General features: G+C 45.0%; 61 protein-coding genes, 4 tRNA genes and 1 rRNA gene (1 of these 66 only partly in view). 34 read left to right on the top strand and 32 right to left on the bottom strand.

The window, feature by feature from the left end; translation table 11 throughout:
• From QXV08_RS07705 to QXV08_RS07695, 3 genes are all read right to left on the bottom strand, one after another.
• Window positions 1–85 (bottom strand) — tRNA-Ala (locus tag QXV08_RS07705); it reaches 19 nt to the left of the window's first position.
• 93 nt (window positions 86–178) lie between these two features.
• Window positions 179–1,264, bottom strand: coding sequence for a tyrosine--tRNA ligase (locus tag QXV08_RS07700; protein WP_342786283.1), 1,086 nt, complete (start codon window positions 1,262–1,264; stop codon window positions 179–181).
• A 640-nt stretch (window positions 1,265–1,904) separates the two neighbouring features.
• A complete protein-coding gene (locus tag QXV08_RS07695; RefSeq protein ID WP_342786284.1) occupies window positions 1,905–2,591 on the bottom strand; it encodes a metal-dependent hydrolase in 687 nt (228 codons plus the stop codon).
• An 89-nt stretch (window positions 2,592–2,680) separates the two neighbouring features.
• Here QXV08_RS07695 and map point away from each other — a divergent pair, with 89 nt between their 5' ends.
• The 6 genes from map (at window position 2,681) to pyk (ending at window position 7,001) form a co-directional block, all read left to right on the top strand.
• Complete coding sequence (map, locus tag QXV08_RS07690) at window positions 2,681–3,571, top strand: type II methionyl aminopeptidase (RefSeq protein ID WP_342786285.1); 891 nt, start codon at window positions 2,681–2,683, stop codon at window positions 3,569–3,571.
• 57 nt (window positions 3,572–3,628) lie between these two features.
• The gene (locus QXV08_RS07685) at window positions 3,629–4,723 is read left to right on the top strand and encodes a DUF1512 domain-containing protein (RefSeq protein WP_342786286.1); all 1,095 of its coding nucleotides are present in this window, start codon (window positions 3,629–3,631) and stop codon (window positions 4,721–4,723) included.
• Window positions 4,724–4,728: 5 nt separating this feature from the next.
• The gene (locus QXV08_RS07680) at window positions 4,729–5,013 is read left to right on the top strand and encodes a hypothetical protein (protein WP_342786287.1); all 285 of its coding nucleotides are present in this window, start codon (window positions 4,729–4,731) and stop codon (window positions 5,011–5,013) included.
• 24 nt (window positions 5,014–5,037) lie between these two features.
• A 5S ribosomal RNA gene (rrf, locus tag QXV08_RS07675) occupies window positions 5,038–5,156 on the top strand.
• 107 nt (window positions 5,157–5,263) lie between these two features.
• Entirely contained in the window at window positions 5,264–5,569 is a 306-nt protein-coding gene (locus tag QXV08_RS07670; RefSeq protein WP_342786288.1) for a DUF1805 domain-containing protein, read from the top strand.
• Window positions 5,570–5,576: 7 nt separating this feature from the next.
• Window positions 5,577–7,001, top strand: coding sequence for a pyruvate kinase (gene pyk / locus QXV08_RS07665; RefSeq protein ID WP_342786289.1), 1,425 nt, complete (start codon window positions 5,577–5,579; stop codon window positions 6,999–7,001).
• 12 nt (window positions 7,002–7,013) lie between these two features.
• Here the strand turns inward: pyk and QXV08_RS07660 are convergent.
• From QXV08_RS07660 to QXV08_RS07640, 5 genes are all read right to left on the bottom strand, one after another.
• Window positions 7,014–7,115: transfer RNA gene (locus QXV08_RS07660), tRNA-Thr, on the bottom strand.
• Window positions 7,116–7,524: 409 nt separating this feature from the next.
• A complete protein-coding gene (gene tpiA, locus QXV08_RS07655) occupies window positions 7,525–8,220 on the bottom strand; it encodes a triose-phosphate isomerase (RefSeq protein WP_342786290.1) in 696 nt (231 codons plus the stop codon).
• A gap of 29 nt (window positions 8,221–8,249) precedes the next feature.
• Entirely contained in the window at window positions 8,250–9,398 is a 1,149-nt protein-coding gene (fbp, locus tag QXV08_RS07650) for a fructose-1,6-bisphosphate aldolase/phosphatase (protein ID WP_342786291.1), read from the bottom strand.
• Between the two features lie 89 nt (window positions 9,399–9,487).
• Entirely contained in the window at window positions 9,488–11,296 is a 1,809-nt protein-coding gene (locus QXV08_RS07645) for a ribosome biogenesis/translation initiation ATPase RLI (protein WP_342786292.1), read from the bottom strand.
• Between the two features lie 168 nt (window positions 11,297–11,464).
• Entirely contained in the window at window positions 11,465–11,755 is a 291-nt protein-coding gene (locus tag QXV08_RS07640) for a DNA-directed RNA polymerase subunit M (RefSeq protein WP_342786293.1), read from the bottom strand.
• A gap of 184 nt (window positions 11,756–11,939) precedes the next feature.
• On the opposite strand from QXV08_RS07640, the gene QXV08_RS07635 reads away from it, so the two are divergent.
• Window positions 11,940–12,152, top strand: coding sequence for a 30S ribosomal protein S17e (locus QXV08_RS07635; RefSeq protein WP_014768109.1), 213 nt, complete (start codon window positions 11,940–11,942; stop codon window positions 12,150–12,152).
• Window positions 12,149–12,661, top strand: a complete 513-nt coding sequence (locus QXV08_RS07630) for a hypothetical protein (protein WP_342786294.1) — start codon at window positions 12,149–12,151, stop codon at window positions 12,659–12,661. Before QXV08_RS07635 ends, QXV08_RS07630 begins: the two co-directional genes overlap by 4 nt.
• Window positions 12,662–13,164: 503 nt before the next feature.
• Here QXV08_RS07630 and QXV08_RS07625 read toward each other — a convergent pair.
• Together QXV08_RS07625 and QXV08_RS07620 are read right to left on the bottom strand one after the other, a co-directional pair.
• Window positions 13,165–13,845, bottom strand: coding sequence for a dolichol kinase (locus QXV08_RS07625; RefSeq protein WP_342786295.1), 681 nt, complete (start codon window positions 13,843–13,845; stop codon window positions 13,165–13,167).
• 71 nt (window positions 13,846–13,916) lie between these two features.
• Window positions 13,917–14,456, bottom strand: a complete 540-nt coding sequence (locus QXV08_RS07620) for a hypothetical protein (protein ID WP_342786296.1) — start codon at window positions 14,454–14,456, stop codon at window positions 13,917–13,919.
• Window positions 14,457–14,619: 163 nt separating this feature from the next.
• Between QXV08_RS07620 and ahcY the strand changes: the two genes are divergently transcribed.
• From ahcY to QXV08_RS07605, 3 genes are read left to right on the top strand one after another with little or no spacing between them, the layout of a single operon-like run.
• A complete protein-coding gene (gene ahcY / locus QXV08_RS07615; RefSeq protein ID WP_342786297.1) occupies window positions 14,620–15,876 on the top strand; it encodes an adenosylhomocysteinase in 1,257 nt (418 codons plus the stop codon).
• A complete protein-coding gene (locus QXV08_RS07610; protein WP_342788418.1) occupies window positions 15,866–16,375 on the top strand; it encodes a PUA domain-containing protein in 510 nt (169 codons plus the stop codon). The genes ahcY and QXV08_RS07610 overlap by 11 nt, the downstream gene beginning before the upstream one ends.
• The gene (locus QXV08_RS07605) at window positions 16,372–17,115 is read left to right on the top strand and encodes a PAC2 family protein (RefSeq protein WP_342786299.1); all 744 of its coding nucleotides are present in this window, start codon (window positions 16,372–16,374) and stop codon (window positions 17,113–17,115) included. The genes QXV08_RS07610 and QXV08_RS07605 overlap by 4 nt, the downstream gene beginning before the upstream one ends.
• On the opposite strand, the gene tgtA is transcribed toward QXV08_RS07605, so the two are convergent.
• Together tgtA and QXV08_RS07595 are read right to left on the bottom strand one after the other, a co-directional pair.
• Window positions 17,072–18,634 (bottom strand): tRNA guanosine(15) transglycosylase TgtA, encoded by a 1,563-nt coding sequence (gene tgtA / locus QXV08_RS07600; protein ID WP_342786300.1) that lies wholly within the window; start codon window positions 18,632–18,634, stop codon window positions 17,072–17,074. The genes QXV08_RS07605 and tgtA overlap by 44 nt on opposite strands.
• A gap of 4 nt (window positions 18,635–18,638) precedes the next feature.
• Complete coding sequence (locus QXV08_RS07595; RefSeq protein WP_342786301.1) at window positions 18,639–19,088, bottom strand: Lsm family RNA-binding protein; 450 nt, start codon at window positions 19,086–19,088, stop codon at window positions 18,639–18,641.
• Between the two features lie 80 nt (window positions 19,089–19,168).
• Here QXV08_RS07595 and QXV08_RS07590 point away from each other — a divergent pair, with 80 nt between their 5' ends.
• Entirely contained in the window at window positions 19,169–19,519 is a 351-nt protein-coding gene (locus tag QXV08_RS07590; RefSeq protein WP_342786302.1) for a DNA-directed RNA polymerase subunit G, read from the top strand.
• 22 nt (window positions 19,520–19,541) lie between these two features.
• Here the strand turns inward: QXV08_RS07590 and thsB are convergent, their stop codons facing one another.
• From thsB to QXV08_RS07575, 3 genes are all read right to left on the bottom strand, one after another.
• Window positions 19,542–21,191, bottom strand: coding sequence for a thermosome subunit beta (thsB, locus tag QXV08_RS07585; protein ID WP_342786303.1), 1,650 nt, complete (start codon window positions 21,189–21,191; stop codon window positions 19,542–19,544).
• A 169-nt stretch (window positions 21,192–21,360) separates the two neighbouring features.
• A tRNA-Ile gene (locus QXV08_RS07580) sits at window positions 21,361–21,434 on the bottom strand.
• A gap of 43 nt (window positions 21,435–21,477) precedes the next feature.
• Entirely contained in the window at window positions 21,478–22,485 is a 1,008-nt protein-coding gene (locus tag QXV08_RS07575; RefSeq protein ID WP_342786304.1) for an FAD-dependent oxidoreductase, read from the bottom strand.
• 83 nt (window positions 22,486–22,568) lie between these two features.
• On the opposite strand from QXV08_RS07575, the gene QXV08_RS07570 reads away from it, so the two are divergent.
• A complete protein-coding gene (locus QXV08_RS07570) occupies window positions 22,569–23,519 on the top strand; it encodes an aldo/keto reductase (RefSeq protein ID WP_342786305.1) in 951 nt (316 codons plus the stop codon).
• A gap of 44 nt (window positions 23,520–23,563) precedes the next feature.
• Here QXV08_RS07570 and QXV08_RS07565 read toward each other — a convergent pair whose 3' ends face one another.
• The 3 genes from QXV08_RS07565 to QXV08_RS07555 are packed head-to-tail and all read right to left on the bottom strand — an operon-like array spanning window position 23,564 to window position 25,473.
• Window positions 23,564–24,016 carry a RecB-family nuclease gene (locus QXV08_RS07565; RefSeq protein WP_342786306.1) on the bottom strand — a complete coding sequence of 151 codons (453 nt, stop codon included), beginning with the start codon at window positions 24,014–24,016 and terminating at the stop codon, window positions 23,564–23,566.
• On the bottom strand, window positions 24,017–24,991 hold the full coding sequence (locus QXV08_RS07560) for a DNA cytosine methyltransferase (RefSeq protein WP_342786307.1): 975 nt from the start codon (window positions 24,989–24,991) through the stop codon (window positions 24,017–24,019).
• Window positions 24,992–24,993: 2 nt separating this feature from the next.
• On the bottom strand, window positions 24,994–25,473 hold the full coding sequence (locus QXV08_RS07555; RefSeq protein WP_342786308.1) for a transcription factor TFIIE: 480 nt from the start codon (window positions 25,471–25,473) through the stop codon (window positions 24,994–24,996).
• Between the two features lie 227 nt (window positions 25,474–25,700).
• Between QXV08_RS07555 and QXV08_RS07550 the strand changes: the two genes are divergently transcribed.
• Window positions 25,701–25,973: a hypothetical protein gene (locus tag QXV08_RS07550; RefSeq protein ID WP_342786309.1), complete on the top strand. Its 273-nt coding sequence runs from the start codon at window positions 25,701–25,703 to the stop codon at window positions 25,971–25,973.
• Between the two features lie 71 nt (window positions 25,974–26,044).
• Here QXV08_RS07550 and QXV08_RS07545 read toward each other — a convergent pair whose 3' ends face one another.
• A complete protein-coding gene (locus QXV08_RS07545) occupies window positions 26,045–27,271 on the bottom strand; it encodes a proteasome-activating nucleotidase (protein ID WP_342786310.1) in 1,227 nt (408 codons plus the stop codon).
• A gap of 116 nt (window positions 27,272–27,387) precedes the next feature.
• On the opposite strand from QXV08_RS07545, the gene QXV08_RS07540 reads away from it, so the two are divergent.
• From QXV08_RS07540 to QXV08_RS07530, 3 genes are read left to right on the top strand one after another with little or no spacing between them, the layout of a single operon-like run.
• Window positions 27,388–27,879 carry a multiprotein bridging factor aMBF1 gene (locus QXV08_RS07540; protein WP_342786311.1) on the top strand — a complete coding sequence of 164 codons (492 nt, stop codon included), beginning with the start codon at window positions 27,388–27,390 and terminating at the stop codon, window positions 27,877–27,879.
• A gap of 16 nt (window positions 27,880–27,895) precedes the next feature.
• A complete protein-coding gene (gene hflX / locus QXV08_RS07535; protein ID WP_342786312.1) occupies window positions 27,896–28,951 on the top strand; it encodes a GTPase HflX in 1,056 nt (351 codons plus the stop codon).
• Complete coding sequence (locus QXV08_RS07530) at window positions 28,948–29,487, top strand: tRNA (cytidine(56)-2'-O)-methyltransferase (RefSeq protein WP_342786313.1); 540 nt, start codon at window positions 28,948–28,950, stop codon at window positions 29,485–29,487. The genes hflX and QXV08_RS07530 overlap by 4 nt, the downstream gene beginning before the upstream one ends.
• A gap of 5 nt (window positions 29,488–29,492) precedes the next feature.
• On the opposite strand, the gene QXV08_RS07525 is transcribed toward QXV08_RS07530, so the two are convergent.
• The 3 genes from QXV08_RS07525 to QXV08_RS07515 form a co-directional block, all read right to left on the bottom strand.
• Window positions 29,493–30,437, bottom strand: a complete 945-nt coding sequence (locus QXV08_RS07525; RefSeq protein ID WP_342786314.1) for a hypothetical protein — start codon at window positions 30,435–30,437, stop codon at window positions 29,493–29,495.
• 134 nt (window positions 30,438–30,571) lie between these two features.
• Entirely contained in the window at window positions 30,572–33,268 is a 2,697-nt protein-coding gene (locus tag QXV08_RS07520; RefSeq protein ID WP_342788184.1) for a hypothetical protein, read from the bottom strand.
• A gap of 304 nt (window positions 33,269–33,572) precedes the next feature.
• Complete coding sequence (locus QXV08_RS07515) at window positions 33,573–37,424, bottom strand: S8 family serine peptidase (RefSeq protein WP_342783276.1); 3,852 nt, start codon at window positions 37,422–37,424, stop codon at window positions 33,573–33,575.
• A 207-nt stretch (window positions 37,425–37,631) separates the two neighbouring features.
• On the opposite strand from QXV08_RS07515, the gene QXV08_RS07510 reads away from it, so the two are divergent.
• From QXV08_RS07510 to QXV08_RS07485, 6 genes are all read left to right on the top strand, one after another.
• Window positions 37,632–38,219 carry a hypothetical protein gene (locus QXV08_RS07510; RefSeq protein WP_342783275.1) on the top strand — a complete coding sequence of 196 codons (588 nt, stop codon included), beginning with the start codon at window positions 37,632–37,634 and terminating at the stop codon, window positions 38,217–38,219.
• Entirely contained in the window at window positions 38,206–38,712 is a 507-nt protein-coding gene (locus QXV08_RS07505) for a CopG family transcriptional regulator (RefSeq protein ID WP_342783274.1), read from the top strand. The genes QXV08_RS07510 and QXV08_RS07505 overlap by 14 nt, the downstream gene beginning before the upstream one ends.
• Before the next feature lie 140 nt (window positions 38,713–38,852).
• Window positions 38,853–39,461: an archaeal proteasome endopeptidase complex subunit beta gene (gene psmB / locus QXV08_RS07500; RefSeq protein WP_342783273.1), complete on the top strand. Its 609-nt coding sequence runs from the start codon at window positions 38,853–38,855 to the stop codon at window positions 39,459–39,461.
• Between the two features lie 43 nt (window positions 39,462–39,504).
• Window positions 39,505–39,579, top strand: a tRNA-Arg gene (locus QXV08_RS07495).
• 91 nt (window positions 39,580–39,670) lie between these two features.
• The gene (locus QXV08_RS07490) at window positions 39,671–40,084 is read left to right on the top strand and encodes a hypothetical protein (protein WP_342786316.1); all 414 of its coding nucleotides are present in this window, start codon (window positions 39,671–39,673) and stop codon (window positions 40,082–40,084) included.
• Between the two features lie 132 nt (window positions 40,085–40,216).
• Window positions 40,217–40,855 carry a ThaI family type II restriction endonuclease gene (locus tag QXV08_RS07485; RefSeq protein WP_342783271.1) on the top strand — a complete coding sequence of 213 codons (639 nt, stop codon included), beginning with the start codon at window positions 40,217–40,219 and terminating at the stop codon, window positions 40,853–40,855.
• On the opposite strand, the gene QXV08_RS07480 is transcribed toward QXV08_RS07485, so the two are convergent.
• The 3 genes from QXV08_RS07480 to QXV08_RS07470 all read right to left on the bottom strand — a co-directional run bounded on the left by QXV08_RS07480 (window position 40,845) and on the right by QXV08_RS07470 (window position 42,309).
• Window positions 40,845–41,786 (bottom strand): site-specific DNA-methyltransferase, encoded by a 942-nt coding sequence (locus QXV08_RS07480; protein WP_342783270.1) that lies wholly within the window; start codon window positions 41,784–41,786, stop codon window positions 40,845–40,847. The genes QXV08_RS07485 and QXV08_RS07480 overlap by 11 nt on opposite strands.
• Before the next feature lie 142 nt (window positions 41,787–41,928).
• Window positions 41,929–42,111, bottom strand: coding sequence for a hypothetical protein (locus QXV08_RS07475; RefSeq protein ID WP_342783269.1), 183 nt, complete (start codon window positions 42,109–42,111; stop codon window positions 41,929–41,931).
• A 45-nt stretch (window positions 42,112–42,156) separates the two neighbouring features.
• On the bottom strand, window positions 42,157–42,309 hold the full coding sequence (locus QXV08_RS07470) for a hypothetical protein (RefSeq protein ID WP_342786317.1): 153 nt from the start codon (window positions 42,307–42,309) through the stop codon (window positions 42,157–42,159).
• A 103-nt stretch (window positions 42,310–42,412) separates the two neighbouring features.
• On the opposite strand from QXV08_RS07470, the gene QXV08_RS07465 reads away from it, so the two are divergent.
• The gene (locus QXV08_RS07465; RefSeq protein WP_342783268.1) at window positions 42,413–42,598 is read left to right on the top strand and encodes a hypothetical protein; all 186 of its coding nucleotides are present in this window, start codon (window positions 42,413–42,415) and stop codon (window positions 42,596–42,598) included.
• A 198-nt stretch (window positions 42,599–42,796) separates the two neighbouring features.
• On the top strand, window positions 42,797–43,744 hold the full coding sequence (locus QXV08_RS07460; protein WP_342783267.1) for an integrase: 948 nt from the start codon (window positions 42,797–42,799) through the stop codon (window positions 43,742–43,744).
• A 975-nt stretch (window positions 43,745–44,719) separates the two neighbouring features.
• Here QXV08_RS07460 and QXV08_RS07455 read toward each other — a convergent pair.
• The 4 genes from QXV08_RS07455 to QXV08_RS07440 form a co-directional block, all read right to left on the bottom strand.
• Complete coding sequence (locus tag QXV08_RS07455; RefSeq protein WP_342783265.1) at window positions 44,720–44,878, bottom strand: hypothetical protein; 159 nt, start codon at window positions 44,876–44,878, stop codon at window positions 44,720–44,722.
• 85 nt (window positions 44,879–44,963) lie between these two features.
• Window positions 44,964–45,200 carry a PIN domain-containing protein gene (locus QXV08_RS07450; protein WP_342783264.1) on the bottom strand — a complete coding sequence of 79 codons (237 nt, stop codon included), beginning with the start codon at window positions 45,198–45,200 and terminating at the stop codon, window positions 44,964–44,966.
• Complete coding sequence (locus QXV08_RS07445) at window positions 45,197–45,397, bottom strand: antitoxin family protein (protein ID WP_342783263.1); 201 nt, start codon at window positions 45,395–45,397, stop codon at window positions 45,197–45,199. Before QXV08_RS07445 ends, QXV08_RS07450 begins: the two co-directional genes overlap by 4 nt.
• A 325-nt stretch (window positions 45,398–45,722) precedes the next feature.
• The gene (locus tag QXV08_RS07440; protein WP_342783262.1) at window positions 45,723–46,217 is read right to left on the bottom strand and encodes a hypothetical protein; all 495 of its coding nucleotides are present in this window, start codon (window positions 46,215–46,217) and stop codon (window positions 45,723–45,725) included.
• Between the two features lie 409 nt (window positions 46,218–46,626).
• On the opposite strand from QXV08_RS07440, the gene QXV08_RS07435 reads away from it, so the two are divergent.
• Window positions 46,627–46,803, top strand: coding sequence for a YHS domain-containing protein (locus tag QXV08_RS07435; RefSeq protein WP_342783261.1), 177 nt, complete (start codon window positions 46,627–46,629; stop codon window positions 46,801–46,803).
• 25 nt (window positions 46,804–46,828) lie between these two features.
• Window positions 46,829–49,243, top strand: coding sequence for a heavy metal translocating P-type ATPase (locus tag QXV08_RS07430; RefSeq protein ID WP_342783260.1), 2,415 nt, complete (start codon window positions 46,829–46,831; stop codon window positions 49,241–49,243).
• Between the two features lie 343 nt (window positions 49,244–49,586).
• Here QXV08_RS07430 and QXV08_RS07425 read toward each other — a convergent pair whose 3' ends face one another.
• The 3 genes from QXV08_RS07425 to QXV08_RS07415 form a co-directional block, all read right to left on the bottom strand.
• Window positions 49,587–49,895 carry a hypothetical protein gene (locus tag QXV08_RS07425; RefSeq protein WP_342783259.1) on the bottom strand — a complete coding sequence of 103 codons (309 nt, stop codon included), beginning with the start codon at window positions 49,893–49,895 and terminating at the stop codon, window positions 49,587–49,589.
• Window positions 49,896–50,401: 506 nt separating this feature from the next.
• Complete coding sequence (locus QXV08_RS07420; protein ID WP_342783258.1) at window positions 50,402–51,181, bottom strand: hypothetical protein; 780 nt, start codon at window positions 51,179–51,181, stop codon at window positions 50,402–50,404.
• A gap of 187 nt (window positions 51,182–51,368) precedes the next feature.
• Entirely contained in the window at window positions 51,369–51,587 is a 219-nt protein-coding gene (locus tag QXV08_RS07415) for a hypothetical protein (RefSeq protein WP_342783257.1), read from the bottom strand.
• Window positions 51,588–52,272: 685 nt separating this feature from the next.
• Here QXV08_RS07415 and QXV08_RS07410 point away from each other — a divergent pair.
• From QXV08_RS07410 to QXV08_RS07380, 7 genes are all read left to right on the top strand, one after another.
• Window positions 52,273–52,902, top strand: a complete 630-nt coding sequence (locus QXV08_RS07410; RefSeq protein ID WP_342786318.1) for a hypothetical protein — start codon at window positions 52,273–52,275, stop codon at window positions 52,900–52,902.
• A gap of 17 nt (window positions 52,903–52,919) precedes the next feature.
• Window positions 52,920–54,320 (top strand): hypothetical protein, encoded by a 1,401-nt coding sequence (locus QXV08_RS07405; RefSeq protein WP_342786319.1) that lies wholly within the window; start codon window positions 52,920–52,922, stop codon window positions 54,318–54,320.
• Window positions 54,317–55,156, top strand: a complete 840-nt coding sequence (locus QXV08_RS07400) for a hypothetical protein (RefSeq protein ID WP_342783254.1) — start codon at window positions 54,317–54,319, stop codon at window positions 55,154–55,156. The genes QXV08_RS07405 and QXV08_RS07400 overlap by 4 nt, the downstream gene beginning before the upstream one ends.
• Window positions 55,153–55,542 carry a hypothetical protein gene (locus QXV08_RS07395; protein WP_342791437.1) on the top strand — a complete coding sequence of 130 codons (390 nt, stop codon included), beginning with the start codon at window positions 55,153–55,155 and terminating at the stop codon, window positions 55,540–55,542. The genes QXV08_RS07400 and QXV08_RS07395 overlap by 4 nt, the downstream gene beginning before the upstream one ends.
• The gene (locus tag QXV08_RS07390) at window positions 55,515–56,369 is read left to right on the top strand and encodes an ABC transporter ATP-binding protein (RefSeq protein ID WP_342783252.1); all 855 of its coding nucleotides are present in this window, start codon (window positions 55,515–55,517) and stop codon (window positions 56,367–56,369) included. Before QXV08_RS07395 ends, QXV08_RS07390 begins: the two co-directional genes overlap by 28 nt.
• A gap of 430 nt (window positions 56,370–56,799) precedes the next feature.
• Window positions 56,800–57,084 carry an AbrB/MazE/SpoVT family DNA-binding domain-containing protein gene (locus QXV08_RS07385; RefSeq protein ID WP_342791438.1) on the top strand — a complete coding sequence of 95 codons (285 nt, stop codon included), beginning with the start codon at window positions 56,800–56,802 and terminating at the stop codon, window positions 57,082–57,084.
• Window positions 57,081–57,485, top strand: coding sequence for a type II toxin-antitoxin system VapC family toxin (locus QXV08_RS07380; protein ID WP_342791439.1), 405 nt, complete (start codon window positions 57,081–57,083; stop codon window positions 57,483–57,485). The genes QXV08_RS07385 and QXV08_RS07380 overlap by 4 nt, the downstream gene beginning before the upstream one ends.
• Window positions 57,486–57,671 lie beyond the last annotated feature (186 nt).

Here is a 57,671-nt window from a genome sequence, read left to right as displayed (position 1 = left end):
ACCCGGGACCTCCGCCTTTCCTCGACCTCGGTGTAGCCTGGAAGCCATGCAAGGGCGGCGCTCTTCCAGGCTGAGCTACCGGCCCACCCATTATCTACTGTGATTAATTAGCCGGGTTTTAAAGATTCACAAGCTAGAAGCTTATGATATTAATTTCCCTAGTAACTAATCCACGACTCTACCTTGTAACCTTTGCCTTCAGCAACTCCTCCAAGATCCCCTTTGCCATGGGATCACTTTCTATTCGTCTCCTTATAGGGTCTAGGAGCCTATTCAATGCTTTTGCTGTCGCCTTCTTCAAGTCTAATGGGTGTATCTCGCCTTTCACATACATTCTTTCCAGGTCACTATAACTCTCGATCACTATGGTTCCCCCGTATTTCTCGGGTCTTTCAACCACTAGCTTGAAGCCTTCTTGCTGGAATAACAGGTATTTATTCAACTCTATCACAGGGTTCAACTCGGTGATTCGCTGTGGACAGTATGCTTTAAGTATTTTCTCCTCGACGACTTCTGGTGGGTCATGGACAAAGATCGCTGTCTCAGGCTTACTCTTACTCATCTTGACGTCTGAGGCTATTTCATCGTACTCCCTGCCCTCCATTCTTCCACCGGGGCCCTGGAGCCCCGTGATTATCGGGGTGTGGAGTGCAACTGGTTTTCTGCGTCCTAGTTTCTCAGCTATATCTCTAGTCAGCATATGGGCTTTTCTCTGATCCATTCCGCCAAGGGCTATGTCAAGGTCTAGGTAGAATATATCTGTCACCTGCATCAATGGGTATATTAGCTTCGAGAAATCCGTCTCGCCCTCATCCATCTTACGACCCATTATAGTGAGTGCCCTCTTGACCCTCGCTAGACTACTATGCTTCGCCGCCTTCAATAATAGTCCCCAGTACTCTTTATCACTTGCCAGCTCTTCTGCATCCACATACTTAATCCTTGTCTCAGGTACACCTATAGCGTCTAGTATTATCCTCGTGTATCTGGCAGCCTTACGGATCATCTCCATGTCCCCGCCTAGCTTATCATTGATGTAAGCGTGCCATGTTGCCTCCAGGATGTAGAAGTCGACCCCGGCGTTCACGAGATCCCTGACCTTAAACATCCAGACAAGCCATCCAACATGGACTAATCCGCTGGGCTCGAAGCCGAGGTATCCTTTTGGGCGCTCTTTATCCTCGAAGATCTTCCTGAGCTCCTCAACTGTTATTACCTCGAGGACGTTGCGTGTAGCTAATTTCACCTTTTCATCTACATCCATGGGATCACCGGTTCTAAATTAATCTCGAGTTATTACTTTATATTATTGGATCACCGGTTCTAATAAATCAATCGACTTCTTCCAGCCCTAAGGGTATATATTTGTTTCTGGTTTGAAGGTTCTTCAAGGTTTTGTAGGCTGAGTGCTCTCCTTGCTTTACTTGTTATGGATTTATAAGCTGAGGACACAAGTCTAGTGGCGTCTCCTTGACTCCCGAGACCCAGGAGAAGCCGTGTAAACCAGCCCACGGAAACCCGGAAAAACCATAAGCAGGAAACGGCGAGGCCTTTTGGTTGTAATGCAGGTTTATACCCCTTTAACAACATAGTTGGAAATAACAGCCCCGCCCCCACCTAGAGGAGCTTGTGGGAGGAGAGCCGCATGGCCTCGATGACCACAAGTGTTAGGGGTGGGGGACATCGCTCGGTTTTTAAGTCATCTTAGCCGAGACTCGATTCTGACCTCCTCTCCGCCCTGAAGGTGGTCACGGGTTCCCCACATCTATTCGGGTTTACATTCCTCATTTCCAGGGTAATCGGGTGATCATAGCTCCCTAATGCTCGGCCTCAGTTGTAAAAACACGTGGTTTTAAGCATGTTGTTAACCAGGAGGATGGATCGTGTCGTTGCTGTGATTGTTTTCACGGATATGCTAGCGTCTCTCCCGGCTTTAACACCACTACCCTTGTACTTGTTCTGGATTCAACCATGTTCTTGAATTCGATGGGGTTGGCTTGTATTAGTGGGAACGTATTGTAGTGCATTGGTATAGCTATCCTTGGCTTTATTAATTCAACAGCTTTGACTGCTTCACGAACACCCATTGTAAAATGTCCTCCTATTGGTAGCATGGCTACATCGGGTTTATACAGCTCTCCTATAAGGGTCATTTCGCTGAATAACCCGGTGTCCCCTGCATGGTATAATGTTATATCCTTTCCTCGTATAACGACCCCTACCGGTGCCCCCTTGTTACTACTGTGTGTAGCCGGTGTTAGAATCACCTCGAGATCCGGGATCCTCAATGGGCCACCGATATTTCCCCCTATAGACTTTACTCCTTTCTCCTCGCTGTACAACGCTATCTCATATATACCAATTATGGTTGCACTGGTTTCCCTGGCTAACTCTACAGCGTTCCCGAGGTGGTCTCCGTGATCATGTGTGATTATAATGTAGTCGAGCCTTCTATCCTTGTAGTCGGCTAGTTTAACCGGGCTTAACGGGTTTTCGACCCATGGATCTATGGCTATGTTTTTCACAGCTCCATCAAGACCTGTAAGGGTTATCTCGAAGAAGCTGTGTCCAAGATACTTGATTACAGCCATTGGATTCACCCAGTGTTCATAATATATCATATAAGTAAAACTATATATCTCTTGATCAAGATAGCTCCATACATCCATGGTGAGCAGTAATGCTTACTGATGAAGCAGTGGAAATGTTGAGGCGGGCAGGCTGGATAGCCAGGACCGTGAGGGAGGAAGCCGTTAAACTAGTTAAACCCGGTATGAGTTTCCTAGAAATAGCTGAACATGTTGAGAACAGGATAAGGGAGCTCGGTGGAGAGCCAGCGTTTCCCGTGAACATTGGTGTGAACCAGGTTGCAGCACACTACACCCCTGTACCTGGCGACACTGGTAGAATACCGGATGGCTCAGTTGTGAAGATAGATATCGGGGTTCATGTGAAGGGGTATATAGCCGACACAGCTGCCACGGTCTCCTTCAACCCTGCTTACGAGGGCCTCGTAGAGGCTTCACGGCTTGCATTGGAGAGGGTTGTTGAAGCTGTGAGACCAGGGATCAAGGCTAATGAGATAGGGAGGATAATCATGGAGACTATTAAATCGATGGGTTTCAACCCTGTGAGAAACCTCAGTGGACACAGTATAGATCAATATATGATCCACTCCGGGCTCAGCATACCCAACTACGATGACTTCTTCTCGGGATGGAGGCTTGGACCCGGGATCTATGCTGTGGAGCCATTCGCCTCTACGGGAGTCGGCCTCGTGGAAGAGGGGAAGCAGGTTACAATATATTCTCTTAAGAAGAGGAAGAGTAGACTACCTCAAAGCGTTATGGAGGTTTATGAAAAGATAATGGATGAGAGGAAGACTCTTCCATTCGCTGAGAGATGGTTGCTTAAATATAGCGGGAATACTGGGTCAATAATATACTATATGAGTAAAGCCGGGTTGCTGCATGAATACCCTGTTCTAGTCGAGAAATCCAATGGCATTGTTTCGCAGTTTGAACACACATTTATAATACTTCATAGGGAAGTTATTGTTACGACTATTTAAATCTCTCTTCTAATAAATATCATGGCTAATGAGAAGAGAATAGTAGCGGTGAATTAGATGGATGGCGATACTGCTTCACTAATAATACAGGTTATCTGGCTTATAATGTTCTTTCTAATTATAACCGGATTGAACCAGAAGATACAGATGAAGATTTGGGTCACAGATATAAGAATGAAGCTGGATTTGATCAAGGGTATACTGGAGGAGGATAAGCAGAAGACCAAGGCTATGCTTAGAAACCTCGGCATTCAATCACCGGAGCCGCTTATCGATAGGGTCATTGAATTCTTCACTATAGAACCCGTCGAGATAGAGCCGGTTGACATTATAAAGAGGATGGATCACCTGATCCGTACAACGGATACAACTGTGAGAAGGTTAATTGAGGCCGAAATACCCCATGTGGGTAAGTATGAGAGAAGCCTTGTGGAGACAACTCTTTCAATCGTGGGAGCATTGCACGTAATATACAAGGTGGTTAGACACTACTTGTTAACAGGTGAGAAGGAGAACAACTGGATACTGATAATGCAGCTACAGCTCCAGATGCCGCAGATACTGAAATACGTGAACACGTATCATGAAGCATTCGACGCGTTTGCAACGGGTAAGCCTATAGGCGATGGAATCGGGCCTCTGGTAGCTTATAGGCTGATAGAATCCGGGAAGAAGATATCGTCAAGGATTCTGGATGATACATCGATAACCGAGGTCTGGTATAAGGATAGAAGGATCTATGTTGTGAAGGCTGAAGGGCCTGGAAGCAATGTGGGTCATCCGGGCGCGGTGATAAATAGATTGGTAGATGAGCTCAAAGGCAGTGTTGACTTAATGGTCACGGTGGATGCCGCATTAAAGCTCGAGGGAGAGAAATCGGGCTCGATAGCTGAGGGAGTTGGGGCAGCAATAGGCGATCCCGGTCCCGAGAAAATAGCTATTGAGAGGGCGGCATCTAAATACGGAATTCCATTAAGGGCGCTTGTCATCAAGATGGATCTCCGCGAGGCGATAACGGTTATGCGTAAGGAGATATTTGAAGCAGCTGACTCAACCCTAAAGTACCTTGAAAGAATTATAGAGGAACATACAAAGCCGTATTCAACGATAATAGTTGCCGGGATAGGGAATACCATGGGGATACCCGGGTGAGTGGTATGAGTATAGACCTGAACACCTTATCTAATATAATACTGGCAATACTGATGGTGATACTTATAGTCTACCTCTACTTGGAGTCCCGTCCAAAGAAACCCCCGAGGGAAGAATATGTTACAAGGGTACTTATACAATGCAGCAGCTGTGGATACAGGCTTGAAAAAGACTTTGAAGCAGGGGATTTCATAGGGCTTGATAAAGGTAAGTGCCCGAAATGCGGGGGCGTAGTTAAAATAAGGGGTATTTACGCTGTTGAAAAAAGTAAGATTTTAAAACCCCAGTAACGAATATAATGGAACTACGGTGCCCGACCCGGCCATAGTGGCCGGGCAACACCCGGTCTCATATCGAACCCGGAAGTTAAGCCGGCCACGTCAGAGCGGCAGTGAGGTCCGAGAGGCCTCGCAGCCGCTCTGAGCTGGGATCGGGCACCGCTTCCTACATTCGTAAACAGCTATATCATGTATCCTTAACGAGCCAGTATATTTAAGAAACCAAGCATATAAAGAGTCTCGTGGCATGCTGGGGGTTGTGATGAGTGTTTCAGATCTTATACGTATAAGAGAGGTTAATGTGGAGGGCAAGAAGTTAACCGGGATCGAGATCTCGCTTCCAAATAGTCCACCCGCAGTTATTCTAATAGGCGAAAAAGGCTTTGCCATGTGTGGGCTTCTCGATATACAGGCAGCTGAGAGACTCGGCGTGGTCGCTGTGAAAGTCCAGGGTGTTAAAACAATCGAGGACATGCTGGCTAAAGAAATAAGCGATTCAACAAGTAAGGCTAGAGAACACGGGCTTGTTAAGGGGGTTAAACTAATAGATGTAATTAACAAGCTGTAGGTGCCTCGTGTTGGGTAAGGTGAAAATAATAGCGACCCTTGGACCCAGTAGTTGTGATTACAATATAATTAAGAAAATGATCAAGGAGGGTGTAGCCGGGTTTAGGATTAACTGTGCTCATGGTGATGAGAATACTTGGATAGAGTACGTTAAACTAGTTAGAGACGCGTCCAGCGACCTCGGTAAAGCCATTCCGCTAATATTAGATACACCGGGTCCCCAGGTTAGAAGCGGTGATTTCCAGGAGTTCACTGTAAAGCAAGGCGACAACATTGTAATTTCATCGAACCCGGGTGATGATGGTGGAGAGAAAAAGATAATTATTGTTCCAGCCAAGGAGTTTTACACAACCGCTTCAACCGGGGACATTGTACTCTATGGGGACGGCGAGATATCATTCAGAGTAGTCAACACCGGTGAGGACTTTGTAGAGGTGGTAGTGTTAAACGATGGGGTTGTGAAACCCAGGAAGAAAATTGTTATAGAGGGGAAGGAGTACCCGGCGACGTTTCCCAGTGAGGTGGATAGAAGAGTATTTAAGTTCGCTAGCGATGTAAAGGCAACCTTCGTTGCTCTAAGCTATGTTAGGAGCCTTAAGGATGTGGAATTAGCGAGGGATGTATTATCCAGGCATGGATGGATGCCCGGCCTCATAGCAAAGATAGAGACGAGGAGTGGATTCATAAATATGGGTGAAATAATCGAGGTGGTTGATGGAGTAATAGTTGCAAGAGGAGATCTAGGGCTTCACTTCCCCCTTGAGAAACTACCATTGATACAGAAGGAGATAGTAAGGGAGGCAATTAAACACGGTAAGACCGTGATTATTGCAACAGAGATATTGGAGTCCATGGTGAATAATCCAAGGCCTAGTAGGAGTGATGTAGTAGACCTATATAATTCCGTGGAAGACCTCGTCGACGCAGTGTTATTCACTAATGAGACAGCTATTGGGAAATACCCTGTTGAAGTAGTTAAATGGACTAGGAGAATTATTGAGGCAGCTGAGTCCGAGCTCTCCAGAGCACTAATATCTGAGTATAGAGGTGCGATCAAAGCTATGAATCTCCTGGATAAATACGTGCAGGGACTCGTACTACTAGCTGAGAGCCTCGGAGGCACTATAGTAGGTTATAGTAAGACCGGTAGAATGCCTACACTAGTCTCAAAATATAGGCCACAGATCAAAGTCTATATAGGCGTAAGCAACCGGTTCCTGGCTGAAAAGCTCTCGATAAAGTATGGATTGGAAATCACTGATATGTCCCAGGTTATCCAGGATAACCTTGAAAAGGAGTATGAGGTGGGTGTTGAAAAACTAGTTGAAACACTAGTTAAACAGAATTATCTGAGACCTGGCGATATAGTTGTTGAGACATATGCGAAGCCTCAGACAAGTATACATGAGATAAGGATTAGACAAATAATTTAGAACTATGAAGAAAGCCGCCGGCGGGATTTGAACCCGCGTCCACCGGCTTTCCAACGACTCCGGTTCAATAAGCCGATACGAGGCCGGCGCTCCACCGGGCTGAGCTACGGCGGCATACCTGGTTATAAAAGATTCAACAAGAAGTGTTATAAAGTTAAGCACCGCGTTGCTCCTACCCCGCTTAGCACGGGGCTCGGGGATATGGGTGTCATCACCACTCCGGCTACTTTAACACACTCATCACCGCAATTCTACTCAAGCATCAAACATAAGCCTTCCACCATTCCCGCCTTAAAAGGGCGAGGCTTTCAGTTGTAAAACTGAGTGTAGTCAATGTGTATGGATGTATTGGGTGTCTCCGAGACCACTGGCCTCTGCAGTGGCTTCCAGAGTGAAGAAGCCGGTGGGAGGAGCGCCTTGGAAGCCGTGGTGAACCAGTTCACGGAGACCTAAAGAAACCGTAGGCGGGAAACGATTGATGCTGAGCAGAGTTAAAAACATAGACATGTAGAGGTTTACGGGTTTAGGCAAGGCTCTTGAGCATGGCTTCAGCCATTTCTTTCATTACTTGATAGGGGTCTTTTGCTTTCACTATCCCGGAGGCTACTAAGACCCCTATTGTGCCGAGTTTCACAGCTATGTAGGCGTCCTCGCCAGTCGTTATTCCAGCACCAGTTAGTATGGCTACGTCTTTATTGACCCGTCTAATCATGTCTACGCTGTTAGTCACTACCTCCGGCTTAGCCTTGCTTACGCTTACACCTGTTCCAATTAGCTCGGGTGGTTCTACGGCAACCATGTCTGGTCCCAGTACTGCTACAGCAGCACCTGTTTCAGGCGTATCCGCGCACACGAGTGTCTCGATACCGAGGCTCCTTGCCTTCTTAACCAAATAGTTTATATCAGAGATTCTTAGCCTGTGCTCACTATGGTTCAGTATTACACCATGTACCCCCAGGTTCTTCAACCCCTCTAATGGTATAAACCCTGTAACAGCCCCAGGTTCCACTGGGTCGGCATGCTGGGCGAATACCTTTACCCCGGTACCGTTCACGGCTTCGATGACGCTTTTCAACTCGGTGAAGGGTGGTGCAAGTATTACTTCTACACCGGTTTCTCTCCATACCCTGACAGCGTCTTTTGCTAATCTATAAGCGTTTTCACCAAAGCTATGGGGGTAATAGGCCTTAAAATTCACGGCTAGCACTGGCTTAACCATGTCTCATCCACCATGTCTTGGCGGTGAGCTTAGCTTCCGGATAGCATATCGCTATGCTTCTTCACTACCTTGGCTTCCTCGCTTTTTACAAATCTATCCTTTAGCTTCTCAAGCACTAGTGGTAGTGTTGTATACTCCATCTCCTCGGGTCCAAGTCTATGGGGCATAAAGGGTCCATGTCTTCTCATATACTCAGTGATGAATTGAGCTAGCCTTCTTGTCTCATCAAATGCTACGTCATCGAATAGATCAGCCGGTCCTATTAGTTTCCCATTGGAGATATTCCATCCTAAGGCTATGACTCTAGGCGGACCATCAAACCTTGTCACCCTAGCGTACCTCATTGGCACAGGCATTAATGGCCCGTGGTGGCTTCCCCTCATCCATCCAGCTACTAGGTGTGGGAAACTGAATGCTTCCAGTACTTCGCCAACAGCTGGTAACCCGTGCTGCGTCCTCACGATGGCAACCGGGTCATCTTTACCTACATACCTGCCTGCTATGAGGTTAAGTCTTTCAACGCTGACAACGGCGGCTAGTAGATTATCGCTCTTCCTATACACCCTCCTAACAATATATCTGCCAGGAGTACCTATCAACGCGAGTATATCATACATTTCCTCAGGGGACTTCAATAAGACGCTTCTCCCCTCGAATACATCGTATACTTCGAACACGAATCCATCATGCATCTTGGGATCTATTACGAGCCCAGCGGTGTTGAATGGATCAGCGAACACTCTGAATAAAGGTAGGTTGAATGCGCCTGGCTCTGTTTTATCCGCGTGGAACGTTATAACCGGCTCAGCCTCCCTCTCCTCCATTTCAAGCTCAGCCACACCTGGGCCAAGTCCTTTCACGTTACCGGAGAAGGCTTCTGATAAAAGATCCTGGCCAGCCGCATAGAGTTTTAGTTCGCGGGCTACCTTTGTAGCCGCCTTGAAGGCATCCCACGCCAGGCCATGAATATCCGGATGATCGGGTCCCTTCGTATGCGTCATTATTAACTGGATATCATCTCCGACATGGGTGACGTAGAAATCTATTATTAACCCCTTCTGCTTCGCCTCAGCAAGCATCTTTGTTACAGCAGCTAATTGATCTGGATGGGGCATGTGATGACCTGCTATACTGCCTAGGTCTGCCTTGATAACTGAGAGAGTAATCTTCATACCCATGGTTACACCATGTTTAAGTATTTGTATGAAAAACTAATAAATATTTCTATAAGAGTAATTTTATTTATTTCATTATTTGTTTAAAAGATTTAATCAGGTAGATAGTATTCTCCGCGAGTCTTCTGCTCCCTATCCATCACGGAGCCCGGCTTATTTATCCTTGGACGCCCGCTTTCACTATCCCTCCTTACCGTTATATCTAGTTCCTTGAGGAGCCTATTAAAGCCTGTCCTAATATCCACTGGGCTGGAGGCGTAACCCTCCATACCGGGCTTACCTAGGAACACTATTATTCTATCGGAGATATAGTTCTGCATAAGTAGGTCGTGTTCCACTACAAGGGCAGTCTTACCTTTCTCCTCCACTATTCTACGTATGGTTTTCGCAGTAGTGATCCTTTCCTCGACATCGAGGTACGCTGAGGGCTCATCTAGGAAGTAGAGATCGGCGTCCCTTGCAAGTGCAACGGCTACGGCTAGTTTCTGTAATTCCCCACCGCTCAGCTCGTCAACCCTTCTATCAAGCATCTTATTTAATCCAAGTTTCCTCACCAGTTCATTATATAGCCATGACGATGGATCAAGGGTTGCCGGCGAGGCTGATTTAAGGTTAGCCATCACTGTCTCCTCACTGAATACTTTAGGGGATAACTCCTGTGGTTTCACGCTTACTTTCTCAGCAGATATTAATATGGCTCTCTCAGGGGGCTCTATTTCCCCATTAAGTAGTTTCAGGAAGGTGGTTTTCCCAACGCCATTAGGACCCAGTATTCCAAGTACTTCCCCCGCATATGCCTCCCCGGGTTCTACACGTAGTTTAAATCCTGATGACTCATACCGGTATTCTATAGCATCCCATTTAAGCACAGGGTATGTAGTGGCAACATCCCTTCTCTCCTGCATATGTATTCTGAATCTGAGCTCCTCCTCCCTGATTCTCATGTTTTCAGCTGGTAGATACCCTTTAAGGTAATGGTTTATCCCTGCCCTAGTTCCATAGGGCTTCGATACTATGCCGTATACACCGGGTTCACCATAGACGACTACTATATTATCACTCATATAGTCCAGCACCATTAAGTCATGTTCCACTATTACAACGTAGTTTTTTCCGTAGTTGCTGAACTCTCTTATAACGCTAGCAATCCTTATCCTCTCTCTTATATCTAGGTAGCTGCAGGGTTCATCAAAGAAGTAAGCATTACCGTTTTTAACCAGTACAGCGGCGACCAGGAATTTCTGTAGCTCTCCACCACTTAGCTCACTTATCTTTCTATCAAGGAGATGAGAGAGGTTAAGTTCATCGATTATGTCACGCCATAAGCCTCTCTCATCAGCCTTCATAATAAGCTCTCTAACACTTCCCTTTAAGACTCTCCTAGCTGCCTCTATATACTGTGGTTTCACAACTGCCTTGATCTCGTTGTTAGCGAGCTTTGTGAAGTATGATTGTAGCTCGCTGCCTCTGAAGTACCTTATTATCGCATCCCATTCAGGTGGATTACTATAGTTGCCTAGATTCGGCTTTATCTGGCCAGCCAGTATTTTTATACTGGTGGACTTCCCGGCGCCATTTCTACCTATCACGCCTAAGATGCCGCCTGTCCTTGGTGCTGGTAGATTATATAGTTTGAACATGTTTTCCCCGTACCTGTGGACAAGTATTTTCTCAAGCTCGTCGGGTAGATTAACTATTGATATCGCGTTAAACGGGCATTTCTTGACACATATACCGCATCCTATACATGTTTCCTCGTATATTATAACATACTTGCCGTCACTGCTTAATTCGATGGCCTTCTTCCTCTTCCCCCTGTTGACCGGGCAGAATCTGATACATTCAAGACTACATTTATCTGGTTTACAATAGTTCCTATCCACTACAGCTGTTCTAACCATTTCCACCCCCTCTAGCAGTATTAATATATTACTTGGCTGGTTGCCTACTCTATGAGATATAAAACATTGTAATTACGTATTTTTATCTCGGTAGAGCGGCTTCCACAGCATGATGACTGGTGACGGCTCTGAGGAATCTATGATGAGGAAAAGGATGGCTGAGCTTAACTAATCAGACTCCTCCGAGCTACCTTCTTCCCGCTCTAACTCCTCTAAAAGGACCTCATAGTACTCGCTAAGAATCTCTCTTTCCTCAGGTGAAAGCTTTGTTTCCTTGGTCTCGGTTGCCTGTGCTGTTACAACCCTTTTGCTGGCGTCTACTTGGTATTTAACGCTGTACTTCTCCTTCCTACTATCCATTCTAATCTCGTAGCCGCATTTATTGCACTTTAGAACAGTCTCCCCATCTTTCTTAACAGGCATTAATGGGCTTCCACATCTAGGGCAGAGCTTAACCACTTTCTCCACCATTCCCTGCACGTCTTAACTAATGCTAGTTAAACCAGGTTATAAAGATTTGGTTTCTACGGAAAACAGTGTTGAGAAGAAGTGATGGCTGAGAATACGTACTTCAATCTTTAAAAATCCTCTATACAATCTGTTAAACAGGTATGGTTGTAAAAGTAGTAGCAGAGTGATGGATATGGGTAAGGTGAGGATCAGGATAGTTAAGAGAACGGCGCGTGAGCTACTGGAGAAATACCCGGATCTATTCACCCATGATTTCCAGCATAATAAGGTAGTTGTATCCAGGCTTGTGGAGACCCAGTCCAAGAAGATGCGGAATTTAATAGCTGGATATGTCACGCATCTAGTGTCTCTCCGCTTGAAACGTGAGGCAGCGGCCAAGCAATGAGCAACAACATACTCAGGGTCTCCAGGCTTTTAGGTAACACTTACAGGATACGGTTCCTAGATAGAGATATCTATGTAGAGATAAGTATATGTAGTAAGACATGTGGTTCTCTTGATGAAGAAATAGCCTCCTTAAATCCCGCTGATAACGGTGTCTTAGCTATTATTCCTCGAAGCATGGTTTCAAACGTCTCCCAGATAATTCAGGGAGCAATACATTTAATAATATACGAGGACAGGCTGACTAGGTTTAGAAACAAAGGGCTACTATTAATGATACTCACAACAGGTTATAATCAAATATCTGAGATGCTTTCAGAAGCAAGAAAGATATTCAGTAAGGATAACGAATACTATCTGGTAAAAGTATACAGGGATAGCACTAAAACCCGGTCTCCATCATCGGGGAGTAAAGCAGGGAATTGTAGACCTGTCGAAGAACCCGAATGCGGTGAAGACTGTTTAAGATTACTTGTAAAAAACTTGTCTGTCTTACTGGGATTACTGTAGTGTCTCTACCATTCTTCTTCCCACTCCTCTTCCTCCCATTCTTCCTCTTCCCATTCTTCTTCCCATTCCTCTTCCCATTCTTCCTCAAGCCATAGCTTCACTATCCCTACACCTCTCCACGTATCAAGGATTATTTTGAATCCTGAGGGTATTTAAATAAACACTTCTAACCCTCCTAATCCCTTAATCTGACCTCCTCTCCATCCTGAAGGATGAGGCTTTCAGTTGTAAAAGACTTCCCAGATGATCAGGGATAGAAATGCTAGGGTGTGTCCTTCTATGCGTCTTAGGGCTATGGGTGGGCTGAATATATTGTCTCCGGGAAGCCCATGGATCTTAAATAGGTGCTATAGATTTACCGGTGAACCCTAGATCCAGAGACCCCTGGAGAAACCACGGTGAAGAGCCAGAGCACCACCACGATGAACCCGGGGACGGTTATGAATGACCATAAAAGACGATGAAAACGCTCTCAGGCGAACGGTATTCGTGGTTGACCCCGTTTAGATCCCGAGGTGGGTGAATATTATAAGGGTGATGAAGCTTGCCAGCGGTATAGTGATGTTGTCATCTATTCTCTTACTTATCTCGAAGTGCTCTACTATACTTGCCACTATAGCTGCTGTTAAACCGGTTATCCCAGCCAGGATGCACCCTATTGGAGCTGTAACCACGAGCATAGCTAGGTTACCATACCAGGACTTGTTTCTCTTATTGTATAAGAGGTTTCTAACAATACCTGTTATTCCATCCCCAAACGACATGAATGAAACCGGTATAACCCCATATATCCAGTCCCTGAAAATAATCCATGATAAAACCATGACTACTCCCCACATAATTATAAAGTGCACCTCGTTAATGTTATCTGGGTCCTGGAACCAATAGAGTAGTCGTCCTTTTTTATGCGGTAGGTATACGGCTATAGCTAATATAATTATCATGGGTATAATGGTGTAGGGTGTTTCATAGTGTAATAAAGGTATTAGAATAGATACCACGCCTCCGGCGAGTATGTGTATGATTTTCCTATTATAGTAGACAGCCTTTATATGTGATGCACCATGCTTAATCATCAGGTTATATGTGTAACGGGTTAATGGGTAAACCACTATTATTACCCATGCCAGCAAGATGATTGTATAAAATAACTCCCTGGCTAGTTGGATAGTAATCAACTCCATCTCTGATGCACCAGTTTACACACCAGGGATATATCTTGGATTTCCATAAATATAATTAATGATTTAATTCACTAATACTTTTGAGAAGTCCCCCAGCACTCCTTAATAAGCCTCCTTAACTTCACTAGTTTAGTGGCTGTCCCAATATCTATTGCAAGTGCCTGGGATACTTCTCCACTGGTGAAAACAGCATTGGTGTTTTTCTCTAATTCCACCACCTTATCATATAATTCACTGGGTATGGCCCAGTGAATTATTCTTCCATTTCTCACTGCTACAACTATGTAGGCGTCTTTCAGTCTGAGAATATAGGTGTCCTTTAGTATGCATGTAGATAGCTTTAATTCATTAACGTAGTCCATATATTCTCTCCTAATATAAAGCCTTCCTCCCTTCTCCTCCACTATCCCGCTTTTAACTAGCCACCATAATGCTCTTTTAACCAGCTGCATTCTTAAATTAATAGTGCTCTTTAACTCTTCTATGCTCGCCCCCTGTGTAGAGTATATGGTGTAGATGAAGGGGTATAACCATGGATTCGATATTATAAACGAGTGCAGGATCTTTCCCGGCCTAGCTACTCCCTTATCAGAGCCAATGGAGTTACCCAATAAGCTACACCCATCTTTTATTCCTAGTGATAAAGCAATGGTTTTAAAAGTATGTGCTGATGAAGAGTCTACGTCTCCCCGCTTGCTTCAACCGGGTTGAGAGAAGCCTATATTTAAAGCGATACATGGATTCTAAATTATTATAGCCGTGAGGGTGGATTGAATGGAGTATAAGGTTAAAGATCTCGCTTTAGCTCCGCAGGGAAACGCGAAGATTTCCTGGGCTGAGCAAAATATGCCGGTATTAATGCTGTTGAGGAAACGGCACAGTGCTTTAAAACCCCTTAAAGGAGTCAGGATTGGCGCTGTCCTTCATGTAACCAAGGAAACAGCTGTATTAATGAAGGCGTTCGTTGATGCGGGGGCAGAGGTCGTGTTAGCGGGAAGTAATCCGCTTTCAACACAGGACGATATAGCGGCTGCCCTAGTCGAATACGGTGTACATGTGTATGCCTGGAGGGGGCAGTCCTCCAGTGAATACTACTGGTGTCTTGAGAAAATAATTGGGTGGAGACCGCAAATAGTATTGGATGACGGGGCTGATCTTCACGCCTTAATACATGAGAAACACCTAGATCTTGCTGAACAAATAATTGGTGGCACTGAGGAGACTACTACAGGGGTTATAAGGCTTAAAGCCTTGGAGAGAGAAGGGCTACTTAAATACCCTGTGATAGCCGTGAATAATGCCTATACAAAGCATATGTTCGACAATAGGTATGGAACCGGGCAGAGCACCTTCGATGGAATACTTAGAGCCACCAACATCCTTATAGCTGGAAAAATAGTTGTAGTAGCTGGTTATGGCTGGGTCGGTAAAGGCATAGCGTTGAGAGCCAGGGGTCTTGGAGCTAGAAGAGTCATAGTCACAGAGGTCAATCCAATAAGGGCTCTTGAAGCAATATATGACGGCTTCGAGGTAATGCCCATGAGTGAAGCCGCTGAGATAGGCGATGTATTCATAACCGCAACCGGTAATAAAGCTGTTATAAGGAGAGAGCACTTTGAGAAAATGAAGAATGGGGCTATCTTGGCTAATGCTGGACATTTCAATGTAGAGGTATGGATACCGGATCTGGAGGAGTTAGCAAGGTCTAAGAGACATGTGCTACCATATGTTACAGAGTATGAGTTAAGGGATGGAAGAAAGATATATCTACTAGCCGAGGGGAGACTCGTAAACCTCGTGGCAGCTGAGGGACATCCAAGTGAGGTCATGGATATGAGCTTTGCCAACCAGTTCCTGGCCTCACTATACCTTGTGGATAACAAGGGTAAGCTACCCTTAAGGGTCATGAATCCACCGCTTGAGCTAGATGAAATGGTTGCATCACTGAAACTGGAGTCGATGAGTGTGAGAATAGATTCGATGACGCGTGAGCAGGAGGAGTACGTTAAATCATGGAGGCATGGAACTTGACCACCTGGTGTACTCTATGGGCTTCATTAAGCGTAAACCCAGCGATAATGAGCTAGATGAGTTAAGATGGATCGCTAAACTACAGTTCGGCGTAGGCGGAGACTTCATACCCGACGACATAGATGTTGTTTTAAGCCGGAGCACCCTTAAAATACGTCTCCTACTATTAAATGGTGAAAAATATCTAACACTGAGGGCTGGAGACTATAGGTTCAACCTTCACATAGCCTCAGGCAGAGTCCTCAACAGGACTCTTCCCCACCCAAAATACAGGGTATACATTAAAGACGAGTATATCGAATTCGTTGCCAGGGGAGGGAATTTATTCAATAAGCATGTCTTAATGGCCGACCCCGGTATCAAGCCGAATGACGAGGTACTAGTTACATCTAGCAATGGAGAACTCATAGCTGTTGGCCGGGCCATTATACCTGGCTTTGAAATGGTTTACTATAAAAGAGGGGAAGCCGTTAGAGTTAGAGAGGGTGTTAGAAAATGAGTTCATCGATATCCTTTGTTAAGACGTCAGAACTCGATCTACGTGAACTAAGCCCATCATACTTTATAACTGGCTATCAAGGATTCGGTATGCTAGGATACCTAACCACGAGGCATATTGTGCGTGAGCTCAAACTCCAGAAGATAGGATTCATTAAGACAAGATATATGCCAGAGTTCACAATGTACAGTAGGGAGCGGGGATTAATGTATCCATTCGAAGTATATGCTGGAAAAATAGGAAGTAATAACGCTGTCATAGTGTTGCATAATGCAACTCCAAGCGAGAAGGAGAGGACTAGTTACACAGAGTACTTGGCTAAACTGGCTAGGGATATTGGTGCCAAAGAAGTGATATTGGTGGGTGGATTAGATCCCAGCCTAAGGGAAGACGTGAATGAGAAGTATAGATGGATACCTATAGGTAACACAGGCATCAAGCTTAATGCAAAGCTCTTGGAGGAGAGACATGTAATAGGACCACTTGCACTGACAATGATGTTTATGAACGCGTATGGGTTAAGCGGTGTAACTATTCTAGCATATACAGAGCTCTATAGACCGGATCCAAAGGCGAGTGCTGTAGCCGTCGAGGTTATAAGTAGTATACTGGGCGTTGAAATAGATACTTCATCACTACTTGAAGAGGCATCCCTTATAGAGGCTATAGAGGCTGAAAGAGAAAAAGTTGAAAAGGCTATAGAGGAATCTGAGAAGAAATCTCGTCTATCCTATATATAGCTATTTTATCCCTTAAGCCTGGGAAAGCCCTTAGTATTTTAGTATATAGTTTTCTAGTGAACCAGCTGGCTTCCACTATGATTATCTTCTTGGCTCCTTGTCTGCTAAGGGTTGAAAGTAACGAGCCTACTTCCATCGAGGAGATATCCTTTGCAGTGAACCGTGATTCATGCTGATAGAATGGATAGGTTGAGGATAACCCTGGTGGTATTACTCCTAGGAATGGATGTATAAAGAGTACTTGTATTGAATCACTGCCTCTAAGGTTGTTTTCTAGGTCTAGGTATTCATCTTGGCTTGTGTATGGTTTTCTATAGGCGGGGATGACAATGATGTATTTATTCCTTAAGGAGTCACCGAGGATGTTGGAGATCCTTGCCTTTGTCTCCTCTAGTCTGGGATTACGTGTTGACGATCTATCAATTAGAAACAAGGCTTTCGTATCCGGCTTTGACAAGGGGTTATACTGCTTCAGTAGGTCTCTATATTTCACTAGGACATTGAACGCTTCCCTGAGGCTTGGATGTCCCTTACTCTTATACTCCAGGAGCTCCCAGAGCCTGCCCTCCATGATGGCTTGCTTAACGCTTTTCAACTCCTTGGAGAGCATGTAGAGGTTATGTAAGGCTATTAATCTCGTTCTCTCTTGTCTGGGTAGCTCAAGTAGTTCCTTAGCATTGTAACGACTGCATACAGGGCAGTTGCATGGGAGGTAATGTAGATCCCTTATGTTTCTAGTTCCAGTCTCAGTCATGTATCTATCATCGCGGGCATATAATATATAGCTTGCTGAATCGAAGAGATCTCCTCCGGCTGCTACTAGGAAGGGGAGGATCATCGGGTGCCCTACCCCAAATACATGTATGGGTTTCCCTGGCGGCAGTAATCTTTTAGCTAGGATAAGGGATTCGATTATTTTCGAGTAACTGTATTTCTCGAGGAGTACTGTAGGAGAGCCTATAGCATATATGCTGTAAACGGGGAGTTTCCACGCTAGTATCGATGATCTTTCAACAAGCTCGTTATAGGGTATTCCCTGGATGGGGAGCACCCATAACTGATCACTATCGGATATTAGTGGTGCGGCTTCAACAGCTCTTCTATATGTTTCATAGACGCTTTCAACGGCTTCCTTATACGATGCCTTATTACCCGTGGGCTTATCCAATATCACGCCTATATCTACTCCTATGCTCCTCTGATATGATACTATAGTCTTATTATCGACCTCTACATCACCATATATTAGGACCTGGTAGCCGCCTGAATCCGTCATTATGGTTTTACTCCACTTTAACTCATCGTGAATCGACTTAACTACTCCACTATTCCTCTTGTAGAAGAGGTAGGCGTTTGTTATTAATCCGTTGAAACCAAGCTCTAAAAGCTTATCAAGTGGGACCTCTTGCTTCAATGGATTGATGACTGGAAAAAGATAGGGGGTTTCAATACTTCCATGCCCAGTAGTTAACCTGGCTATCCTACCTGCTAAATCATATTCGCGTGGCTCGAAAAACACCTTTCTATCCCTGTATCATCTTCCTTCTGTATTCCATGTATTTCTTGTAAATACTGTGAAGCGTCTCAGCTATAGGCCCGGAGCCAAGTACACCGTCCTCGCCAACCCTGTAGCGTCCCTGTACCTCTACTACTCTTGCTTCGGGTATTACTTTAACCATATGTTCTGGGATCTTCATTTCTCTAAGAACCCATTCCTTGAATTCCTCGGGGTTGAATAATGGTTCCTCCATGATAACTATCTCCGAGATTTTCTCACCTTTAATCATGACTCTGGGAACCCTGTTCCCCTTGTCGTCTACAGCGTTTCTCAACAATATGTTTAATCCAGGGTGGTCGAAACCTATTAATATTCCATCATAGTATTTTCCATCGCTTAATATAACACGTATTTTTTTATCTATCATTGAGGCTAACTCGCTGACCAGTCTTCTTGAAGCATCGACAACAGACATTCAGGCTCACCAAAGCTTATTAACATATTACATACCTTAATTACATTTGTCTTAGACAATAAAAACCTGGGTGTTATGCCATGGTGTTTAGTGAGAGTTGTACTGTGAATGAAATACAGCAGTTGAGGGTACCGAGTACATATCGTTTAAAACTAAGCTGTAACACGGTCAGTATGGAGGTCGAGCTCCACGGGGATGTTGTACCTCAACCCAGGATCAGTGCTAGCATCGATGTCGAGATTACACGGGACAAGGAGAAATGCCTCGAGAAATACTTCTGCGCCAACGGATATGTTGTCTCTACTAGTAGAATAGGAGATACTTATAGGACAGTTATATCGCTCCACGGGTTACTAGTGGTTATAAAAAGCCCTAGCCAACTGGATTTAAGGCCTATGGATAAAATCTATTTTGGATTAACGGTTAAGTAGTTTAAATCTTCAAAAATAAATTTTAGTCTTCTTTCTCTTTTTCTTCTTCGCCGGGTTTCTTACCGGTTTCCTCTTTGCCCTTCTCGAGCTTACTGGCCGCTATCACGTCATCTATTCTCAATATTATGGTGGCTGCCTCAGTACCCGCTTTTATCGCGTTAGCCAGTATGCTCACTGGCTCTATGACACCTTTCTCCTTCATGTCTACCAGGTCGCCTGTTGCGAGGTCTATGCTTAAGTATTTACCGTTATCCTTCTCATGGGCAGCTCTAAGCTTCATTATCATGTCTATTGGGTCTAATCCAGCGTTCTCGATCAGTGATACTGTCAGCCCCTCAATGGCTTTCGCAAATGCCTCTATTGCTAACTGTTCCTTACCACCGATCTTCGTTGCAAGTCTTCTTATGTATTTAGCTAGCTCGATCTCTGTTGCTCCACCACCTGGAATAATCTTACCGTCTCTTAATGCGTCCGCTACAGCTGATAACGCGTCTCTCATGCTTCTCTCAGCTTCATCAACCAGCCTCTCTAATCCTCCTCTTATCACTATGCTTACGGATCTCGGGTTCTTGCATCCCTCTATGAATACCATTTTATCCTCTCCAATCTTCCTCTCCTCTACTAGTGCAGCGTATCCGAGGTCCTCTGGTGTCAAGTCCTCTATGTTGCTTACTATTCTGCCGCCTGTAGCCCTCTCGAGTTTCTCGAGGTCGCTCCTCTTAACTCTTCTAACGGCTAGTATCCCCTTCTTAGCTAGGAAGTGCTGGGCAACCTCATCGATGCCTTTCTGACATACAACAACATTGGCGCCGACACTAGCTATCTTGTCAACCATCTTAACCAGTATATCTTCTTCCTGTTGCAAGAATTTCTCTAATTGCTCTGGATCATTTATTCTTATCTCGGCATCTATCTCGGGCTTTTCTATCTCTAATGGGGCATCTAGGAGCACTATCTTAGCGTTCTCAACTCTCCTAGGCATGCCTGGGTGAACAACCTCCTTATCCAACACGATGCCGTAGACAAGCATTGAGTCTAGTAGGGCTCCGCCATACTTCTTTATTATCTGGATGTTATCGAGGTCTACGTAGTACTTGTCCCCTCTCTTCTCAACAACCTGCTTAACTGCTTTAACAGCTATATCGGCGAAGAATTCACGGGCATCATGAACGGCTTTACTTGTGAGCGATGTTCTCGCAACCTTCCTCAGTAATTCTTCGTTGTTTATATCTATTGGTTCAGCTATCTGGTCTAGTACTTTAAGTGCCTCTTCCATAGCTATTCTATAGCCGGAGATTATTACTGTTGGATGAATATTTTTATCGAGTAGTTCTTCAGCGTATCTCAGTAGCTCTCCAGCGAAAATCACTGCACGCTTTGTGCCATCACCTACTTCACTATCCTGGCTCTTAGCTACCTGGACAAGCATCTTTGCAGCTGGATGTTGTATCTCCGCCTTATCGAGAATTGTAGCGCCATCGTTTGTTATGGTTACATCGCCAAGAGCATCGACGAGCATTTTATCCATTCCTTTAGGACCATAGGTCGTCTTAATCATTTCAGCTATAGCTCTAGCGGCTAGAAGATTGGATCTTAGGGCATCCCTGCCCGTTGTACGCTGCGTTCCCTCTTTTAATATTAGTACAGGTATGCCTGTGGGTTCAGCTGTCATAGCAATCACCAGGTGATAAAATCCAATGGTATTTCATGAAAGGACTTCTATATAAACTTTTCTATCATAACTATTTTAAAGATCTCGATGATGGTTGCTCACTGGTGAAACACTGACCCTTATTTAACAATGCTTGAATCCTGTAGGATACAGGTATTTTGTAGCAGGATGGGCCCGCGGGGATTCGAACCCCGGACCACCCGGTTATGAGCCGGGCGCTCTACCAGGCTGAGCTACGGGCCCTCTTTTCAGTATTTTTATTGAAGTTAGATGGGATTTAAATAATTTATCGCGTACTCGATGAACTCTTTAACGCACAAATATATTTGCAGGCGGCGTCAGCAGCAATCGCTCCATCAGCAGCCGCTGTTATTATCTGTTCAAACCTATACTTGTATGGTCCGCCTGCAGCATCACCTGCCACGAATACGCCTGGTAGATTAGTACTCCTATCTATGTTAACCCTTGCTCTCCCTGTCTCATCAGTTTCCAACCCTATTCTCCTGAAGAACTCGACTGGGGGCTCCAACCCTATTTCTATGAAGAGCCCATCGATTTTCAGTATCTCCTCCTTGTTCGACTCCGTGTTCAGTATTCTAACCGCCTCCAAGTGGTCCTTGCCGATGACTTCTTTCACAATGGTGTTTGTTAGGATAGTTATCTTTGGATCAGATCTAGCTGCCTTAACATATACGTTGAACGCGCGGAACTCGCTTCTCCTATGTATGAGGTATACGTGTGAAGCTATCTTGGCTAGATATAGTGCTGACGTGAAAGCAGCATTCCCACCGCCTACTACAGCTACTATTTTATCCTTGAATAAGGGGCCATCGCATGTTGCACAGTATGATACCCCCTTACCGGTTAACTCCTTCTCCCCTGGGACATTAAGCTTTCTTTTCTCGCTTCCCACAGCTATTATAATAGCGTAGCCACATATTGATCCACCGCTTCGCAGCTCTACACACCATGTTTTCTCCTCCGGTTTCTTTACTAGATTGATTACTTCATCTATGACTATGGGGACATCATATTTCTTCACATGTTTAACAAATCTATCAACTAGGTCGTTTCCGGGTGCATCAGGTATTCCAGGGTAGTCGTCTACGAGTGGGGCCTCTGATACAGCGCCACCCACCAACTTAGTGACTATTATCGTCTTAAACCCGTATCTAGCACTATATAGTGCAGCTGTTAAGCCTGCCGGCCCTCCCCCAATAACTATGACATCGTATTTTTCCCCGCTCTTATACATTGTAGTAGTTAACCCGGTTATCCTGAACCTGGAGCTCATAAACGCCACCGTGGATCATTAACGATGTAAAATATTACTTTTATATTTTAGGGAAACCTAATACATTAATGTGGTGACTTGGAATGGAGTATACTACACTGGGTTGGACAGATGAGAAGATCTCGAGGATAGGGCTTGGGACATGGCAGTACAGTGAGACATGGGGTTTGACGGATTATGAGGCGGCTAAGAAGGTGATTGGAAAAGCTATCGAGGTCGGCATAAACTTCTTTGATACGGCAATGGTTTATGGTAGGGGAATGAGTGAGGAATTCCTTGGGAAAGCGTTAAGGGAGCTAGGTGTTAAAAGAGATGAGGTATTTATAGCTACTAAGATACCCGGTGAATTCCTTAATCCAGACGACGTGTTCAAATCTGTCGACAGATCATTGAGGAGGCTCGGGGTTAACTCGATAGATTTGCTCCAACTGCACTGGCCCCCGTGCTGGCACAACTATCCCACTGCATCATATGCACGGGCCCTCGAGAGGCTTATAATACAGGGTAAAATAAGGTATATTGGTGTAAGTAATTACCCAGTTGCCTTAATAGAGGAGCTCAGGTCAGCGCTCTCAATCACGGATATCGTGAGCATGCAGTATAGATTCAACCTAGCTGAGAGATGGGCTGAAGAAGAGTTGATACCATATGCCGAAGCCAATGACCTCACCTTTATACCTTGGAGCCCCCTGGCTAAAGGCGCTCTAACCGGTAAGTACACATTGGAGAATATAGGTTTATTCAAGGATTTAAGGGCTAATGAAGCAGTGTTCCACCCATCTAACTTTGAAAAGCTGATCCCATTAATCAACGCATTGAAGGAGTTGGCTTCAAAGTACGGTAAGACGCCGTCCCAGGTAGCGTTAAACTGGTTAGTGAGGTATAGCCCTGTTATAGTTCCAATACCGGGTGCAAAGACCCCTGAACAGGTTGTGGAGAATGCTGGTGCAGTGGGCTGGGAACTCAGCTTCGAGGACTGGATGAGGCTGTATGATATAGCTAAAAACATTAAGGTAACCTATGTGACTTGGTGAAGGAATTACAACTGAAAGCCCCGCTCTTTAGGGCGAGGAGGAGCTCAGATCGGTGCACCTTGTTTTTTCCTATGTAACTCATATACTAGTATCCCGATTAATGCTGTAACAGGTAGACCTCTGGGAACTTCTCTAAGCCACACCGGGTCAGTGTTTTCCACTTCTTTCCTGCTCGGTTCTTGCTCACCGGAGCTCACTAGTATTGCAGCTCCCTCCTCTAGATCGAGTACTTCAGCTAATGACACCTCTCTTCCGGATTCATTGATGTAAAGTATCTTGTTGCATCCTAGTACATTAGAGAGATCACTTATCTCCGGTAAAACTATGAAGGGTTTGCCTTGTTTAATGGCTATTTTATGGGCCTCGGGTACACCTATCTGGGCAGCCGCTCCAATAGGCTTGATGACCACTGGTACTAGCCCCTTTATAGCGTACACTGTCTTTATGAAGTCCACGAGCTTCTGAATACTTGACGGTGAGTATAAGGCCATATACATTTACGTCACCTCTTCATCCAGCTTCCCGGCGAGATACCATGCTATAGCTTTTGCAAGGGGAGCCGGTACGGCTTCTCCAACCATATTATACTGTTCATCCCTTCCACCTATAAAAACAAATGTATCGGTGAAACCCATCAGCCTGGCTTGCTCTCTAACCGTGAGAAATCTGTCCTTGAATGGATGTATAAACCTTGATGATCCAAGGACTGTTGGAGCTATAGTATTTGGATTCAACTTAACCATGTTTGGAAGGGGTTTTTCCGCACCCTGGTAGTGGATTAATGCCTCCCCCCATCTCAACCGGTGGATTCTCTTAAGCTTCCTCCATGGAGGATCTGGGGGTCTCTCATGATTTGGGAGCGCTTCACCTGGCTCTGGTAGATCGCTCAATGCCTCCTTAACGGTTATCCTTCTCGGGGATTTCCTTGGTGTTATGGGAATATTTGATATGAATACTCTTTTCCTGTGGCTGGGTGTTTCATAGTCCTCGGCTAGTAAGGTGTTAAAGTATATCTTCTCATAGCCTACGCGCTTGAACTCTATTGATAATGCATCACGTAATCCATCCTCAGTTATTGCTGGTACATTCTCCATTACGAATATTTTCGGGCGATAGTACCCGACAATCCTTATAAAGTGTAATGTTAGCTGGCCCATTGGATCACTGTATAAGCGGTCTAATGGATCCTTTCTCCTCATAGGATTAGCACCTGTGAATGGCTCGCAGGGCGGGCTACCTATGATTACATCGATTTCATCGGGTTTCACTATACCAGTTAATAACTCCTTGTCTAACTCCTTGACATCCTCGTTAACCACTAGTGCATGAGGGAAATTGGTTTTATAGGTTAAGGCAGCTGGTTTGAAATTGTCAATGGCGAGCAGGGATTTGAATCTACCTGTGAGATGGAATCCTAGTGAGAAGCCGCCTGCACCAGAGAATATATCTATATATTTATAAATAGGCTTCACTTCTAAACCCGTTCAAGCCTCTTAATTAAGTTATCTACTTTACTGATCAACTCCTTTAAGACTTCCACCGTCTTAGACCTATCGGCTTCAACCAATACCTCACCATCCACAGGGCATACATAATCGTTAGCGTATGATTCGTCAAGCGTGTATCTTCTACCGCACCGTGGACACTCGTAGAGAATGTTTTCCTGCTCAAAATTCAATCGTAGCACTAGTTTTTCACGTGTTTTACGGAGTCTCTGGAGTAGGAGGTTTTTAAGAGCTGGTGGATTGAGTCTCCATATGTGGAGAACCCCCTCTTGTGTTCTGAGCTTGCCTGGAATAACGATGTTTTCCTCCGACATCTTTTGGAGTATTTTCCTGCCTTCATTAGACTTTATCCCCGTGTCACGGGTGAGGAGCTCCTCTGCAACATATCCATGCTCTATTATATGCATTAGTAATTTATACCCGGGATCCCCATAGATTCCCTTAATCAACTCCTTTACTACGCTGAAGACTTCTTCATCAACCTTATTAACCGCCCTCTCTTCCTCGGTTTTAACAGTCTTACTCAGTTTTCTTCACCATCCCTTGCTTTGTCATGCTCCTATATTATATTTCCATTTAAGGGGCTTATATTCTGATTTAAACCAGCGGAACCCTGTATATATCTTCTATTTTTAAAGCTGTAATAGGCTTGAAGTAATAATTAGGTGAGAGCGGCTTGTGGACACTTATATTAAGGATTGAAAGCAAGGGATGTGCTAGTTGCGTTGCAACAGCTCTTACACACCTCTTCAAGATAAAGGGTGTCTCAGGTGTCAAGGTGCGTGGAAGAGAGATACTCGTCCTTCTAAATGATAAAAACCTCGTGGATAACGTGTTGAATAACCCATCTCTGAAAGAGTACTATGTTATTAAGGAATGGAGTATCGTTGAAGGGAATATCTTAAATAATCAGTTAAGGTTCGCCCTTCAATTAAATACAGAGGTTTAAAGAAGAACTTGGATTAAAAGTTGGTTGTAAAAGTAAATGGGTTTATATGGTTGCTAATATTCATGGTTAATCTATTGGAAGATAAGTGGGGCCTCCTTATCTTCCTTATCCTTAGCGTATTCTTCTATCCCTCGTAGCTTCTTCTTGCTCCTTACTTTTTCTATGGCCTTTAGGAAGTCGTTCATTGTGACTTGTCTACGGTTATCTCTGATCGCATTGTAGCCGGCTTCTGTTACCACGGCTTTTATCTCCGCCCCGGTGAATCCATTGGTCATCCTGGCTAATTCCTGGAAGTCAATATTCTCGGCTAGCTTCATCCTTCTTGTATGTATCCTGAATATCTCTATCCTGCCGTTGAAGTCTGGTAATGGGACCTCTATTATCCTATCCAGCCTTCCGGGTCTCAGTATAGCTGGATCCAGTATATCTATCCTGTTCGTGGCTGCAATTATTTTGACTCTGTCAAGAGGTCTGAAGCCATCTATTTCAGCCAGTAACTGCATTAGTGTTCTCTGTACTTCTCTTTCACCACTTGTCCCTATATCTATTCTCTTGGCTGCTATAGCGTCCAGTTCATCGATGAATACTATTGAGGGGGCCTTCTTTCTCGCTAGTTCGAAGAGCTCCCTAACTATCCTAGCTCCCTCGCCTATGAATTTTTGGACGAGCTCGCTGCCCACTATAGCTATGAATGTAGCATTTGATTCTGCTGCAACGGCTTTAGCCAGCATTGTCTTACCGCATCCAGGTGGCCCATACAATAGGACTCCTTTAGGCGGCTCTATCCCTATCTCCCCGAATAACTCAGGGTTTTTCAATGGTAGCTCTACTACCTCTCTTAATTCCCGTATCTGCTCTGAGAGCCCGCCTATATCCTCGTATCTCACACTCGGCTTCTCGATTACCTCCATTAATTGCACATATGTATCCGTGTATGAGGGCAGTACTTCAACGATTGCTGAGCCACGTTGATTAAGGGCTACTCTTACACCAGGCTTAATCAGGTTCTTGTCGATGTTGTCGGCTATCGCCACTACTAGGTTGGGTCCAGTTGTACTTTTAACTACGGCTCTTCCATCACCTAGAACGTATTCTATCACTCCTTCTATCAGGGGAGGAGATATAAGTTTCTCGAGCTCGGATTTATAGTAGTTCACCTTCATTAAGAGCTTCTCACGCTCCATCTCGAGGAGCCTTATCTTGGACTCAAGGTATTTAATATAGTCTTCATCACTAACTATCGCGTCAAGTTTTTTAATAATGTTATCCTGGTTATCCTTACCCATATCGCTGCTCATGGCTTCGAACCCTTCATATAATGCCATCATGAAACAAATTTAAATCGTAGAGCATTAATGCGATGATTTAATGAATTATAATCCTAGTATAGTGTTAAAGAAGATGGGTGACGATGATGTCTTGCTACTGTGAGATATGTGGAAAAGAAGTAGAGAAGAACCAGTGTAGGAAAATAGTTATTGAAGGCAGTATTCTTAATGTATGTCCCCAGTGCTATAACAGGTTGATCACGCAGGGCAAGGCTAGACCCTATGTTGAGGAGAAAAAGGAGCGTCAGCCAGCCCCTAGGCAGGTGGCTAAACCCGTCAAACCAAGAGTAAGGGAGGAGTATGAAGTAGTCGAGGACTATGCTAGGAGGGTCAAGGAGGCCAGGGAGAGGCTTGGGTGGACGCAGCAGGTTCTTGCTCAAAAAGTAAAGGAGAGCGAGAACATTATTAAGAGGATTGAATCCGGTAGGCTGAAGCCTGGCATAGATCTAGCTAGGAGACTGGAGAAGGTGCTCGGTATAAAACTACTTGAGCCGGTGGTCGAGGAAGACATGTCGTCGAATCATGGGAGTAGCGAGGACTTGACAATAGGCGATCTCATCAGGTTTAAACGGGAGTAGGGGTGTCCGGGAAGTATTGAGGGTTATCGTGGTAGTACCGAGGAAATATTGGGTTTTCCTCGAGGAGGAACTGGGACTAGTTAAAACCATTTACAGTGATATAGTAGACGTGTTGAAGACGAAGGGCTCTCCATCGGGAACATACCTACCGAGGGAGAAGATCGAGTTTTTGCGCGGCAGCGACTTTGATAAGTTAATAGTAATGGATAGGCTTAAACCAGTACAGATAGTTAACCTGGTTAAAGAATTAAGGAGGGATGTGATCGACAGGGTTATGTTGATCCTCGAGATATTCGCTGAACACGCTGGCTCGAAGGAAGCCAAGATGCAGATAGAGCTCGCTAGGCTGAAGTACTATATTCCACTAGTCAAGGAAGCTATAAGATATGCTAAGATAGGCGAGCTACACGGCTTCCTCGGTGCTGGTAGATACGAGTATGAGAAATACTATCTAATGCTTAAGAAGAAGGAGGCCAGGGTGAGAAGGGAGTTAGAGGAGCTTAGGAGAATACGTGGAATAAGGAGAATGCAGAGGCTTAAAGCTGGATTTCCCCATGTCGCGATAGCAGGGTATACATGTGCAGGCAAAACAACCCTATTCAATGCGATCACAGGGTTGAGCATGCCGGTTGGACCGGAACCCTTTACAACGCTCTCCCCTAAATCTCGTAGGATAGTTTATAGGGATGCATCATTCATCCTAACCGATACCGTTGGCTTCATAAGAGATCTACCGCCTGAGGTTATTGAAGCATTTTACGCTACACTTGAGGAGATCACTACAGCTGATGTCATAGTGAATGTTGTGGATGCTTCCAAGCCGGTTGAGAGGATAAGAATAGAGCTTGAGACAACTAGGGAGATATTCAGCAGGATCGGGGTTCATAGTAAACCCATGGTAGTGGCATTGAATAAGATAGACCTGGTGGATGACTATGCTAGTATCGCAAGTGAGGTCGAGGTACTACTGGCTAGTAATGAGACCCTTGTACCCGTTTCCTCGGTTAAGAGAATTAATATCGATAGGTTGATGGATACAGTATACATGTTAGTTAAGGGTGGCTACCAGTGAAGATATATGTGTTAAGGTATGGTCATAGGCCGGGTAGGGATAAACGGGTCACTACGCATGTAGCTCTTGTATCAAGGGCTTTTGGAGCCAACGGATTCATACTTAGTGATGTCGTCGACGAGTCTATACGTAGAACCCTTGAGAAAGTAGTGGATTTGTGGGGTGGGAGAATACATTTCGAGATGGGGGTCGACTCCTATAAGTATTGCCTTGAGTGGAAGAGAAATGGCGGGCTGGTGGTTCATTTAACAATGTATGGACTACACGTTGATGATGTGATCGATGAGATAAGGAATACTGGTAGAGATATACTTATAGTAGTGGGATCGAGGAAAGTACCCGGGTTCTTCTACGAGGTTGCAGACTATAATGTAGCTATAGGACACCAACCCCACTCGGAGGTAGCTGCCTTAGCCATCTTTCTAGATAGATTATTCATGGGGAGAGAGTTATCCCTTAAATTCCCCGATGCAAAGCTCGAGATAATTCCTTCCCCACGTGGTAAAAAAGTTAGAAGGATTGCTCGGGGTGAATAATTGGTTCAGTTGTTAGGCCGTTGCCTCAACATGGTTATCCTTAATAACACTATGCATGACGCAATGGATGCTGCCAGCGTAATCAATGGCAATAGGGTTACAAGTATCGATGGTGAATCCCCTATTCTCTGGAACTCTATTTTATAATAGTTTAAAGTAGTGTTTTCCAGCTGTCCCATTGAGAGAACATATATTGTTAGATTACCGCTGGATAGATATGATGCGGCACTATATGTTATAGGGCCACCGCTTGGTATGGATGTCGATAATGGTATATCTATAGAGCCCTGGTTATTATAGGCTCTTACAATAATTAATGGTATATACTGATCCCTGACCTGAATCGATAGGTTAACAAGTGCCACCCCGTTTACAGCATCCCTTAAAACATATGAGTATCTGTATGTCTCATTCTCCAATACCACCGGCTCCAGCTGGGAGAAGGGTATGGAGAACCCCCGCTCTTTAACACTGTAGCCGGAGCCTAAACCAGTGTTCAAGTAGAATATTTGAGCAAATACACTAGAGGCTACAAGCATCGATAACACGGTCATCACGATAGCTAGTTTCAGCCCGCTCCTTCTTCTCACAGTAATCCATGCTGCTGCAACTATTATGAGTGTGCCTATAGCGTTAACTGTTTCAACATATATGCTTACACCTCTAGCAGTGATCACAGCATAGCTTGAAGAAGCTGGGAGCAGAGTTAACGTCGAAGCAGCCCCGCTTGATACGGTAATATAGTTAGAGCCTTTTCCAACATCAACTAGTGCTAACCCTATGTTCTGCTTGAAGTATAAATGGATTACCTGTACGCTGTTAAGCGGTACTATCCAAGTATATGTGAGGGATGAATCCATTTGAAACACGTATATTCCCGCAGCTATCGAAGCCATGATAAGTATTATCCCGGCTAGGCCTGGGAGGGATATCTTTACCTCTATGCTCATTCAGTACACCATTTCCCTGGGCTAAATATACTACTATTAAGCAGGGTTAAAAGAATATAGTTTAGGTTTCCCGGAAGGATTGATGAGTAAGTAAACGAGTTTGAATAGGTGGTTTAAAAAAGGTTTAGACTAGGCTATTTCGAGACAATGCTTCTTCTAACAGTCAGGTATGCTAGTAGAGCGAATACTGTTGCCAGTAAGGCGAATATCACTGCAACTATTCCTATGTAGAAGGAGTTGCTGGCTGAAGCACTTGCGGCATCAGCCTTGCTTATAGCTGTGTCAACCTTACCGCTCACAGTATTCAGGGTGCTCTGTATACTGCTTACACTGCTTGAGACATTGTCCACCTTGCTTGCTACGGCGTTGACATCGCTCTTCGTGGCTGCATTGTCCAGCTTACTGCTAATAGTGTTAATGCTGCTCTCTATGCTGTTCACAGTGTTCTTTATGGATGAGACATCACTAGACACGGTGCTCAGGCTCTGTACTGCTGATGATAGCTGTGAGGTTATAGAGTTCAACTGGTTTACAACGTTGCTTATGCTCGTTGATAATGAATCAACCTTACTCCCGATAGTGTCCACCTTGCTTGCTACGGCGTTGACATCGCTCTTCGTGGCTACGTTGTCGAGCTTGCTGAGTATCGTGTTAACAGTGTTCTGTATGCTGCCTACCGTGGATGAAACGCTGGAAACGGTGTTGGCTACATTGTTCACGGCCTTTCCTACATCGTTGATTCCATTTAAGATCTTTGATACATCGTCAGTTGTAGCTAGCCTGGATATGTTGTTGACTACGTATACGTATCCTGGTAAGCTCTTATAGAAGCTCGTACCTTTCACATAGATTAATGACACAGCATATTTGCCTGGATGCACCATCGGTATCCATAATCCAAGTATGCTGGTGAACTGGCTTGTTAAGACACCATTGCTGTCAGCGGTCCACCTCTGTACATTAGTGGTGACAGCTAGCAGTGCATCAGTGTCGTTAACTAGTATACCAGCGAATGTTACACCCGGGGTGAATCCGGTACCGAATACTCTAACTATGCCGCTTCCAACAATCACGGGCGTGTAGTTACCTGTGAGTGAGGCCAGCAGTATCTTCGGAGTTATAACTGGGTTAGCATAATCGTTCAGGTTCAGTGAGAAGTTCACTATGTGTTCACCTGTGACGCTGCCGACTAGCCTTATAACGTACTCGCCTTCAGGTAGTGTTGGTACAACGAATTTCACGGTGAGAGCTCCGTTGTTATCGGCTTGGGCATTCGCTACTACTAACACGTCGCCAAAGTACACGTTTACAGTCTCACCTGGCTGTAAACCATACGCTGTCACCTGGATTATATCACCTAGGTACTGGCATTCGCCACCATATATTGTGCACTCGCTGCAGTAACCGGTGCCGACAACGGTTTCACATGGACACACGATGAATGATGTAGTCATGCCTGGTAGTGTAGCGCTTACCTTGTTATCTGGTAGTGGCTGGTTTGTTACAGGGTTTAATGCCTGCCAGTATGTGGCAGTACCTACTACGACTGCTAAGCTGTACTCGTAGTCCCAGATATCGATGCCCCATATGTAGTGGGCACCGTATGTGGTTCCCAGTGGAATAGTTATATTGAATGTTGCATTACCATCCTTGCCTAGAGGTATATTGGTTGCAAGCCATACTATCTTGTCTAATGAGACATTGAGGAAGTTGGCATTGTAGCCCCATTCCTTTCCAGGACCGTATCCATAAGCCACTATGGTGATCGTCTGCCCTGGCATCACCATGGGGGCTGGCCCACCACACTGTGGTACGCCACCGCTCACATAGCATAGCAGTGGTCTAACCAGGTAGTAGGTGTTCCTGAACTCGTATTTCACACCACTGCTTAATGTCACTCTAGGTATGTATAAGCCTGCAGTCATATTGGTGGCTAGATAGGTCTTTAGATCGGCTATATTGAAGACGCCGTTTGCATCAGCTAGTAATCCGCCGGTTATGTTGAATACGTATACCACGTTAGTGAAGTTTGTGTTGTATAACTCTACTAGTGTAATATTGGCGCTGGCTGGGAAGCCGTAGCCTGCTAGTGAGATAGCTTCTACATCCCTGCCGTTACCCTCGTTGGGTGATAACACTACCTGTGGTAATATTGTTAAAGTAGCGTTCTTCGTCATACTTGAGAATGCTACAGCCGCATCAGAGGTGACAATGTATAGGCCACCTGGCAGCAGGAATGATGATGAGAACGGTATCGTTGTCCCTGCGTGGCCGTAGGAGTCGGCTGTAATGCTTACACTATATGATGTACCATTAAAGAATATAGTGTTTACAGGGGTCCTATCCGGTAAACCATATATGTCGACGCTCACTGATTTGAAGTTTCCACGTCCATCAACTATTGTAGTGGCTGATGGTGAAACCTCTATTAATGGGTATACGTAGATGGTTGCCTGATCGGAACCAATGAATGGAATAGACACGGTTACTAATAGTGTTGGTGGATCACTTGTACCAATGTTTTTCAGTAGCTTGGGTATTTGAACCGATACATTGTATGTACCAGGTGTCGGTGGGTAGAACTGTTGTGTAGCATATACTTCTCCAGTGTTCGCATTGGATACCTGTATAGTTACAGATGAAGCGAAGGGGACATTAATGCTCACAGTTATTATGCCACCAGGGTATACGCCGTTCCCATCGGGTCCATCGCCTCTTATAGCTTGTATTATTCCTGCCTGGGCGTTTACTGGTACTAGTACTGCTAGGTTCGCTAACATGGGTGTTAATAGGGCTAGAGCCAATATGATGGATATTATCCTATTGGACATACATACTTCACCAAGTCTTCTCTGATTACTTTCCAGAGTTATAAGATAGGTGTTTACACAAGTATATGCATAGTGTATACACATGTATACACCATCATCTACAGGGTACCCTATAAACGCAGCCGATCCCTTCACGTGTTAAGTACCTGGCCATACATACTGTGGAGGCCTACCAGAGGTGAACTATTAGTGATCGCGATTCCAGCGAACCCGGATATCATATGATTTCAAGCATATTAAGTAAAGGCGTCTGAGGTGATTCTTGGGGAAAAAACTGGTTGCAGGGTATTACTCGGCAGGGAGATTATGGGAGGAGCCAGGAGTAGTTTAGACCTGTGATTACCCAGTCCTCTATTATATATGTTGTCGTGTTAACGTAGTAGCTGGAGCCATACCTGCTGTAAACCGGGAGACTCGGCGTCGTCATGGAGACTATTAGTGATATGTCCTGTCTATCCAGTGGTGAACCCGTGTTAGCCCACGACAACGTATATGAGAATGTATAGTATGATGGATAGTAGCCGGTATAGCTTACTGGAGACACTGTGAATACCCTTATGCTCTGTGATTGGCTACTGAGAGCTGGGTACGGTGATACATCTGCCGCTGCACTTGACTCGGTCACGGGGTATGGGAACCTTACCCTTAGTATCGCGGTGCCTGACGCCGGCATTGACGCTGATGGCAGTCTCTGCGGTATAGTTACCGGTGTAACCGTTAAAGTGAATCTCTCAAGATTAGTGCCTGCATCAAATAATACTGTTCTAACGATTATAGTGTATACTCCTAAAGTAGGCTTCTTAGACGGGTATAATCCATACCTGTAGGAGGTGCTTGGGAATATTATTGTTGATGAGTTACCGCCAACCCCGCCTGTAGCATGCCACATGAATATACCGCTACCCCTGTGTAGATGCCATGACACGGATTCACCGAGGAAGAAGCCGGCGAATAATCCATTCGGTCCAAGCGTGTAGGCTACTAGTGATGTGTTAGGTAGGCTCCAGCTAGCTGTTACCTGTAAATACGCTATACTTGGACTACTTACGTTAACATAGAAGAACCTCCAGTCACCGGCCTCATACCTCCAGCCCCAATCGTTCTCGCCTCTTAAGTGTGATGAGGGCATTGGGGAGCTAATATCATTTAATGGGTTCAACGCGGTCTGGACACCGGGTGTCAGTGAAGCAACGACCGTGTAGGTGAGAGGCACGTAGTATGTCTGCTGTGTTGAACCATAGTTGATCACTACCTTGATATACGACTGGTATACTGTTGGAACAGTTGATGAAGTCGTGGATATGGTACCATATAATGTGATGTTTCTGCCTGGATTAACGGTGAAGGTGGTGGTTGGCAGGGTTATCGAGGTGTCTGGGACAACCTTATAGTATGTGATGGTTACTGGTATTGTTATGTTGACTAACTCGTAGAAGCCCTTGCTTGTATCAGTGTCATTCCATAATCTACACCTTATGACTAGCTTAGCATCACCGTAGTAGGATGCGAAGGTGTTCAACCAGTACAATGGGTTAGCTATCTGTAGCCTATTATATGATGAAGTGTGGAGCCCGTAGTTGACGTAGGCTACCTCACCAACCTGTAATGGGTTGTTGTGGCTGGTTGGATCATATGGGTAGCCGTTTCTATCTGTGTCATTCACCCATATGTATGCATATACGAGTGCATCGTAGTCGGGTATGTAGTCCCCGTCCCCATCAAAGTACTTGAAGGGCATGTTCACCTCAACACTCATTAACGCTGCATCACTTGGTATGTCTCCCCTGTTCAGTATTAAGTAGGATGAGTAATCACCCATCCCTCTCAGCAGGCTTAATGTTAAAATATATGTTTTCACGCTTGAAACCGTGAATTTAACGCTTGACAGGGACACCTGTATTGGCGTCGGTGTTGGATTAGCTATCGATATATCAAATACCCTTGATAATCCACGCGGTATATCCGGGACGTATACCCCGTAGTGACTCAGGGCACTCCATGATGATGGTGCGGATGGATCGCTTGGGAATATTGTTACCCCATACCACTGGAGCAGGCTTACTGGTATGTAGTCCCTCCAGTAGTAGAACCAGAGCTCTGAGAGCTTACTGGAGACACCGCTGTAGTAGCTCTTAGAATATATTAATGGTTCACTGTTCTCTAAAACACTTGAAACAGCCCTGTACACGTTGACTCTACCAGCTCCCTGATCTAGTGGCGGGTAGTTCAGGTAGTCGGCTGTATTCATCAGTATTTGTTTAACCGTGAATGGATTAGTGTATCTGCCTTGCTCACCATACTTCTGGATCAACGCACTTAGTATCAATGCCACTGATCCAGCGGTTAATGGTGTAGCATAGCTTGTACCACTGAACACCGTGTACTTAGCTCTGTTCCAGCCTATGACGCTAGCTGTAAACCCGTAGGCTCCAACATTGACTACGTCGGGCTTCAAGTAGCCTGCTGGGGTAGGTCCTCTAGCTGCCCAGCCTATTATCTGATCCCATGTTATATCAGCATAGCCGTATAAGAGATAGTATGGCCACCATGAGGTAGAGGCGCCAACAGTTATCACGCCGGCCGCAGAGCCAGGCGATGTCACGGTGCCGTATCCACCGCCACCGTTACCGGCTGCCTGAACTATTATTATACCCGGGTATGAGGGATCTAGGAAGCCGGGCGTAACTAGGCCGTTCTCCAGCATAGAGGTGAAGTCGTAGCCGAAGCCCGAGATATCATATATGAACGAGCTTATACCCCAGCTGTTGCTTATTATATCGGCCCTCCTGCTTCCAGTATAGTAGAGTAGGCCGGTTGATGGATCGCTATCGAATCCAGCTGCCCACATCATGCCCAGCTCGGTGTCGCCCCAGTAGAGGGCTTTGACACCTATTATCTTAGTGCCCGGGGCTATGCCCTGTAGTAATCCACCATATAATACATCCTCGCCTCCAACAGCTGAGGCGCAGGCTGTCCCATGCCCGTTGAAATCATAGAATATACTTAGGTATCTGCCCTTCAAGTCCCAGCCGGGCAGGAACCTGCCTGAGCCGAACCACCACCCGAGATCATAGAAGAATCCACCGGCTACTCCAAAGCTGTAGCTCGGGTTAGCTGGGTTCGGAGATACCAGTATCCTGTCCCCGTAGTAGGATGCCCTCATATCGACGCTATCAGTGAATACTCTGTTATTGTTGAAGTCTACATATAGCTCGGTGTAAACGCCGGGCTCTACGGGGTCTGCCAGCACTATGAACCTGACCACCGGGCTTGAAGCACCGACTAGGCTTAGATACGTTAATCCAACCATGTATACGCCGCTTGCTGAGGTTATACCTGTTACATTAAGTGTTGTGTTTGTAGAGACTGTTATCTTAAGTAGTGAAGGCGTTATAACCTGGAATACTGTGCCATTTGGTATGGTTATTAATCCATTGGTGGCTGTGAAACCATTGAATAATATTACCTGTGATTCATCCGCGTCGAGAACCAGTGGCTCTGTGATATTCACTAGCTCACCATCTAGATCATAGTATTGCCCCTTATAGTAGATCAGTTTATTACGTAGATTCGGGTGACCGTAGTCCACACCGGTATCAACTACCGCAACTATCACGCCTGTACCATTCAACCCGTATTCTTCTTCGACGGCATTAACACCTGTTATCTCTCTTACAAACATAGTGTCTACCTCAGGTATCTCCTTAACCGGTGCTGTGTCAACGCTTTTCTCATCGATCTTCATGTTCATCAGTGTTAGTGCTGGCTTCACCAGTACATTGCTTAACACTACTCCCCCAGCATTCTGGAATATATTCGTGACAAGCTCTTTAGGCCCGAATACTTTGAATACATAGTTTCCAAGCCTATCCCTGATCAGCCTTGAAGAGGCAAGGTTTAGCTCTGCACCATTATACGTGTACTTCGTGTTCTGCAACCTATTATATAGGTCTTCCACAGTGTTGAATGGGGTGGATTTATCTATCACGACCACCAGCGACACGTAGTCGCCGTCGACCCTGTTAATGATATCTGTGATCCTCTTAACATTCTCCACCTTAAGTGGTGTGGCTGTTGCTAGGGATACTCCCGAGAACAATATTGTTAGTATTAGTGTTAATGTAAATAATATATGATATATCTTATGAGACCCCATTTTACACACCTGGCAATTTGAAATAAATGCATCCAGAATATATAAGTTTTTCCAAGAGCCTGTAGATGGGAGGGTGTATTATATGGTATCTCATATTGTTCTATGACAATCCCACTACTGGGGGTTGGAGGAAGTATTTTTAATGACTAAGCATCTCACTTTTTATCTTTCTCAGTAATAATTTAACATGGTTGCTTGGTGAATTCGATGTCAAGGGAGATTAGAAGGAGATTCGTGCCGATCTCTGATGAAATCATACAGGAGGCGCTTGATGTTGCTGAGAGGTATGGTATGCCTTACAGCGTGATCATAGAGAAGTCCCTCGAGGGATTATTGAAGATAATGAAGTATAAGTCATCTATACTGGAGAGCATAGTCCTCGTCGATGCGGTGGATGATTTAAGGAGGCTTGGACTAGTATTCCTGCCCATGAGTATAGCGAGGAGGATCCTCGATGGCCTTGATGAAGCCTTATTTAATCAGTTGCTAGAGGAGTTATCGAGGTCATCTAGGTGGTTTGGTGAGCTAAGCAGGGTTAAACGGGGTAGTTCCCCGAGGGAGTTCCAGACCTCTTTATCCCTCTGGATGCCGATGACCACCATTGATGTGGTGAAGGAGAGTGATGAGGTATATAGGTTCGTGATCTCCATAGCTGATGCATCACCCAGGTTAATGCGCGTGCTTGAGAAAATATTGAGTGGTATGGCAGCCGGCTACGATCTTAAAATACTTGATCTAACAGTAAACGTTAACACTGTGGTTGTGAGGGTGACCGGGTTCCTTGAGAAAGAGTAGGAAGACCATTGGTATCGATGCGGAATATGTTGAAGCACTTAAGGAGGTGGCGAGGAAGAGGGGGACCAGTATATCAGGCTATATGAGGCAACTAATAGATGAGGCATTGAAAATAGAGTCGATGGGCTACTATGCTCCCAGGGCTTTAATGGAGAGGTGGGTGGAGCTCATCTTATCAAAGGTCGGGTTTGCATATATGCACATGGATGTATTGGAGCTTGAGGACCTTGAGGAGATAGAGAGGAGGGGGGAGATACTTGGCTCAACGATTGCTGAGTTAGGCGTGGATTCAATGAAGATCATAGAGTTACTGGGATTAAGTAGTGGTGTAGGTATTTCACAGGGGTCCTCGATAATCCTACTACCACAGAATAGCAGGGTGAAGACTAAGATGTTTCACTTGATCAAGGGGTTGGCTAAGGGCTCAGGCCTTGTGATTTCCTCTAGTGGGAGCCTAGTAATAATATCTCCACCTAGGAAAACAATAATCTAACACCTTGTTAATGTAGCTACCCCGGGGGATATTTCCCAGTACAATCAGGGCGATTGCGGGTTCTGACTAATTTATAATCCAGGTATCTCTTTAAGATATAGTTAGGTTTCAAATTAAGGAAGCACTTGGGAGTGAGCGTAATGGGTGAAGTCGTTTTACCCGGCACAGCCATAGGGTTAAAAACCAGTGAGGGAGTAGTGTTAGCCAGCGAGAAAAGGCTGACGTATGACGGGTTCGTGCTAAGTAGGAACGCTAGGAAAATACACATGGTAACAAACCATATAGGCGTGGGCTTCGCCGGGTTAATGGGCGACATAAACTTCCTGGTTAAGGTTTTAAGGCTTGAAGCCAAGAACTACGAGCTTCAACATGGGAGGGATATTAAAACCAGGAGCCTGGCGAAGCTTCTCTCAGTGATCCTTTACAGTTACAAGCTTGCACCCATGCTTACAGAGGTTGTTGTAGGAGGATATGATGAGGAAGGGCCTTCATTATATATCCTAGACCCTGTCGGAAGCGTGATAGAGGAGAAATACGTAGCGGTGGGCTCGGGCGCTCAACTAGCACTAGGCTACATAGAGCCAAGATATAACCCAGGTCTCAGCCTCAAGGAGGCGGAGGAGCTAGCGGTGAACGCTGTGAAAACAGTGATAGAGAGAGATATACTATCCGGGGACGGGATAGATCTAATAGTAATAGATAAGAACGGCTATCAATCCAAGGAAATACTATTCAAGATGACGGGTTAGAAATTTTATTATTCCAATCAAGGTAAATACAGACCTGGATAAAGGGCCCGTCGCCTAGCCAGGATAGGGCGCCGGCCTGCGGAGCCGGAGGACCCGGGTTCAAATCCCGGCGGGCCCGTCACTCTTTAAACACTTACATCAAGAAATTTATTTAGTTTCCTCTATGTTTCAGTGTCTTGGAGCAGGCTGAAACATCAGATGTGATAGCCTTGAGTGATAAGCAACCTTGGTGGGAGTCTATTGATCCTTCTAAGCTTAGTGAGGATGCTAGGTATCGAATACTGAAGTACCTTGACGAAAAGTATGATCACAAGAAGATCCTCGAGGAGACAGGGCTCAGCAGGGTTACACTGTGGCGCTTATTGGAGAAGAAGTCAAGGGTTAAACCTGAGTACGTGAAACCCCTCTTAAAGCTACTGGCTCAGGAGGAGTTTGAGAAAGTAGTTAGTGCTAGGAATAGACTTAGATCAATGGGTATACTCAGAGAGGATGGCTCAGTAGATTACAGTCTAGCCTTAGAAATACTAGCTATTGCAAAAGACGATGAGTACTTAAGGAAAAATTGGGGCTGTCGTCCTTCGCCTACAGATAGAGGACCACATAGAGCCCTACGAGGACGATAACGAAAGGGATTAACAAGAACCACATGGTAACCACCTCAAAAAGATAAAAATTTATTAGGAAGTTTTAGGTGGAGTTCCTGAAACGTAATTTATATACTATGACTCCAAGAGAATTAAACGAGGAGTGAGAAATTGACTGTAGACCCGCTTATTAAACTTTTCATACAGCGGCCAGAGACTATAGAATTGCTGGGTAGGGTGTGGGAGCTACTGTATATAGAAGGTAGCGCACCCGATGTGGGTAAGAGGCGTGAGAATTTCATAAAATTACTACTGAGATACGAATTCGGACTTCAGGTTGAGAGTGCCCCCGATACTGAACGTTCCTGGGACTTCAAAGTGAAAATAGGTAATAAACGGTATACTTACAGCCTAAAAACCACGGAAAGACCGACAACTGTAAAGGTCGCTTGGAACGGGTTTCCTTCATGGGAAAGAGCAGAATCATTTTCCTTCAAGTACCCAATATTATATGTTACTGGGGATAGGTCAGCAAAGAAAATAGACATATACGTCTTCACGCCAGAGCTCATCAGTAAAGTTAGGAGTGAAATGGGTCGGGCCTTCTGGTGGATGCCTAGAGGCGATACTAATCCCAGAGGTTTCGGTATATCTAGTGAAGCTGTACGTAGATTAATGTCGGAAGCTGAAAGGGAAGGAAACCATGTTGGCAAAAAGTATGAACCCGTTAGTGACCTTAAGCGGGCGGTTGAAGGTTATTGGGAAGCGTGGTATCATCTATTAAAGAAACTGGCTGGATTTAATGGCTAGGAGAATCCTTATCTATGAACCGTGTTAAGGGCACATGTTTCTTTGCTTCCTTAATCCTTTGTTCGGCTATTTTGACATACTCCTCGTTTATGTCTATACATATGTAGTGTCTACCAGTCTTGACCGCTATTACACATGTTGTCCCAGAGCCAGCGAACGGGTCAAGCACCACGTCTCCCTCGAAGGTGTATAACTGTATGCACCTGTATGGCAACTCTTCTGGGAATGGGGCTGGGTGACCGACTCTCTTGGCGGACTCCGGTGGGAACCTCCACACGCTCCTAGTAAACTCTAGGAACTCATCCCGAGTAATTGTATCTTTTTTGCCTGGTAGTTTTCTCCTCTTAAAGTCCCCCTTGCTAAGTACAATAATGTACTCATGCTGGTCTCTAAGCACGGGGTTTACAGCACTCATCCACGAGCCCCAGGCCGTGCTTGAACCTGAGACTGCGTCCCCCTTATCCCATACTATCTCACCTCTAAATAGGAAACCTATTTCCTCGAAGCGTTGAATTAGGTAGGCATGTAGGGGGATGTATGGTTTTCGCCCTAAATTGGCTATATTGAAGCAGACGCGTCCACCCCACACGAGGACACGGTAAACCTCTCTCATAACCTCCTCTATAAAGTCAAGGTATTCTCCAAGAGTCAAATCCTCATCATATTCTTTACCAACATTGTAAGGTGGTGAGGTAACCATTAGGTGCACAGAATTGTCTGGGAGCTTTTTCAAGACTTCCCTAGCATCTCCAAGTATAACTTTATCCAGGTACTCTGGTGGAACAGGGTTCTCCTTAAGATCCCTGGGTGCAGGCTTCAATAGGGGCACCCCCTTGTAGAGCTTCCTCGAGTAGAACGGTGCAGAGTCGTGAGCCTCACGGCCCGGGGAGCCGAAACTACTAGTCCTTGTACCCCTCTTACTGTTTCTCATTACCTTTACCCCCAGACTTTACCCCATATATTTCAATACTTCTAGTGACCCGACCCAGGAACCCCCTCCAAGTCAAGGTATCCCTTATCGCCCACTCAATAGCATCCATTGTGTGAAACTTTAGTATCCGTAAAAACGCCTGTCAAGTTACTCCATTTTTCCTGAGCTCCTCTTTCCACCCTTCCCAGAGATACTTGGGTAGCTTATTGAGGCTCCATACCGCCTGAGAATCGTATTCCACACTATCTCCTTCGTTGAGTCCCCTCCTAACTTGCTTAATAAACTCTTTTATATCAATGGGTTCAGAGAGTTCACGTAGATTCATCCACATACTCCCATATCTACATATCCCAATAATGCCTTATAAAGGCTATCGCCCTGTAAATAAAACCAGAAAAAGAAAAACCCATTTACGGTAAGATGGGAGCGTATACTGCGACCACTCACCGAGCAACCTCCTCCTGCTCTCATCAGTTATGACGAGGTCGAATGGGTAGAGCCCGGGCGGCGCCTCGCTACTCACATGTATCTCTATCTCGGAGGTGTAGGAAGCGATTTCCCCTGCTAGGCGTCACTGTAACCGTTGCTACCGAGGAGGCAGGCCCCTCGGCGTATATGCTAACCACGTGACCAGGCGGACCTCGAACAGCTACAGAGAACTCTACACGCTCCCCAGGATACGCGGCGAAAACACGCCTATACCTACCACCATACCCTCATCCCTAGAAGCACGGGCCTTCCTCAATACACTAGATCTATTCTCAACTAGGCTCACAGTACATCCACTCCGTAGAGAAAATAATAGGAGATGAATAACTATAAGTGACAAAATACCTCAAACACCACTAGAAACATCAAGAAAAACCTAACTAATACCCCTACGAAATACAAATACATTACAGCAAACCAAACCAGATACAAAAAGATAAACACCAACAAGGTAGACGCAAGCCGCCCGGCTATACTCCTGAGGGGATGCGTCTACCCGTTGAAGCAGTTGGTGCCAGAAATTGGGAGACGTCTTTAAATTATCTGCTGGGTTACAACGCATAAGCTTTGCAGGTGTAAGGCTTGAGTGGAGCGGCGACTTCGAGCACTTCTTGGCGGAGTGCAAAAAGAGGAGGAGGGTGAGGGATCCAGAGACGCTGAAGTACTACAGGAACCTGTTTAAGAAGTATCTTGAAGGAAAGGAGCTTTCAGAGCAACTGATAGACTACGTTGTTAACCACGAGAACAAGTGGCTTAGAAATGTCTTCAGACACTACATACAGTACTTGTACTACAAGAGGAGGATTTCCCCGGAGACCTTTGGCTGGGTAATGGAGGTCGTGCCCTCTAGGAGCTACAAGCTAGATGTAAGGCCCTACCAGATAGACCTCGAGAGCGTTAAGAAAACCCTGGGCTTCCTCAGGGAGAAGCATAAAGTATACTACGCTGTATACAGAGCCATGCTTGAATCAGGCGCCAGGCTCGAACACGTCCTCAAGATGATAGAAACCTGGAGGCCCAGCGAAGTAGTCGAGGTGCCGGGAGTAGGCTTGGAGACCAAGAGGCTTGCCTGCTTCGAGAAGGAAGGCTTCTGCAGGTACTACATAGGGTTGAAGGGTCCCGAGAAGCCTAGTGAGTGGATATACATGAGCCTAGAGACAGCGGAGGTCCTCGGAACCATTGCCCCTAAGTACATAGATAGAAACGCTATCAGGAAGTATGCTAAAAGACACGGCCTCGTGGCGCCGAAATACATGAGGAAGGTCTCATGGAGGCTGATGATCAAAGCTATGCCTAGAGAAGTAGCTAGGTTCATCCAGAGCAGGTTTGGAGAACTAAAGGTTTCTGAAGCCAGGTACGAAGACCTGCTCAGCGAGGCCGACGAGAACTACCCCAAATACCTCGAACACATATCAGCACTTCTACAGCAGAAGCGTTTCCCCACTCACGTTACTTCTAGTTACTTTTAATTAGTTTTAATTCCGTGAGTGGGGCTGGCCCTTGGTACGGGATCACCAGCTTCACCCGCACTTCATGGGGCCCAGTCGAGGGGAACGCCATGCCCCTCCCATCTGAGGATAGATACCTTAAACCAATGTTTATTGCTCCAATAACATCTCTATCCAAGACAAGCCCATTACCCAATTTAGCTATGATAAGCCATGTAAGTGTATTCTCTATGTCATTATGATCTAGCGATTCTATCTTATCTATGCCCTTGCTATAGAGATAAGTTGCAATGGGAATTAAAGTCAACTGTGATGGTAAGAGTGAGAGTCTTCTTAATCCTAGTTTTGATTTAAGTAGTTTAAGTGCTAGCAGTTTCACCTAGCTTGTAAGTAAACTCTTCACAGGAACATCAACACACGTTAAGCTTAAGCAAATGGTGATGTGCTCGAATTCACTACCAGTACTTATCTCTAGAACCACGCTCCCCTTCTCACCGGGTCTTACCTCATCTTGTGTAACTCGGTAGTCAGATCTATTTAAGGGTTTACCATCAAGGTAGATTCTTACCCAGTCAGTTCTTATAGGTGCAATCCAGTTGTTTAGAATACTTAGGCTAACTCATTGTTTTCCGTCATTCATAGATGTTCTTAGTTGAGAGTATTATCATGGACCCACCCCATGTTTCATGCCTGGCTTGAGCTAAATGAAACATGACTAAGTGTATCCACCAGCCTTCGGAGCCGGAGGTCCCGGATCCAAATCCCGACGAACCCACCAATCCTCTATAATCTCTTCTAACGGCCCAATGTATTCATTATTAGTAATGCCTATTCACATCTGTTCACAGAAATAATGAAGCCTACGCTAGAAATTTACAATAGGTATTGCTAGCTGTAGTGCAGAAACCTAGTAACAAGGGTTGGGTATACAAATTCATTGAGCAAAACAAAGAAGCTTAAGATTTCTTTAGAGCGGGGAGGACAGGATAGGAGTGTTTAAGTAAGCCTAGTAATGCGTAATCCCGCTTCAGCTCTAGATTTCTTTAGTCTTCTCTTGAACTCTACTAGTAGACTGTAGGGCAACCTATCGCCAGCCATTACTACACTCTTGCCTAGGGCTCTGGCTACGCCTCTAGGGCTTGCTCTCCTACGCACAGCGACTACGAGAATGGGCTGATCAGGGGCTAGTTTGACTGAAAACTTTATTGTTTCTCCTCTCCTCAGCTCAGCACTAAGGAAGCTAGCTATGCACGAAATGCTTAGCTATTACTCTCCGTAGACTATAAGGTCCTTTAGCTTCTCCGATAGTTTGATAGTATTCTCTCGTAGCAATATAGAGCAACTCGTTTAAGACTATGAGGCTTGTATGGAATTTTCTGTTCTCGAATTCCTCTAGGATATTCCTGGCTGTTTGAGTTAGACTCGTCTTAAACAGTATATTGTAAAATATATTGGTGTCTACGAATACGCTACTCATTGTACTTGTGCCTCTTCCTCATACAGCTTTAACTCTTCAACGCTGGCCTCCCCGAAGATCCCAACATATTTATCGAGAACCTCCCCCACCCTCCTTTTACGAATAAAAACTATTACCTCCTCTCCATCATTCAACTCGAGAGGCTCCAACGGCTTGAGAACACCTTTTTCATACTTTGCACGTATAACTTTAGCCATGCATCTTCACTCCTCTACTATATATTGCTTTAAGGGATTAAAGCATGTTTCAGTAGAATAGCTCTACCGTCATATAACATGTAATCACTCCTACAAAAACGTAAACACTCAATGGCTTCACGCAACATTCTGATATTGGTATCAGCCTCCGGAGCCGGGGCTTCCTAGGTTCAAATCCCAACGGGCCCGCTAGGGACACATCTTTTTACTTATCTAGATCATATCTAGATCATACAATGAAACTTACAAGCTTGGAACAGTGAATAGTATTAACTATAAGAAAATTATTTTAAAACGTGGTAGTTCTAAAATAAAAAATAACAGTTTAAGAGTGTGCTTTCATATTACCAATAAGCTTTAGCATAGCTAACAACTCTTCATACGATACGTAGTATTCAAGCAACAATAATACTTCTCTGATATCATTAAGCACAGTCTTCACTCTACTACACAAGTCATTATTCCTCCTACATATACCATCATCTAAGAGAAATATTCCGGCATCTTGACAAACACCATGTCTCTTTAAGACATATAGTATACTGATCTTCCTTCTGAGATCTTTAACAACATCCCACGTAGTTAAGAGATAATGATAGTACTTAAACTCTATACAGAATAGAAAAGGAGGCTCGTCTCGAGCAACTATTAAGTCTATTTCAGGAAACCATTTTCTACCGACATTGAGCTCTTTCCTTAAGGTAGTAGTAGTTTTAACTAGTTTCCTATAGAAATCCTTCATGATGTTGAAATTCCTCGGTTTTAACTCGTAGGTGACATGTAGATGTATATTAAGGTCCTGGTTCTCAATGTACTTCATTAACATTATGAGAGTACATCAATAATAAATTATATACCGACATCTAGGGGTCTTCTTCAACGCGCTATCCGCTATCTCTCTTCGAAACATTTACAACTAGAGTATTTACAATGACACTTTATAAGCAGGATTCTCAGGACAAGTGCATCAAGCATTCTCCGTGGTTTCCAACCTTACTGCTTATAGTCACATTCGTCAAAGCACTTTGAGCAGAAGTGTTTTCAGTGTATCCAAAGCTCTTGAAACCAACTCTTTCAGCATAGTTTCCAGCTCTTAACTCACAGCAATTGTAAGTGTAGTGGTAGAGTGCAAAATGGCTCTAAGTAGTTCTAGCAGTCTGGAAGCTATAATTGCAGGAATGCAAATATTTATTAGCAATTAAGCTCCTAGTAACTACTGGGGGTTATCTATGTCCACGCAGATAGACCCTGTCTGCGGTATGGCTGTTGATCCCGGTAAAGCCAAGTACAAGACTATTTACAAGGGCAAGGTCTACTACTTCTGCAGTAAGCACTGCTTAGATGAGTTCGAAAGAAATCCTGAATACTACCTCACGCATGGGCCTAGAGGAATGTTTCACAGCTAGCCCTGCTCTATGAGTGCTTACTAGCATGGCTGTAATCAGAGAAAGGCTTAAGATAGTCGGCGTTGACTGTCCTAGCTGTGTGTACTCGATAAATAGGGAGCTAGCTAAGCTCAACTGCATCCAGGACTTCAGCGTGGATGTAGCATCTGGTGAAGCCCTCGTAGAGTATGATGATGCAAAGTGTAGCTTGGGTGATGTGTACAGGGCTATAAGGGATGCTGGATACGATGTTGTCAAAGAAGTAGCTGTATTCTCAGTAGAAGACCTTGATGCAAACCTAGCGAGAGTTCTCGAGGAGAAGCTTGGTAAAGCCAGAGGAGTCTTCGAGTGTAGGGCTTCAATATCTACATCGATGATAAAGCTTGTCTATAACCCCTTAGCTCTAACTCAGCAAGATATCGAGAAAGCGCTTCGCGGGCTTGGCGTAGAGTTCAAGCGTGTACTAGAAGAAGCTAGGCTCAGCACTGGGGAAAGAGAGTACGGGCTTCTCGCTAGGAGGCTCGTAGCATTTGCCATAGGGTTTTCAGTTGTACTACTTGCTATTCTATCTATGCTCATGAACGTGCACTTAGGCAACTACGTCTACTTGCTGGCAGTATCCTCCTTAGTAGTCCTCACCTTGAGCTACGACATTGTCTTAAGAGGCTACAGGTCGCTGCTGAGGTTTGCACCAACAATGGATTCCTTTGTAGCACTGAGCTCTACGATCTCGTTCTTGTTTGGCATACTGTTCTTACTCAACGTTATTCCTCTGCGTGGAGAAGTGCACGTATCATCCTTCTTCGAGGCTTCTGCTGGTGTTCTCGGCTTCGTTGGCTTGGGCTTATACCTTGAGGAGAGGATTAGGAAGAGGGCTTGGAGAAGCGTTGAAGAGCACGTGAAGAAGCTCTATGGCAAGGCAAAGCTGATCTCCAACGAAGGTGTCATCGAAGTTGATGCAGACAGCGTTCCCCTGGGAGCTCTCGTAGAGGTCAAGGCAGGCGAGATCATACCAGTAGATGGCGTTGTTGTTGAAGGTGAGGGATACGTAGATGAATCTAGCTTCACTGGAGAACCCATGCCTATACACAAGAAGGCTTCAACTAGGGATCCCGTACTAGCTGGAAGCAAGCTCGTGTCTGGTTACATGAGGATTAGGGCAACAAGAGTTGGCAGAGAAACTATTTTGTACAAAATAGTTGAAACCATTAGAGAAGCCCAGTTCTACAAGCCGAAGATAGTTAGGCTTGCAGATAAGATCGTGGGATACTTCACTCTAGCAGTCATAGGTATCGTTGCTGCTACGGCTACTTACTGGTCTATCTATGCAGGTGACGTATCGAAGGCAGTGCTCTTCGTTGCAGCTGTATTTGCAACTGCTTGTCCCTGTGCAATTGGAATTGCGATTCCAATGGCAGTTTCAGTAGCTGTTCTAACTGCTTCGAGAAGAGGAATTGTAATTAGGCGGGGAGACGTGTTCGACAGAGTGCTCGAAGCCTCTGTTGCAGTATTCGATAAGACAGGAACCTTGACTACTGGATCTCCAGCTGTAAGGAGAGTCATGCCCTTAAACAACGATCCCGATATAAGCGAAGTACTCTCGTACGTGTGTAGCGTAGAATCTAGGAGCGAGCACCCAATAGCTAAGGCTATACTGAACTACTGCAGTGAGAAAAGAATAGAGCTAAAGCAAGTAGAGGAGTTCGAGCACTTCCCTGGCCTGGGCGTTGTGGGAAGAGTCAATGGCTTAACTATTGCTGTTGGAAGCACTGAGCTAATGGATAGAGTAGGCGTAGACCTGCCAGGTAGTGTGGAGAAGCTGTTGAAGGAGATTGGGGAAAGAGGTGGAACACCAATTATAGCAGCAGTAGAGGGAAGGCCAATTGCAGTTATAGAGATTTCTGATAGTCTCAGACCAGAGGCCGTAGATGTAGTCAAGTACCTGAAGAGTCTGGGACTAAGAGTTGGTATTGCTAGTGGCGATGTTCAAGAAGCTGTTAAACATTATGCAGAGATTCTCAAGATAGACTTTTACTATTACAAGCTCAAACCCCTTGATAAAGTAGATGTTGTTAAGAGGCTTCAGCTAAGCGGAGAAAAAGTTATGTATGTAGGTGACGGAATAAACGATGCAGCTGCGATTTCAGTTGCACACGTTGGTGTGGCTATGGGTGGAGGAGCAGATATATCCAAGGAAGCTGGAGACGTGGTTATCACGAGCAATAAGCTGTCAGATGTAGTCTTCCTAGTAGAGTTCAGCAGGAGAGTTAGGAGGAAGTTCCTCGAGAACCTATTCTGGGCGCTTATATACAACACGATATTGCTTCCAATAGCAGCTGGAGCGCTCTATAGCTACGGCATCTTCATAAAGCCAGAGCTAGGAGCAATCGTAATGGTGCTAAGCGATGTTAGCGTGGTACTGAACTCTCTTAGGCTCTTGAATGTCAGAACACAGCCGTAGCTACGTAGCAATTAGGAGCTCGCAAGCCCGTGCTCGTGAACTTGAACACTATTGCTAAGCAAGCGTGTTGTTTAATCGTAGTAGTGTTCATGAGCAACAGCAAGCTACCTTAGCTTCTTCGTGAGGAAGGCTTGGTAACCCAGGACTACTTTGTAAGGGTACTTCGACACAGCCTCGTGGTATATGCTATCGCTCACTGATAACCTCGGCTTAGTGAACTCTCTTCGCGCAATCCTGAACACCTCGTTCAGTACTTGAACTACGTCTTCTACACTGTGAACTCACAATACCAAGTATGCTATATCCCTGCTACTCCACGGGCTTTCAGTAACGAAGCATGTCCTTAATTTTGGTATGCAACCTCAATGCATACCACTCTGTTCTTCTCCACTACGTACTCACACCTGATCTTAATCCAAGTAACATAAGAGGAGAATATCCTAGGCGATGTGAACTCCGTGTTTTTAACAAAGATGTACTCGCTGGGAAAGGGGCTAGCTGAGTGCTCTGCCTGAGCTTCCACGTTGACTTCGCTGAGGACTACTTCTACGTGGGCGATGTCGTAGGCAACCTTGGATATACCGCACTCCTTGTAGACTTCCACGGTTTCTCTCGGTGACCACACAGCTACAATATCGCATTCATGCTCCATGGCTACTTCAATAGCTTTGCCAACAAGTGCTACGTCAACACTTCTCCCCTGTAATCCCTGTGCTCCTCTAGGGTATCGATGAATCCGCCTACTGAGAGTGCCGTTTGTCCCTAGAGGACTGGTTATGGTTGTTTAAGATGGCTTAGTTCGTCCTCTAGGGACTTCCACCTCGCCCACAGGGATTTGGGTATCCCTGTGGGTTCATGGGTGGCGTTCGACCCGAACGGCACGCGGGTCACATCTAGGATAGACCCGCCTAGGCTTGGAGCACTGCTCCCATCACCAAGGCGGGCTCAAACCCATTCTAAACTGAACCAAACCACCCTAATAAACGTTTCTGCCCCACCTAGGCATCTTAACACTAGTGAAGGATACCATGGATCCAGCAACCGTGAAGTCAGCTATTATTAAGCCGTTGATTACAGCTCGTGGCAAGGCCTCCGGGGCTACTCCGCGTAAACCCCTACTAATTCGCTTTACATGTGCTTTTCACTTGGGTAACCATATTACCTAGGGGCTTTTGATTCAATTTCGCTCAGTATTCTCCAGTACTCCTTATCGCCTAGTATCTTCTCTTGTTCGCTCCTAACCTTGCTGAGCAAGCCCTTTGCGTTTCTAGATACAAAGTTTGCTATGAACTCTGTTGCTTCCCTACTTAATCTCCTTGGATCTCTTGGTAATCCTACTCTGCCAATGCTTGCCCTAGCCAGCAACCACGCTTTTATGAATAGTGGAGTGGTCACTGCTATCAGTTCATCCTCTGTTAGCTCACCACTACTAGCCCACCACACATCGCGTGTGAAGGTAACTGCTAGTGCTCTGTAGATGGAATCCCCTAGTTCACGGAGCACTTCATTAGACTTCTCCTTAATGGCGTGCACAGCATGAGCTACGCTTATACCTGTTAGTGGAGCTCTAGTAGCTGCTGATACGAAACCAGGAGTTACGACTGGATTTAAATCACCCCAAGTAGCTACAACGCTTAGAGCATACCCACTGTGTAGCAATGCCTCCTTGAAGGCTTCGACAGGGTTTCGCGGCTCTAATGCTTCACCATGAATAACGGCTTCAACCTCCTCCAGGGTTATTGGATCAGCTACTGCAGGTGCACCCTTTACTATCAGCCATGGAATACTCCACGCAAAGTACTTCTCAGCGTAAACAGGCTCGCTTGCAATGAGGACTCTCAGCTTAGCTAGCAAACCCGAGCTGTGCAATTCGAGAATCAACTTGTAGCTCGACGAGCACGTGGGGTGTATGATTAGTATAGGTGCGTCCTGATCCAACACTTAACACCTCTGGTTAAAACTAGTGGGTAATTAGTTAAAAAGCAACCTAGAACAAGGCTACTTAGAGAAAAACGCTTTACTTCAATAAGGAAAGGGTTAAGGGTATTAGCCTCCAGGTGCTCCATGCCATGAGCTATCCTTCCAAACCATGTTCCAAAAGACTTCTTCAGTCAGTGCTGATTCCTCAGCTATGTTCTTCTTTAATACTGAGTAGTAGTTTGCAATGCCTAGCTTCATCATCCACTATCGCTACCAATATGAGTTCAGCTCGGAGATCTCCTATTTCGCTGAGCAACTTCGTTGATTCCTCGAACATCTTCCTCCCTGTTCCAATGTGCTTGTGAATAACTGTGCTTATGGCTTTAAAGTTTTCTTCGCTAATGAATGGCTCTTCGTGCTTCATAAGGCGAACTAGTGATTTATACATTAAAGCATGCTTTTCTGAATTCTTTGCTACGCAGTAGAATAGTGCACTCAGCACAGGGTGCTTTATTGAATTAGCTGGGTGAACGGCTTAAAAGCCCGGGTCGCTGTTATGAGCCGATTATTTTGGGGCTGAGATGAAGCTTATTGGACTACTTAAATGTCTCTAGGGCTCCTAGGTAAGCGGTGATAAGGTGGCTCTCGATTACCGGAGAGGAGCCCTCCATACACTGGCGGGCCCGCTGATACTCCGCCAATATGGCATAGTAGATGAAAATGTACGCTTAACAGGGTTGTTGTCCTCGCAATATTCGACGCGCTAATGCAGGATGAGATATTAAAGGAAGACGTGCTCAACTATTTTTCTCAGGTACTACAAGCAAGACATGCTTGGAGGCTCAAATATCCTAATTAACCGATACGCACGAGAGCTCTCGTGGATAATCACTACAGCTCTAAGCCTACGTCATTAACCAGTAGCGACATCAGCCAACTATGGAAAACTTCTTTATCCTGCTGAAAGCGTTTCTAGGTTTTTGAACGATTTTAATTAAAGGAAAGCTTATATGCCAAGCACCTGTTAATGGATCTGACGTAAAAAGGCGATGTATTAGATGCGCGCGATCGCCCCACTAACGGTGGTCGTAATAATCGCGGTAGCAGTTTTGGTAGTAAGTGCAGGCGTTACGCTATATACATACTACGTCAATAGTATTAGAAAGATCGAATTTGGTAGTGACGTTATCGGCTCTGTTGCAGCAACCTTCTCGGGTAGCTACAATGCTGGGCAAACACAAGTCGACCTGAACATCAACGGGTTAACTGCTACTGTGAACTGGGATGGTAAAGCTGTAGGAGTCGTTGCTGTAGGTGGCAACTACATAAAAGTCGATGGGTTTAAATACTACTATAGTGCTGTAGCTGGATATGGTGTTGCGGCACAAAACAGCTGTCCTTGGCTTGCATGGCTCACTGGTGCCACGCTTTATGATGTAAAAGTTATAGACACTTACAATGTCTCCTATAGAGATTCTTCGCAGACAAACTATGTTACTATTGAATACAGTGATGAATTGGGATCGAAATTGCAAGTATTAGGTATCAATTTTGACGTAGTACGTTCTGAAAGCGGGAAGGTCATAAAAATCCCTATTGTCCCGGTAAGTCATAAGATACAGGGTATATTTGCCTTTTACTACGGCTCTACAGGCATTTTTGGAGGTTGTCCACAGCTGAAACACTATCACTCGTCAAACGTCTCTGGCACCATCTACTATTCAATGATAAGCAGTTAGATAGAGGGTGGTGTAGCTTGATAGAAATGGCTAAACATCAACATATTTCTTCTTTTACTGTTCTCATTATTGGACTATTGTTCGTTTCCTCTCTCTCATATGCTACATACGTGTATGCATCCTCCGATACGGCCGAAGAACATCAGTTGAGGTTGCTTTACGATTTTGAAGGCTACGCTATCTTAGCCTATAGCAATCTCACACCGGTGAAAGTCAGGTTTGAACATGTGGAAAGGTCACCCGGGTATAGCTATTCTATTTACTCGAGGGCTCTCATTAACTACGTTAAGGGCATAGACGTCTACAGCAATATTTCTCGTATTTTAGAAGGCGTAGAAATGGTTAAAGTGATATTGTCTTGTAAATACAATGTGAATAGTAGCGACATAATGGTTTCACGAAGCAACGATACTATAGTAATAACATTGCCAGCCGGCCCCTGCATTACTGCCGAGCCTCTGTTAGTCCTACTGGAGGTGAAGGGTAGGGTTTACGTTGGACATAGTGGTAACGATACGGCCTTTGTCAGAATTGTGGTAAATGCTACACTACCAATCCGCGATGGCTGGAAGATAGTGGTGGACGACCCGTTGCTGAGAGCACTCTTATGCGGCTCTGTAGAAGATGTAGCCTGTACTCCAAGAACTATAGAGCTCTCAAGCCCACTGTATAAGATCGTGGGGAGCGAAGTCTATGAAGAGTCGGAGAAAGTGGGGAGCTTCTTCCCATTCTACATTGGCTACCCCAGAAACGCTACAGAAGTGAAGTCTGTGGTTGAGAACAAGGCAAAGCTATACTACTATAACCTAAGTGGCTCAGTCTATATGGTCAAGTACCTTAAGAAGTTCGCGAAGTATGGTCAAATGCCTGAAGTCAGAGAAGTCTCAGAAATACATGTATCTCTAATAGACCCCCTCTACATATCTCAAGTGAAAGCTGCAATGAAGTACTCTAGTGACATTAAATACTTTATCCCCAATATTTTTATTACGGGTTTCAATGAAACGGCTCAGTTAGATAACTTTATTGTAGATATACTGCTAGGCAAGAAGCCGCAGATAAGCTTTACTATGACAGTGAACAGGGAAGAACCCCCGTATATAATTTCCGTGTTCACGGGTTCAGAGCCTGAGGTGCACTACATTTACAGCTATCCAACCGAAATGAGGTTAGTACCGTTAAAGGTTTTGGCACCTGGGCCCACAGGCAACTCCTCGTTCTTTCTCCACATAATATCCTTGAGTAACATTCGCTACGAAGAAATCGACCCATACTCTATTTACATAGGCTACTACGAGGTTCCACGCGAAGCTGCTGATTGCTGGCTATGCAGGTGGATACCGATAGTTATCACCTTGTCTGCCCTGATCGCTACTGTAGCACTGATTGCTTACTTTAAAAAGAGGAGATCGTCATGAGGGTTCTGCTACTAAATAAGATAGCGTTAGTATTCCTCGTAGTAGCACTAACTCTTACTGCATACGTTGCTACCGAGCCTGTAGCTGATATTGCATCGCGTTACTACGGCGTTGAATTCAGCAGGTTCTATAGTTACGAATATATTCGTGTTACTGAAATACTGACTAGAGCGATTGACGGTCCTCTACCGATCATTAGTGGAGGACTCACATTAAGTACGACGTTCAACAGCCTCCTCCAAACGGCCTCTGATAAGTACCCTATTATTAGTAACGTGTACCGTGGAATAATCATTGGAGACGCCATCAATAGGTTTTACACCTTCAGCTTTCCAACGGCAATTATCTTTTCATCGATATTCTACGTGGTAGTCCTAGACGCTATGAGTATACGCAGAATACTCCAGGTGATAGCGTCCATAGGCATAAGGAGGTACTGGTTCAACATCGTTATTCTCGCACTAATGTCAAGCCTAGCTTATGTAGCGACACTTGCTCTCCCTGTGTCACTTTATGTATGTCCCTCGTGTAGCTTGTGGGGTAAATTCGTGGGTTTCTTCTCCTTGTTCACACTGTTCTCGATAGTTCTCTTGTCAGAAGCTCTCGTATATGTGCTGGTCTGGAATGCCTTGCCAGCACTACTCGTGGGTATGTCAACCTCCATAGTTTTCTTAAGCTACCCGGAGCAAGTGGCGGAAATTCTCAAGGACTCTATAAGACTATTTGGATTAGAAGTTCAAGACCCCATATCGGTTCATACACTTCTAAACCTGGTCTTCTTGTTACTACTGTTTCTTGCAACATACGTAGTAATTGTTAAGAGGGAGGTGTATTGAGGAGGATACACTACTACTATCTCGCATGGATAGCTATACCCCTAGTCATACTCTCCACATCCCTTTTTGCTATTCACAATCATCTCTACTCAGAGACGTACTCCTATAGCTTGCAACTTGTCAGCAGTGAGGGTTATACTGACGGCTTCCTCGCCTATATGCCACTAACCGGTACACTTCAAGTAAGCCTGGTGTGTCAAGGAGGGGGAGATATTAAAGTTAACGTAAGCGTGGTTGCCGAGACGAGGACAAGCCTACACCTTTCCTGTAACAATACTGCTACAGTCAAGGTGGAGAAGCCTGGACTCGTCATGGTTTATGCGAGAGTGGAAGAGGTTAAGGGTGGAGGTGTAGAAGCATGGCTGAGAGCACAGGTAAAGCCGTAGTAGAAGTTGTTGACGTCGGAAAGAAGTATGGAGGCCGCTGGGTTCTGAGACATGTAAAGCTGCTTGTCAATCCCCGTGATAGGGTTGTAATCATGGGGCCTAATGGAAGCGGTAAATCAACACTCGTGAAAATACTAATGGGGCTCACAAGCCCGAGCGAGGGCTTCGTGAAAATACTCGGCGAGCACGTCAGGAAAGCCGGCTTCGACAAATTGAGGCGTAGTATAGGGTATATGCCGGAGAAAACCACGCTCCCAGGCGAGATGAGAGTTGAGGACTACCTCTCTCTATTTGCCGAGTTAAGGAGGTGCACCTATGATGATTTAGCTGAATCCCTGGGGCTAAAAGCATTCTATAAAGCCAAGATAAGTACCTTGTCGCAGGGCTACCAGCGCAGAGTAATGCTTGCTGCTGCACTACTTTGCAAACCACAGCTCATTATCCTCGACGAGCCATATGCCAATCTCGACATAGGCTCGCGATTTGCAATAGACGAGCTTCTCCAGAGCTACTCCAAGGACCTTACACTCATTATGACTACCCACGTGAAACCTGGTCTAAGTGATTTTAGAACAGTACTGTTAATGAACGGTATTGTCATCGGCAGCATACTGTATGAAGACGACTATGTTGAAATCAGCCTAACCTGTGGAAATAAACGTGAAGTACTTAGGGTTTACGCCAAAGACAAGGGGCACTCAGAAAAAGTGATGGTATTCAATAAATTGATAAGAGAGGGGTGTATCATAGAAGACATTGATGTGGTAACTTTCGAAAGCATCCTCCGCGAAATGCTATCTCATCAGGCTAAACCCACATCCTTTTAGCACACCACACTAGCATACTTGAGTTTTTACAACACAAGCTTCAACATTAGGAGCAACCTCCTTGAATACCCTAGCTGTGAGCCACTAGGCACAGTCCCGAAATCGATGCTGACAAGGAATGGGTATCTATGATCAATATCCTCCACCCAGGCCCCGTTTTATTCACACAATCTCATTTTTTTTACCTGTTCAAGCCTTCTCTAGCCTTTGGAGCCGATGGTATTTCCATTAAATAGTTTTCTGCGTATTCTTCTCAATGATGCAGATAGTAATGGCTCTAGATTTTTTAGTAGATTGAATGGGGTTGGGTTCGACAGCTGAATAAACATCGCTTCTAGGGGTTGTCAATCACTATTTACATGGAACGATGGAGTTAGTTATGTTGTCATGGAGGCGAAATGCTTATATATTGGTTTAGCCTGGTTTTACCTTGGGTGGGCTTGGTTTGGCTCTTAGGTTGAGGGTTGGGAGGAAGGGCTATATAATTTTGCCGAAGGCTGTTCGCGATGTTTTCGGTATTGATGAGGGTGATGAGCTTATTGTTGAGATTAGAGATGGTATTGTTCTTAAGCCTGCTAAGAGGGGTGTAGACATTGAGAAACTCAGAGAGTCTCTGAGGAGGCATGTAGAAAAGCTTGCAGGTCTCCCCTCGAGAAAAGAGCCTAGGCCAGGGGAACTAGCGAAAATGTATCTTGAGGAGGAGTTTGAGGAGTGAAGGTCTTCATAGACTCCCCACTTCTCATATACCTCAACACCGTAGCAGATCCCAAGACTAGGATTATCTATGAGAACTTCTATATAGATATACTGACTAGGTATAAGCCGTATACTGATGTACTCGTACTCGATGAGCTAATCCACGTCTCTAAAAAGAAGTATGGCATTCCATACAACATAACAATAGAGTTTATAGAGTCAAATGTGCTTCCATACGTATCTGTAATAAGCCTAGGAGAAGAGGAGTATAAGCAGGCGATAAAATTCCTACTAGACTACAACCTTAAACCATCAGACTCACTCCACCTAGGAGCAATGGTCAACAACGGTATAAACACCATTGTTAGCGAGGACAGCGAATTAGATAAAGTACCCATAGTGAAGAGGTTGTGGGTATAGCTAAATACCCTGCATCTCACTATTTTTGTAGAAATTGTAGAAAATCGGAAAATCCGAGGAAGTATACAAGTCGGTGTTGCTATAGTATTTCATAGGATAACCCGTTACTATGAAGATAGGGTATAGTTACTTTAACTAATTACTGCAGCCGTGGCAAAATTTATATGACTGCATATAAAAGCACAT

The sequence above is a fragment of the Desulfurococcus sp. genome (assembly GCF_038881575.1).
Classification (GTDB): Archaea; Thermoproteota; Thermoprotei_A; order Sulfolobales; family Desulfurococcaceae; genus Desulfurococcus.
This window is presented reverse-complemented; position numbering and strand designations above follow the sequence as displayed.

Excerpts from the sequence above, each read along its gene's own strand:
- QXV08_RS07610 (WP_342788418.1), top strand. The coding sequence starts at position 15,866 with ATGGAACTTGACCACCTGGTGTACTCTATGGGCTTCATTAAGCGTAAA.
- QXV08_RS07695 (WP_342786284.1), bottom strand. The coding sequence starts at position 2,591 with ATGGCTGTAATCAAGTATCTTGGACACAGCTTCTTCGAGATAACCCTT.
- QXV08_RS07415 (WP_342783257.1), bottom strand. The coding sequence starts at position 51,587 with ATGAAGCACGAAGAGCCATTCATTAGCGAAGAAAACTTTAAAGCCATA.
- QXV08_RS07510 (WP_342783275.1), top strand. The coding sequence starts at position 37,632 with ATGTCAAGGGAGATTAGAAGGAGATTCGTGCCGATCTCTGATGAAATC.
- QXV08_RS07670 (WP_342786288.1), top strand. The coding sequence starts at position 5,264 with ATGAGTGTTTCAGATCTTATACGTATAAGAGAGGTTAATGTGGAGGGC.
- QXV08_RS07680 (WP_342786287.1), top strand. The coding sequence starts at position 4,729 with ATGAGTATAGACCTGAACACCTTATCTAATATAATACTGGCAATACTG.
- QXV08_RS07570 (WP_342786305.1), top strand. The coding sequence starts at position 22,569 with ATGGAGTATACTACACTGGGTTGGACAGATGAGAAGATCTCGAGGATA.
- QXV08_RS07605 (WP_342786299.1), top strand. The coding sequence starts at position 16,372 with ATGAGTTCATCGATATCCTTTGTTAAGACGTCAGAACTCGATCTACGT.
- QXV08_RS07625 (WP_342786295.1), bottom strand. The coding sequence starts at position 13,845 with ATGGAGTTGATTACTATCCAACTAGCCAGGGAGTTATTTTATACAATC.
- QXV08_RS07645 (WP_342786292.1), bottom strand. The coding sequence starts at position 11,296 with ATGGTTAGAACAGCTGTAGTGGATAGGAACTATTGTAAACCAGATAAA.
- QXV08_RS07430 (WP_342783260.1), top strand. The coding sequence starts at position 46,829 with ATGGCTGTAATCAGAGAAAGGCTTAAGATAGTCGGCGTTGACTGTCCT.
- fbp (WP_342786291.1), bottom strand. The coding sequence starts at position 9,398 with ATGGGTATGAAGATTACTCTCTCAGTTATCAAGGCAGACCTAGGCAGT.
- QXV08_RS07435 (WP_342783261.1), top strand. The coding sequence starts at position 46,627 with ATGTCCACGCAGATAGACCCTGTCTGCGGTATGGCTGTTGATCCCGGT.
- thsB (WP_342786303.1), bottom strand. The coding sequence starts at position 21,191 with ATGACAGCTGAACCCACAGGCATACCTGTACTAATATTAAAAGAGGGA.
- QXV08_RS07565 (WP_342786306.1), bottom strand. The coding sequence starts at position 24,016 with ATGTATATGGCCTTATACTCACCGTCAAGTATTCAGAAGCTCGTGGAC.
- QXV08_RS07635 (WP_014768109.1), top strand. The coding sequence starts at position 11,940 with ATGGGTAAGGTGAGGATCAGGATAGTTAAGAGAACGGCGCGTGAGCTA.
- ahcY (WP_342786297.1), top strand. The coding sequence starts at position 14,620 with ATGGAGTATAAGGTTAAAGATCTCGCTTTAGCTCCGCAGGGAAACGCG.
- QXV08_RS07440 (WP_342783262.1), bottom strand. The coding sequence starts at position 46,217 with ATGAAGTACATTGAGAACCAGGACCTTAATATACATCTACATGTCACC.
- QXV08_RS07515 (WP_342783276.1), bottom strand. The coding sequence starts at position 37,424 with ATGGGGTCTCATAAGATATATCATATATTATTTACATTAACACTAATA.
- QXV08_RS07630 (WP_342786294.1), top strand. The coding sequence starts at position 12,149 with ATGAGCAACAACATACTCAGGGTCTCCAGGCTTTTAGGTAACACTTAC.
- tpiA (WP_342786290.1), bottom strand. The coding sequence starts at position 8,220 with ATGGTTAAGCCAGTGCTAGCCGTGAATTTTAAGGCCTATTACCCCCAT.
- QXV08_RS07445 (WP_342783263.1), bottom strand. The coding sequence starts at position 45,397 with ATGGCTAAAGTTATACGTGCAAAGTATGAAAAAGGTGTTCTCAAGCCG.
- QXV08_RS07700 (WP_342786283.1), bottom strand. The coding sequence starts at position 1,264 with ATGGATGTAGATGAAAAGGTGAAATTAGCTACACGCAACGTCCTCGAG.
- psmB (WP_342783273.1), top strand. The coding sequence starts at position 38,853 with ATGGGTGAAGTCGTTTTACCCGGCACAGCCATAGGGTTAAAAACCAGT.
- QXV08_RS07590 (WP_342786302.1), top strand. The coding sequence starts at position 19,169 with ATGGTGTTTAGTGAGAGTTGTACTGTGAATGAAATACAGCAGTTGAGG.
- QXV08_RS07480 (WP_342783270.1), bottom strand. The coding sequence starts at position 41,786 with ATGAGAAACAGTAAGAGGGGTACAAGGACTAGTAGTTTCGGCTCCCCG.
- QXV08_RS07450 (WP_342783264.1), bottom strand. The coding sequence starts at position 45,200 with ATGAGTAGCGTATTCGTAGACACCAATATATTTTACAATATACTGTTT.
- QXV08_RS07425 (WP_342783259.1), bottom strand. The coding sequence starts at position 49,895 with ATGGAGCATGAATGCGATATTGTAGCTGTGTGGTCACCGAGAGAAACC.
- QXV08_RS07520 (WP_342788184.1), bottom strand. The coding sequence starts at position 33,268 with ATGTCCAATAGGATAATATCCATCATATTGGCTCTAGCCCTATTAACA.
- QXV08_RS07475 (WP_342783269.1), bottom strand. The coding sequence starts at position 42,111 with ATGAATCTACGTGAACTCTCTGAACCCATTGATATAAAAGAGTTTATT.
- QXV08_RS07525 (WP_342786314.1), bottom strand. The coding sequence starts at position 30,437 with ATGAGCATAGAGGTAAAGATATCCCTCCCAGGCCTAGCCGGGATAATA.
- QXV08_RS07545 (WP_342786310.1), bottom strand. The coding sequence starts at position 27,271 with ATGAGCAGCGATATGGGTAAGGATAACCAGGATAACATTATTAAAAAA.
- map (WP_342786285.1), top strand. The coding sequence starts at position 2,681 with ATGCTTACTGATGAAGCAGTGGAAATGTTGAGGCGGGCAGGCTGGATA.
- QXV08_RS07595 (WP_342786301.1), bottom strand. The coding sequence starts at position 19,088 with ATGTCTGTTGTCGATGCTTCAAGAAGACTGGTCAGCGAGTTAGCCTCA.
- QXV08_RS07540 (WP_342786311.1), top strand. The coding sequence starts at position 27,388 with ATGTCTTGCTACTGTGAGATATGTGGAAAAGAAGTAGAGAAGAACCAG.
- QXV08_RS07390 (WP_342783252.1), top strand. The coding sequence starts at position 55,515 with ATGGCTGAGAGCACAGGTAAAGCCGTAGTAGAAGTTGTTGACGTCGGA.
- QXV08_RS07575 (WP_342786304.1), bottom strand. The coding sequence starts at position 22,485 with ATGAGCTCCAGGTTCAGGATAACCGGGTTAACTACTACAATGTATAAG.
- QXV08_RS07400 (WP_342783254.1), top strand. The coding sequence starts at position 54,317 with ATGAGGGTTCTGCTACTAAATAAGATAGCGTTAGTATTCCTCGTAGTA.
- QXV08_RS07685 (WP_342786286.1), top strand. The coding sequence starts at position 3,629 with ATGGATGGCGATACTGCTTCACTAATAATACAGGTTATCTGGCTTATA.